The sequence below is a fragment of the Pasteuria penetrans genome, from assembly GCF_900538055.1.
GTDB lineage: Bacteria > Bacillota > Bacilli > Thermoactinomycetales > Thermoactinomycetaceae > Pasteuria > Pasteuria penetrans.
In genome coordinates this window covers 519,041-576,711 of sequence record NZ_UZAC03000001.1, presented here as the reverse complement: position 1 = coordinate 576,711, position 57,671 = coordinate 519,041, and the positions used below count along the sequence as shown (strand labels likewise).

The window sequence follows — 57,671 nt, the reverse complement described above, 5'->3', positions numbered from 1 at the left end:
TCAATCACCCTTTGGAATGAATCAAGGGTAGGATAACAGCTCACTCCATTCGTATAACGTCTGGCCTCTCTGTGATTTCTCTCTAAGGAACCCGTTGTACGATTTTGAACAGCATCCGCTAGGTCGTAATCGAGATACGTTGTCACATCATCAAAGGAAGCCCATAGACCTTCAACGAGCTTGGGCAACTTGGATTGATAGTCATCACTAAAGCGTATCAAGCCATGAAGGGCTTCTTTTTTGTCAAGAACATGAAAAATGTCTTGATAAATCCGGCTTCGGATGGGTTCCCACTTCACTCCTTTTTTTCTCGGTCTATCCTTTCTGAAGGCCTGGTAAAGATTCACCATTTTGTGGAATTGACACCCTTGAAAACCTGCTTCGGGATATACTTGGCTTAGCGCCTTTCTGATTCCCTTATGACCATCAGCAATAAAAAGGGTATCAGGACCCATCCGTAAACCACGGTCGTAAACATTTTGGAGGGCTTCATACCAAGTTTCAGCTGTTTCGGGGGGATTTACCAAACTTGATAAAACCTCATCTGTTTTTATCCCTGATGTATTTTTCCTACTCGCTTTTATGACATAGACAGCTACTTTCCCGAATCCACGAACGGGTTTGTAGTAAGCATCCACCTTTACGGTCCTAATTTCATGCGGGTTTCTTATGGGTTCCTCATTGAATCCTCTATTCTCTTCCTTTAGATGTCCCATAAGTAATCTTGACACAGTGGAGCGTGAGATTTTTGATCGCAGAATATCATTCGACAATTCGGATATTTTTTTTATGGACATACCGGCCTTACGTAAGGAGGAAAGAATATCTATACACGACTTCGTATATTTTTTGTAGGGTTTAGTAACCGCAGATCGGAAATGCCCTTTTCTTGGCTGGGGGTCATAGTAAACCACAATTCCTTTGCTGGTGCGTTTTTTACGTTTTTTATAACCATTTCGGTCTACTTTTGGGAAATCGGGACCCCTTTGGTGTTTCTCCCGTCCACCTAAAATTTGTTTTTTAAACTGATAATTGGCTATAAAAGTATAAGCCCTCCCCATGGGACCAGGAGCCCATTCAGAATCTTCCTCGATCTCTTCCACTACATGGGGGATGGATTCCTGAAGCGATAATCCTTTCTGTTCGTAATGTTGTATACGTTCTTCTATCCTTTTTTCCATTCTGTCTATATCCAAGTCAATTGGAATCATAAAACCAACCTTTCCTATATTAAGTTTTTCATTTCAGAAACCAAGCGGTTGTCCTCTATACATTTCCCCACTCTTGTCTTGTATTTCCCTTTTCTATCTCATCTAACCCTGTTGATCATCATGCATATCGTGGAATGGAGGATCCAGAAGGGATCATGGAACAGAGTTTTTGAGTAGAGGATCGACTGTTTCCGAAGGACAATAGCGGAATTGTGTATGTAAAAGTGAGAAGGACTATAGGGTCGCACAGGGCTACATAAGGGCAATGACAGTCATAGAAGAACCCTCCTCCCCCCACACACAGGGAGGGATAAAGGAAAGCCATGCAGCAGCGCCATTCTGGAGCCCCCACGATGGGGAAGCCGGGCTCCATTACACAATGGGCCAGGCCAACACAAACAACAACGGTGAGTTGGGGGGGAGGAGGGGTAGGGGCGCGAAAACCCCCTGGCTTAGGCCAGGGGGCAGGGGGAAAGGAACAAAAACACAAGGGAATCAAAACAAAAGATCAAGGGACTAAAGACAAAAACAGAGACCAAAAACAGGGAAAGGGGGAGCTTTAGGTTCTACTGAGATTCCCGTTTCGTGTAGGAGGGACGTTTTGCTGACCTATGGATTCCTCCAGAGGAAACCCCCTGATTAAAATAAAATTATTCTGAAGATATATCTAACCACGATTCCGAGAAAAAGCACCCCTATAACGCCTTTTGTGCTATTTACAATATGATTTAACAATAAATTTCTATCTATTTATTAAAAACATAAAAACAATTGTTCATCGAAAAGACGCAAATAGGGAATTTTTAGGGACCACAGACTACCCGCTCTTGAATCTTACAGCGGAAAGTGGGATATGACCAGAAATCGCACACAAAAGAGTGCCCAAATACTTCACACCCTATTGTCTAAGATATTCAAACCCACCAAAGTCTAAACATACTTTCGAAAGGGGAGGAAGAAATGAGCACTCCACGTCATTGTACCACAATTTCCCGAAAAGACAACCCGTCAAGCCAGCCCCTTTTTCATGTTTCACCTCTGCAGTACAGCTATGGGGACTTCATAGCCAGCGGGGATCCAACGCAATTGAAATATATTGTTGAAGAGGCAAGAGAAATAGAGAATTCCCCGCTTACTCCTGTTGAACAAAGGGATAGAGTTAGGAAAGTAAGAGAATCCCTCTGCGCGTTGTCAGAGGAATTCGAACGTGGTGAGGGAGCACCCCCCTCCCGGCCCAATGATCGTAAACAGGGTTTTGAACAGCAACAGTCGAAAGAGGGGGAGGACCCTATTGCAAAATGGTGTCCAAAGCCCAACAATGAGTCATTGAAAGAACAAAAGGAGGAAAACAACGCTAAGAAGGGGGGATCCAAAGCCCAGGGGGAGAGAGCAGCGGTACTATGGAAGAGAGACCAAAAGCTCTTAAGGATATTATCTACAGATGCAATCTATGGATCAGACGACATAACAGTGTCTAAGGAGGAACGTGAGATAGCTTCCCACCTGGCAAAAGCCGCTAAAATTTGTTTAGGGGATAACGACATAGCTGTTCGAATGCACCAGTTTATTACTACATATCCCAAACAATCAACAAGGATGTTTCTCTCTACGTTCATCAGAACCCCACTAACGAATCATAGGGTGGATGATATTGAAGAGGAGTTTTGTACAAACGGTTTAAAGCACGCTATAGAGCTAGGTTTGTGTTTTGAGCAATGGTATAACCATGAAATGATGCCTGGAAACTCTCGTAATGGGTTCACCCTTCGTGAACGAAACGGGTTGAAAATACGCATTCCTCAATTGCGTGAGGCCGTTACCACTCAAATGATTGGCGATTCGGGTATTTTGGGATATCGTGATCTCAAATTAGTGGAAGGTTCTTGGATAAGAGGCATATCATTTCAGAGTATATCCGAACTCTTGTATGAGGCAAGGGGTATCGAGATCTCACCATCCACTCTAAAATCCCATATCCAACCTCTTTATAACAGGCTAGATTCTTTTGGTAACCAGGATTTGAGCGGTTACAAATGTTTTGGCATCATGTTGGATGCCTCCTATGATCACACTGACATCATCACCCATAAGGGTAAGAGGAAAAAGAAGCGTAAACGGGGAAAACCCGTACTTACAGCCCTCGGGATCTTCATAGATGACGAGGGCATCAAGCTGGTATATTTGGGTTGTAAGAGCGTGGACAGTGAATCTACCGACAATTATGCCCTGCTTGTTGGGGAACTGGTGAAGCGGGGTTTCTCTACAAAGAATGTGGAGTTAATGTTGAGCGACCGTCATCGGTCGTTCGCCGGTTTACGAGATAAGATATTTCCGCAAGCCGAGCTGCATTACTGCGGTGTCCACCTCACTCGTAACCTAGGAAAAAAGATCCCGAAATGTTTGAAAGGACCATTGGGATCGGTGTTTTTGAAGGCAGCTTACTGGGTCTTAAAAGGCACCACCAAGGAAGAGGTTTGGGAAAGATTTGGGCTTCTCAAGTCCGCCCTCGAGTCCACCTACGGTGGTGAAATGAAAGACGCTATAGAATACTTATGTGTAAATATAGAATCACATACGAATGTTGTCAAGTTTTTTAGTAATCCAGAAATTATTAGGGTTTTATTGAATACTAACAGGATTGAGAGTATGAATAGGCTCATAAGCCGCTGGGCTGATTGGAAAGGTGGATTTCGCAGCACAGAGGAACAAGAGAGAGCAGCCCACATAGCTGGACTGAGGATGGAAAAATCCCCCCTTATTTTCCCATTCAAGGAAGGGGATCTAATCCCTGATGAAGAAATTTCTGATAAGGAAAAATGTTTTGAGTTTAGAATAGGGCGTGTCGAGAAAAACTGTCGGAGTCTTATGGAGATATGTATAAAGGGATGGAAAGGAGATTGCCAAGAATTGGGGAACATCCTCGCCTCGTTGGCAAAACAAACTATTGAATGTTGCAATGGGCTATTATGGATACGGCATAATCAGCTTTTGTTATAGAAAATGGCTACAATGGTTTGATACGTCCTGGTGGTATCCGGCTTACCACCGTACCAGATTCCCCGGTGTCCTCTTAGCCCACATTCCTGATCCCCTCGGGGGAAGAATCTAGGGGATCCCGTAGGTGATGTACGGAATTCCTGAATGTAGGTTCGATTAGATTCCGGGGGCGTCACTGTGGGTACCCCTGTTGGTCCCCCGGTTTATCAAGGTCCCATGAGTATACAAGGATCTCCGAAAACAGGTGCCACTGCCTCCCTGGGTTTCGGATTCCCCGCGCAAGGGTCTGTACAATTTAGGCCCAGTCCTGATCCGGATATCGCAGCTGTTAGCGATTTCCCGCTGGTCTCTCCCTAGGTTCCACAAGGTCTGATACACCACCGGGGTATGATATGGGTGCCAGTGGAACTTCCCAATCCCCTGGGTCTAATGGAAGGGACGGAATCCCTAACACTGCAATGCAAGTGTGCAAGTGTTACCAGGCCTTTGGGAACCCCCAACAAGGTTTTACAGGCCTCACAAGTACACATTATGGGGATCATCATCATCTGAATCTGACACGATAGGGGCAATCCTTGTATCATATTCATAATTATCAAATAAAAATAACAATATAAATGCATCTATGAATATATATTAAATCATACCCAATGAGGCCTGAAAGGTATAGAGAAAGATAGATACAAGGGTTCGGGTTGGATTCCCAATTAACATTTTTAAACAAATAAAACCCTTCTCCTTACTGGAGCGGGTTTTTTGACGTATGGAGGTTCCGTACAGAAAGATCTGACCGTCCCCGGAACCCCCAACAAGGTTTTACAGGCCTCACAAGTACACATTATGGGGATCATCATCATCTGAATCTGACACGATAGGGGCAATCCTTGTATCATATTCATAATTATCAAATAAAAATAATAATATAAATGCATCTATGAATATATATTAAATCATACCCAATGAGGCCTGAAAGGTATAGAGAAAGATAGATACAAGGGTTCGGGTTGGATTCCCAATTAACATTTTTAAACAAATAAAACCCTTCTCCTTACTGGAGCGGGTTTTTTGACGTATGGAGGTTCCGTACAGAAAGATCTGACCGTCCCCTACTGGGGAATAAGGTGTACTCAAAATTACTAGACCTACGGAATCCTAGTATTCGAAAGTTTCGGAATGTCAATTATATATCGAAGCAGGGTGCAATGAATTTCTCAACTTTTCATTCTCTAGTGTTCCATACCAGTTCATTGCCGGATTCCCAAAGGACTACTCCCACAAACAAAGGGGCAAATCATATAATCCATGATGGCAGTCAAAGGGACCAAAATGAAACGGTTCCTATTTCCCTGTCTGCTCGCCATGCCAACCATTTGCCTTATCCTTGTTGCCATTGCTAGTAACTCCCTATGGCTTCGAATTTATACCGATATGGAGGACCAACGGCAACGGTTTCATAATCTATTAAGAATGGATTTTTCTATACAAAATTTACAAAAATAAATCACAGTCCAAATTTTCTATATTTTCTTTTCCCCTTTGCTTTTAGCTTTTTTCCTGACAATCTGCACGTTGTACTATGGGACACGAGGGGTACAACAAGTAATCCTCCTGGATGAAGGGGAAAAAGCGGGGAACAAAACTTGGTCGGTTGTGTCGCTTTCCACAGTGCAAGTAATTACTGTATTTTTAAGCATCCAGACAATCATGTTTTTCCTAGCCCGTTTGTGGATATTGCGTACAATAAAGAAACGAACAACGGGATAACTAGGGTAAGAACGGAAAACGGGGGGACACCTAGTTTCCCCCCGTTTCTTAGTCTTCCCCGATTTCCTCCTAGAGACATCGTTTGCATGGGAACCCCTAGCCATAATGATAAATAGTTGCATCCCAAACTTTGAATCCCTTCGAACTGTTTTCCTATTTCCCCCACGGGGGACCCGCTTCTACTGTACCGATCAGTACCATTATACCAGGGAGGGTTCCTAGTAGAAAATAGGACCCTGCATTCATTCGGTTCCCTGTCTTGTATAGGTTTTGCTTTAGCTTGGATTCAAATTTGGCAATAGATACCTCATCTATCCCCTAGGTTCCACCGTTTTATGCTCAACCTAGAACCATGCATCCAATACTCCCAGCTTCTTGACATCGTCCCTGGACGGACACAATTCGCCAACCTTACGATCATCTCTCCTCATCTCAGACTGTGCGTTGGCCGTGGTCCAAAGCTAGGCCATTCAACCCCATCTACCGATTTCGGGAAACCCCCCATAGGACACAACGACACACAGAACCCCAAGGAAAAATATAAAAAACATTAATTTTATAATTCAAAATACTATGTTCTGCTTTCTTCCCCGTCTCCATGGTTCATGCCCCCCAATCCACTATTTCTGGTGCTCGCAGAGACAGAAAAAAACTAGTTAGGAGAACGACCCCTTCCTATCCAAGAAATCGTTAGTAAAGGCTTTTTCCACATCAAAGGATGGATCCAGTAATCCCTTTTCCACCATATAGTCCTTGAAGTCAGACCATCGCTTTTTATCCTGAAATCCCCAGTAGGGGGCGTTAGCTTGGTAGTGGGACACCATATAATGTTGGCTTGCCTTTACTACTGCCTTATCCAACATCCTATTTTCCTTCATCAGAATATCAGCGGCTTCCTCCGGGTGTGCAATAGCATATCGGTAACCGTCGCCTGCAGCACGCAGAAACTTACGGAGCCTTTCTGGATCCTTCTGTGTCGTCCCCTCATTAGCTATGATTACAGTTGCATAAACATTGAGACGTGGATCCAATTCCGCAATATCGAAGATCCTTAAGGGTCGATTTTTCACATCCCCCTCTATGCCATCCCATCCCTTATAAAGCCAAGCAGCGTCGATAACCCCCTGGTGAATCGCAGCTGATTTACTGAAATCATGCGCATCGACCACAGTTACCTTACTTGGATCAGCACCTGCTTGACGCATTAAGGATTGCAACATGGCTAACTCGAGACTTCCCCCATAAGCTCCGTATTTTTTTCCCTCGAGATCCTTGAGTTGGGTAATACTACTTTTCTTCGCAACGGTGATTCCATTAGGATTATTTTGCATAAGGGTTGCGATGGACCGAATAGGAACACCCCTTTTACGGGCCATAAAAACGCTCTTTTGCCCGCAGAGACCGACATCAGCCTGTTGGCTACCCACGATCCGATCTGCCGCAACGAATTGCCCCTTCAGAAATTCGACATCAAATCCCTCCCTCTGAAAAAAACCCTTATGTTTAGCTACATACAGGCCTGTGTGAGCCGTATTGATAGTCCAATCCATGGACACCTTAAGTTTAGAAACTTGTCCTGGTGCTGTGGAATCCTTTACCTTTTCCTCACCGCAACCTGCCAACCCCAAGGCCATCGATAAAAACAACGATGCCGCGCAAACAAGAAGGGAACGGGGATAAACACTGTTGGAACACCCTTTCCCATTTTTCCGTGAAGTCGAGGAGGATGTGAAAACGCTACCCAATAGAAAACAAAATGTGGACCATCTTCGTCTCCTCCATGAACTATTCCTCCACAAAGAACAAAACATAAGCCATTTTTTCATTACGTACCCGGGTCTATGTTGTAGGGGAGACTTTTTTTTTGGCATTTTGTCACGCCTTTACCAAATTATAGAATTAGTAGATGGATATACCCATGTTTTTAAAGCATAATATGCGAAAAACTTGTGGATCCCCCATGCGTAATTCACCTGCGGGCTTCCCATTCCTTTCCCTCACGGGATAGAATACCCTATCCAGGGTTTTCTTCAGAACATGGCTGGGAATCCATCGGGTCCCCTAAATCTCTGTAGATACGCTTTTCCTCTGAAATAGATCCTACGATAAGTGATAAAGAGAACACCAATACGAATTCTCCATAAGTATTAGGGTAGATTATGGAATAGTGGTCCTACAAAAAAACATGCGAAACTAGAACCGTAAATGTGGATGCCTACTGCAAATCAGTTCATGGATCGAAAAAAACAGATGCTTATGCCCCAGGGACAAGCGGGAAAAATAGGACAGGGACAAAACTAGAGGGTTGGCTGAAATGCCATCCCTACTCGATGAATGCACACACTCATTCGGATGCGAACCCGATTCCCACACACCACATGAAAGGGAGGGGCCCACATCCTTTCCTAAAGCCACCCCCTATCCCAAAAACGCCAAGAGGTAGAGAACCCGCCACCTTACCAACCCAGTTTCGAAAATCCAGAAACGACCTGCCCCCCACAACCTGAACCACGTTTCCACAGATCGTAATCGATACAGGTTTGCAGGGTCCGTTTCATCGTATCACGCTTCCCAAAAATGGAAAAGACAGGGTAAAAAAAAACGGACCACGGTTTGGTCCAACTGCATGGTACCTAGCTGGAGGGATTCTCCCTCTTATCCAGAAGATCATTGGTAAAGAATTTTTCCACATCAAAGGATGGATCCAGTAATCCCTTTTCCACCATATAGTCTTTGAAATCGGACCATCGTTTTTCATCCTGAAATCCCCAATAAGGAGCATTTGCCTGGTAACGGGGCCCCATATAATGCTGACTCGCCTTGACTACCGCCTTATCCAACATCCTATTTTCCTTCATCAGAATATCAGCGGCTTCCTCCGGGTGCGCTATAGCATATCGGTAACCATCGCCTGCGGCACGCAGAAACTTACGGAGCTTCTCCGGGTCCTTTTGTATCGTTTCCTCATTAGCTATGATCACAGTTACATAAACATTGAGACGAGGATCCAATTCTGCAGAATCGAAGATCCTTACGGGTTGATTTTTTACATCCCCCTCTATGCCATCCCATCCCCTATAAAACCAGGCGGCGTCAATAATCCCATGTTGGATCGCGGCTGACCTACTGAAGTCGTGCGACCCAACAACAGTTACCTTACTTGGATCAGCACCTTTTTGACGCATCATGGATTGCAACATGGCTAATTCGAGACTCCCCCCATAAGTTCCATATTTTTTCCCCTCGAGATCCTTGAGTTGGGTAATACCGCTTTTCTCCGCAACACCGATTCCATTGGGCTCGTTTTGTATAAGGGCTGCAATGGACCGAATAGGAATACCCTTTTTACGAGCCATAAAAACGCTCTTTTGCCCGCAGAGTCCGACGTCGGCCTGTTGGCTGCCTACAACCCGATCCGCCGCAACGAATTGTCCTTGCAAAAATTCGACATCAAATCCCTCTCTCTGAAAAAAACCCTTGTGTTTGGCTACATAAAGGCCTGTGTGTTTCGTATTGCTGGTCCAATCCATGGACACCTTGAGTTTAGACATCGGTCCCGGTACTGTGGAATCCTTTACCCTTTCCCCACCACAACCTGCCAATCCCAAGGCCACCGATAGAAACAACGATACCGCGCAAATAAGAGGTGGACGGGGATAAACCCTATTCTTCCATAGAATCAAGGGGAATGTGAGAATGGTACCCAGAAAACGAAACACAGATAATCCCCGTTTCTTCCATAGACTATCCCCCCACGGGGAGCGAAATATAGACCATTTCCTTTTTGTGTCCCCGGATCCATATTGTGTAGAGGCCTTTTTCGTCAGCATTTTATTCCACCTTTTCCAAATTTTCGTGAATCGAAAAATACAGAGGTCCACGTCCTAGGGACAGGCGGGAAAAACGAGACAGGGGCAAAAGCAGATGGGATCCAGTCCCACCAGCTATGCCAAAAAACCGAGCGAAGAAACCGAAATTTTGGCATATAAAGCCCCCCAAAATGCTTACTAGTGCAGCCCACCCAATGGGCATAAAAAAATCAGAAAAGAGCGGGGTCAAGTACATACTGAAATGGGGTTCCCAGGAATATCTGTTCTATAAAAAAATATTCATGAAATCCCCAGAGAGGATAGGCCAAAAAAAGGACAGCATCCCGCTGTGGATGTGGATTCCTGGGCGGGGTTTTCGGGAGAGATTCCATCTCGGGGACTCCCTTTACTCATATTTACAATATTTTTATTATATTACAAAAAACACACATGGGGGGAGACCAGACCCTACTCCCTCTTTTTCTACCTAATCTACGAACCCATGATCCCGTCTTTATTTTTCAAAAATAATAAAAAATCCCTATCCTTATCTCGATCGTCCCTCTCCATCCCCAAAATGATGAGTACATACCTTTCCTCTCTCAGAGGATGTGTATAGCAATCCTTTTTCCACCATAATAGTATTTAAAATAGAACAACTTTTTTATCCTGAAATCCCTAGTAGGGAGCACTTGCGAGGAGTACTTGCTTGATAATGGGGCACCCTATCCTATCGGCCTGCCTTTACTACCGATTGATCCCATATCCTATGTTCCTCCATCAAAATATCAGCAACTTCTTCTGAATATGCAATGGGCGTATCAGTACCATCATCCTGCAGCAACACGTGAGAACCTATGGGGGACCTCCGGGATCCTTCCGTTCCCTTCCTGGCTACAATTACGGTTACATAAATATTGAGACATGAATCCAATTCTGCAGCATCAGATATGCTTAATCCACACGATCCCATCCCTATATAAAGCCAGGCAACATCTATAATACCCTGCTGAATCGCATCGACTTACTAGAAATAATAATAATTATATAGTTATTTACCTATTGGGATCAGCACCTGCTCTCGACACACAGGCCGGGACTTTTTCCACGACAAGCATCCCATTGGGATCCCTCTACATAAGGGTTGCAATGAACTGAATGAGGATACCCCCATATACGGTCTTATAAAAACAACCTTTTGCCTACAAAACCCAACATCAGTCCGTTGGCTACCACAATCCAATCTCCATTGTCCCCTCAGAAATTCAACACCCAATCTCCTCCCTTAAGGAAAAAAACTCATGTTGGGCTACCCACAGGCCCGTGTGCTTCATATGAGCAATCCAATCCATAGATACCCTGGAATCTACCTTGGTGCCATAGAATACTCAAACCTTTCCCTCACAACGCCAGCTCTAGGACCATGGACAAAAACATTGTGTAAGGGAGGGGGAAACGAGAGTGAACCCACGGGCCCACCTCTCTTTTCTGTTTCCCCGTAAGATCGAAGGGGACACCCAGGGGGTAGCTCCTTTCCTATCGAGTCTGCTATCCTCGGCCGCTCACATGGCGAACCCCTCCCGCGGAATCTCGGGGAGGTTCGCCTATCGAGTTTATTGTTCATTCTTACGATGTAACATCGCGGTGCTCGCTGTAACCGGCAAATAAGTTTTCTACCTTAGCCTGCCATTGCAAGCGTTTGAGGCTCTTGCTACTGTCGAATCTCTCCATATCCTGGAGAGGAACCAGGAGGCTCTCGAAAATTTTACTGGGCCTTGGGGTAAGACAATGAACCTCATCTGCTAGAATCGCGGCTTCCTCCGTACTGTGAGTGACGACCAATGTAGTTGTGTGTCGTTCCTTGAGCAACCCTCGCAGCCATACCAACAACTCTTTCTTTTTGAGGTTGTCTAGGGAGGAAAAAGGTTCATCTAAACACAGGAGTGCATGCCCACCATACAAAGCACGCGCCAAAGCGACCCTCTGTTGCATTCCCATAGAGAGAGCCTTGGGATATTCCCTAGCATAATCAGTTAAGCCAATGACAGCAAGGAGTTCTTCGACGGATGGGGAATCAGTAGCAGGGTTGGGTTTCTGCGAAAGCCTCCCCATCGCTATATTGTCATACACTGTCTTCCAGGGGAAAAGAGAAGGTTGGGGGGACAGGTACCCGATCCTACCAGGTTCCCGAATGAAGGAGCGCCCTTGCAAGTAGATGGACCCCTTAGTAGGAGCGTATAAACCACCAAGGATGTAAAACAGTGTACTCTTACCACATCCCGAAGGTCCTAGTAGAGCTACAATATCCCCCTTATCCATCCCAAAGGAAATGTCATTGAGCACCAATCCCCCCGATTCTTCCCCTCGTTTACCATTTTCATAGCAGAAACTGAGATTTTGAATGGAAAGCATTACCCTAGAGCTCCTTGCCACTTTTTTAACCTGCGAAAACCCAAATAGGAAACGACGTGGACCATGAATAATAAAACTAGTGTCGTTAGAACAAGAAGTAACGCAGCGGCAAACAGACGTCCCGTATGGAAGTTGAAATGGGAGGACTCACGGGCAATATATCCTATCCCGTCGGTTTGACCCGCCCCAATGCTCTCGGCTAGTACAGCCCCGTTCACGCCACTAATGAGCGCCAATTCAATTCCAGAGAGACAGGCCCCTAAACTGCTGGGCAACGCAAGATGAATGAGGCGTTGCCAACGAGAAGCGCCTGCTATTTCTAGGTAAGTGTATAGAACAGGATCCACCTGTTGCATTCCCCTGCCCATAGAAATGAAGACAGGTAGGAAGGTAACGAGTACGACAACGATAACTCCTGTTGCTTTCGATTGACCCAGGGGAAAAACTAGCATGGGGGCTACCACATACATGGGAATGCTTTTAGTCGATACCAGAATAGGATGTAGGAACCTCTTGAGAGTAGGCAACAGATAGAGCAAAATAGTCAATACGATACCAAGGAAAATACTAATAAGGGTGCCCAATATGCACAGAAAAAGGGTGGTTTTCATGGCGCCCAACCAAAGATCTGGATCTTCCTGCAGTACTCCCAAAACTTCCATAGGGGTAGGGAATTGGAATTTCTCCGTTCCCGGGATACCGCCTGCTATTCCTATCCATAGAGCAAGAACACAAAGGGTACTCAATAGGGAACAGAATATAGGCAATCCCCATCTTTCCCATGGATTACTCCACAAACTACCCCATAGGGGGGCAAAGTAGGGAAAATTTTTGTTTCTCCGCTGCGTCTTTAGATCCATGTTGTGTGGAAGCCCCTTTGATCAGCATTTTGTCCCACATTTGCCCAATGTATGAACGGGCGCTGCCGCAAAAACAAAACGATCCCCTCGATCCCTGATCTGGATATAAGTTGCTTTATATGAATTTTTTCAATTTTTAATAAATTTTGTTCTAACGGGTAGGGAAAAGCAAAAAATGACGTGGCTGGAACGACGATCGTCGCCGTCGCTGTGATGTACACCGACACCACACGAACCCCATTTTTTCGGTGAAAAAAGTGCTCCACTGTGCATGAAATCAAAACTTTCACGGGATTTGCCAATCCCCAGAACCGCTTTCAGGACATGGTCCTACCCCCAGCAGGTTCCTAGATCCCTGTGAACCCATGTTCCTCCGCATTGAATTTTTATGATGGGGTAAAAACATCCTAATATGTTATAAAATAACGGCTTTCTTCACCTACACCACATCTCCTCACCTCATCAACAATTTTAGGGGGCGACAGGAGGGTAACCTACAGGTCGAAATTCAAACCGGTTCCAGGGTGATCCCGGCCCTATCCCAGTCCTTATATTCCAATGATGGGACTATTCAGGAAGCAAGCGAACTCAATGCCCCTGTTCCTAATGAACTCTGTAGATCCAGCCTCGGACACAATTGAATCTGAATCAGCAGCTAGGAACTACCCCCGATTCCCCCTCTTGCCCAAAACCACCACGTCCTGGTTAATTGTACCATCTGTGAAAACGGGAGTGCAACAGAGGAAACAATGGCATCCGAACGGGTATGTGCATTCTCTTGAGGGAATTTTTAGACCTACTTTTGGCCCCTCCAGGGGAACATATTTCCCTTAACTTGTATAAATAGTGCTGGTGCGGGAAGTAAAAATCAGTTGATTTGGTTTTTCCAATATTAATTATATTTTCAAAATAATATATTGATTGCTAATAGTTGATAAATTACTTCTGTATAATATGTATAAATAATTTGTAATGTAAATAAAAAATGAATAGTATGAATGTTTGGGACTAGATACAATGAAACGTAACGATTATGGTTGGGTTTCTACTATAACCATGGAAATTAGGTTTTTGAACCCATGATTGTGGAAATGAATGCCCTATTCCGTACATCTTAGCACGACAAATAGACCGGCCGATATTGCCGATTATTTTATGTTTTTTTTCAATTACGAGATATACTAATCACTATATCGCATATTTCCTTCTTATTCTTATAAATTTTACTATATATTCGGAAAATTGAGATGTGTTATACACTACACACTTTGCGAACATTGTCAACCTAGCTCTTCGTTCACCACGCACCTTAGTCGGCAAGCTCCGTAGGTATTTTTTAGTGCGGAGCAAACGCCCCCAATGGCCGCACGATGGTTCCCTGTTTCACGCATCGTGTGATTTCCTTTGTTCTTTGTGTCTCGTACAAACGTGCTTGCCCTTAATTTATTGGGGTTCCCCCTTTGGCCTGTCCTATGGGTGAAACATAGGAAAATACCCTCTGATTGGGCAAGCTCACTGACCTCATGGCTGTAGTACCCCTCATCAGCACACAACCGCGTTCCATCATGGGGAACCCATGTTCCTATGTATTCCTTCGCAAAGGTCGTATCCGGATGCAGAGAACCTCTAAGATCAAAAAAGGAAATTAGGCTTATTTCCCTTTTTCGATCACGATCCCCCACGATCTACCCGGAATATCCTCCAACATTCCTGTTTGTTCTTCTTCCTGTACTGAGCATCAGGATCATAAGGGCTCTGTGGGCTACCAGAACGCACCTTGAGGAGCATCCTGAGATTTCCTCGTTCATCCTCCTCAGTCTGTTCCCAGATCACCCTTTCTAGCAATGCATACCCCTTGATTGATCTGATTTTGTCATATTTGGAGAGGCATTTCCTTATAGCCAAGCAACCCATAATCAGCTCTGCAGTCCCATGATCCTTTGTTGTTACCCCTTCTTTGGGGGGAAGAGGGGGCTGATGGCTCAATGATTGCCGACTCTCGATGTCTGTTACTTTGCACCCCTTTTCCAGAAAGACCTCCCACCCCGCGGGGAGGGGAATCAGAAGTTCAGCCGGGACACAAACCACATTTTTTGCTACCAAACAGATCATTTCATTACATGTTAATTTCCTTATGTTACTTTTGATTAGCGTGCTATCCATTCTACAGCAGGTGGATATCATATCTATTATTGACTTTTGGAAGGTGATGAAGTGCTGAAAGAAACCCTGTGTACCATTGCATCTTGCTTTTTCCTCGTATGCCAACAACGAAAGCATGTTGCCCGTAATACTCGCAAAGGATTGCAAGTTTAATTTCTTCCTTGGTGGAACACCAGTACCACTTGTCCGCGAAGTATCCAATCCATTCCTCCACCCCTTTCAAGTTCGACGGTTCCATGGTACAATGCCTTGAGACCATCTGTTATCAACCTCCTTTTTGTATGTGGATACAAAGAGGATGGTATAGGAATAATAGATGGTCTTCAAGTTTCTTTGGGAGTATTTTTCAGGTAATACATAGAAGTTATTTCGAATGTACATAGGGAAAGAGGGTCACGTCCTACTTTACTTTATATATTCAGAATATTATCATAAATATGGGTAGACTGACCATAGTTGGGGGACCGAGCTTCTATAGATAGTATGATCTCATAAAAGTTTATGTGGTTATTTTTATGAATCCGCTTCCATTTTTATTCGAACCTCAGGAAACAATTGTGAACCTTTTTAACCGCACCAGCACCATGAAATGAATATAAACAAAATGTAAGACTCTAAACATGGTATATAAATCAGAATTCCTGATACAATGATGATATAGTGAATTCAGGGTGCCACGTGAGAAGAAAGAGTGGGATTATGAAACAGCCACTATTCCTCTATAACGGAGGGAATCATGCATCCCGAGGCAACCCCCCCCTAAAGATCAAGGAAAAGGACCAGGGACCTCCTTTCCCGCCGGCTATTCTTCAGTTAAAATGAATGAAGTTTACTGGGTAGTCCCCAGTGATCACTAAAAATAGCAATCTCCCCCACAACAATCCACACAGTCGTAACACACATGTTCTATATTTTATATCTATACTTGTACTCTTTGCACAACTTGTGATTCACGATAATTCATCTAGATGAGAACGTCCCTATAAATAATAACTCCATCCACAATTTATAGATATTATTTAAAAAAAACTTCTTTTTTATTTCTCGGGCCACAATCACAAAGTTTACTCAATCCCTTCAGAGGGGGAAGTATAGAAATGAAAACTAAGCCGCACAAAAGGAGAAGATGGTTATGGATCGTACTGGGTTTCCTAACCACCCTCTTCATCGCAACCGCCATCGGTGCTAATTATCTGTGGAACAATATCCAGACCAACAACCCCACATCCCCCAAAAACCAGGAACGACCCGCGAACCCCGCAACGGACCCGGTAACTGTTTTGTTGCTCGGCGTAGATAAGCGACCTAACAATCCTGGGAGAGCCGACGCCATCCACCTTATCCACCTCGACCCAAGAGGAAAAACCGTTAAGATGCTAGCCTTTCCACGCGATTCCTATGTAGAAGTTCCTAGCCACGGTACCACAAAAATCAACCACAGTTATGCCTATGGGGGTTCCCCACTCGTCACCAAAACCGTGGGAAATCTACTAGATATCCCCATAGATGGCTATATAGAAGTCAATATGGAGGGCTTCCGCGCCATTGTAGACCAACTTGGGGGCATCACTGTAGACACACCTTTCGATTTTCAATTTGGAGGGCATGAATTCCACCGGGGTCCCATGCACCTCGACGGTAAACAGACCCTAGACTTCGTGAGAATGCGAAAGGCAGATCGGGAGGGAGACATTGGCCGCATCAAGCGGGGTCAGATTGCCTTAAAGGGCATCTACCATAAAGCACTTTCCCTCGAAAACGCCCACCTCACACCCGCTCTCCTTCTAGAACTCAGCCATCATATAAAAACCGACCTCCCTCTCACACAACTGTACAATCTCTATGGCACCTACATTCAAACAAAAGAGAACCTACACATCCAACCACTCCATCTGACAGGAAAATCAGCCAGAATAAACGGTGCATCCGTACAACAAATAGATCCAGAAGAACTAAAGAAAATACGTGACACCCTAACGGAAAACCAATAACTCCCTCAAAACCTACCCATAGCACGATCGAAGACACACCATAAAACCCCTACGAACGGGGGCCCTCCACAAACTCACCAGCTTGGACAAAGTCACCTGCACGAACCAAAACATTAGATAAAAGAATCGCCCCACTACCCACACGGGCGTCCTTACTAATGCGGGGTCCCTGCCGCTGCATACGTGACAAGAGATCCTGCTGTGATTTTCCAGACTCCGTGGGATCGCTAACGGCAAGGACACCCGATGCCAACACCGCAGAAGACTCCACATAGGTATAGGCACCCAAATAACTATGACTATGCAGCTGGGCACCTGACTCTATAATCACATTATGGGAAAGGGAAACTCTGCATCCGAGATGGACAGCCTGTCCAATCGTACACCGCTCACGAACCCAGGAAAAATCCCCCATGGTAACGCGGGTACCAACCTCCGCCCCACGATAAAGAACTACACCATGTCCAAATAAACCATCCTCACCAATTCGGAGCACGGGAAGACCCCCCCCGTCCGAGGAAAAACCCGAGGATGGACGAGAATGCTGATAGGGAGGTACACCTAACAAAGCTTGATCCCCCACCGTAACACGATCACCTATCCTCGTTCCTGCATAAATTCTACCATGGGACCCAATCCGTACGCCATCGCCGATGACAACCCCCGCATCCACGATGGTAAAGGGACCCAGAACACTCCCTGTTCCGATCCGGGCTGTGGGATGCACAATTACGGATTCACCCATTTCCCCACCCCCTATAAGCTACCCTCACTATTCGCATCCAAACCCCCGTCGGGAAAAATCCCGTGACTCCATATAAACATATCCATCAATAATCCCCCCCATCCTCACTGTTCCCACCAGAGGAAGCATGAGGAGACGACACACCCCCTGCCGATTCGACGGGATAGGGAACCAACGCAAAACGCAACTCGCCCTCCGTAACAGATTGTCCTCGGACCGTGGCTGAAGCCTCCGCCTTGCCTGTCCAACCACGACGGCGTACTAAACGTACCGTGAGAAGTAACTGATCGCCGGGGAAAACGGGCCGGCGAAACCTCACCCCATCAATGCCTGCAAAGAGCGGTAGACGACCCTTGACAGCCTCCTGATCCCGCAAAAGGAGAAGAGCACCTACCTGAGCCAATGATTCAATGACGAGAACACCTGGATAAATAGGCTGCCCCGGAAAATGTCCAGCCAACACCGGTTCATTAGCCGTAACATTCTTACTACCCACGGCCTGCTGCCCCGGCCCCCATTGGAGAATCCGATCCACTAGCAGGAAGGGAGGACGGTGTGGGAGGATACGCTGGATCATGCTGCTATCCAACTTCTGCATCTCCTCTCTAACCATCATCGTAATAAGAAAAATTGTCGTATCCATAAGAATACAAAAATCTGCATCCCTATTGTACGCATCGGCTGTAACCCTTTGCAACCCCTTACCATACCCCCGGGACAGAAAACGCAACACTCATATTCCAAATGATAAGAATAGGGGATTATTCCTCAACCAACATTGCCAAACCCATCTGTATCCATCATCCTCAAAAAATAAAAATGTTGATAATTAAATATTCTTACTTTTTTTCTAAGGGGAATTCCCGCCTCATCAAGTAATCGAGTCATTCCTATGCCATTTCACCCTACCATGAAAACACGATGCCAAAATGCACTCGCCTACGGCAAGCAATTGGGGAGTACTACCCCTTGATCCATCCCTCTCTTGTAGGGGGATAGATATCCCTCTTGGGCATAACCATAACATACAGGAGAGTACAACATGTTTCAGCCCCTGGATCCTACGCCTTCAGGAAAACGTCCCGGGTTTATTTTCCTCTTATACTTTATTTTGGTGGCCTCTCCACCACGAATATGACGAATGGATTTGTGGTACTCTAAGATCTCTTTCACCTGGTTCGCTAGATCTGGGTTGATTTCCGGGAGCCTCTCTGTAAGATCCTTGTGCACCGTGCTCTTGGAGACACCAAACTCCTTGGCAATCGTTCGCACCGTATTGCGGGTCTCGACGAAGTAGCGGCCAATTTTGATGGTTCGCTCCTTGATATAGTCATGCACACGCTTTTCTCCTCTCCTCCCACAGTTGGTACATTGTATGAGAGGTCGGTAAGCGGTTATTCACAGGACCCAAGCTCTAAAAGATGGAATCAATCACATAGCAAAAAAAAAACCGTTCTGGATAGCAGAACGATTTTAAAATCCTCAATTCGTGGAAGAACCCCCCCATTATTCCTAATTTACGACATCCGACCGAAGCTGATTTTCCGGATTCACCACTCGCCCTTGGGCATCCAATGTCTCCAAATGCAAATGGACACCGGAACCACCTTCCAATCGGTTGTTACCTGCCCTCGCAAGTACTTGACCTCTCTGCACAGACTGGCCCTTTTGAACAACGATATCGGCCAGACTTTGATAAATACTCTTCCGTCCATCCGGATGAGTAACCTCAACCTGTTTACCCACAACCGCATCCTCCTCCACACGGGTAACCCGCCCTGCGGCCGTGGCCAAGACATCGAATGTATGACCGTCAGGACGCGCAAAATCGATCCCCGAATGAGGGAAAAAAACATTCTCATAATGAATTAGGGATGCCCCCTCTCCTCCCCCTTTGGAGGATCCACCCTGATAAAAACCCATAGTTCTCACCGCGCCCGACTTCAAGGGAACGGGCCACCCCATAGCCTCTGAACGGGTAATAGCGGATATTGAGGTATCCTGCTGAGCCCCCCTCCTACTACCTTTGGACGAAACACCTCTGGTCTCCATGGAGGGGGGAACGGGAGGGGCAACAGTGGGAGCAATTCCCTGAGAACGGTGGGTAGAAGGAGACCCCATGGAGGACGAGGTGGTTCCCGAATCAAAATCAAGAAACCGCGAGACAAAGAGAACACTGAAGATTAGACAAGCAGTTGTTACGTATACGACGGGAAAAAACCACTTTTTACCTAGCAAACGTCGCAAATGGTATCGACGCTTGGCTTTCTCCAATGACGTTGGAGGTTGCGGCTTTGTTCCATCCTTCTTCATAAATTCTTCCACCACCTCGGAAGCCAGTCTGGGCATTCCTCCCCCTCTTCATACATATTCCACCCATTTACCGGACAACGGTAACCGAAAAATTTATAAGAAGCCAAAAGAACCCCCAAGTAAGCAATGGAGGTTGAAAGAAACCGCAATGGATAGAATGATAATACCAATATTCAAACAAGCGGGTACTCACAAATAGACACAACAAACCTCAGAAAAAGAAAGAATAAAGTACCCACTACCCATCGGCCCCTGATTACAGGATTCCACCTACGTTGGGAGATGACCACCTACCTATGATTCTATGTCAAAGCCGATTGATTGGGACAAGGACCACCCTAGGGGAAGCAATCCGCATCATGAAACCCCTAGGATTCGATCTAGGAGGGGCCAAAACCAACGAACAGGGATTCTTGGACAAGGCACTGGACGAGGGGGATGCTGCGCCCCACTACTACCTACGATTCCCCATTAGACGACCACCTGATTGCAATGGCATGGGTATTGATGATCCCGAGGCTATCATTGAATTTCAAGAACCCTTTGTCCTACGTCACGAATACCGGCGAGGAAACGACCCCTCCCCCAACAAAACGGGAATTGCAGGTGTCATGATCGACCAGTTCCAGTCACCCCTATCCGATGAAAATCTTCCCATCAGCAGACGATGGGTGCACCAGGCGCAAGCCACGCTACTCCAATTGGAGAGGCTCTGGACACAGGGAAAAATAGAGACACTACAGGGAACCGCTAGCGTACGTGGACCACAACCCCAAAAAGATTAGAGAACCTCAACAGTGTAGGGAACAGTAATCATTCCACCCGAGCGAGGGAGTTCCGCCCACAGTCTGTACTTCCCGGGCCTGGGAAACACCACCACAAAACTGAATCGGGGATCCCGCATGAATTCCCCGTCAGTCTCATAATACAAAAGCTCATCGGATCCGGGGGATAAAACCACCAACCGGGCCATAGAAGCGAGATGATCGGATGAGCCCCGTATGAACCCTCTCCCCATATCGTCACGCAGGGAAAAGGTTAGAACAACCCCTTGATGAGCACGTAGAGGGCCAGGGGTCTGCATAATCACCCTAGCCCCGTTCATGGATTTCTCCGGATTGGTATCCACGGTGAGGGATTCTGAGGAAGGATCACCACCCGTTGTTATTGTACCTGTACTACCCTGGACAGCTACCAGATGACTCTCTGGTATCCATCTACCCTCCGAGTGGGGGAATGTCAGCCATAACCGGTAGGTTCCCCCACTCGGAAACCGAATGGGGGCTCTATACTCCCCAACCTCTTCACCTGGGGAAAGATCAAGAACACGGAAAAAGGAATCCAAATTCTCACTAGACCAAACAAGCAATGGAACCCCCCTAGGTATATCCCCGTCCTTCTTGATCCTCAGATGCAGTTCCGCTTCTTCCCCAGCTGTCACCAAGGACGGTTTCCAGGACCAACGTACTTCCAACCTCTTGGGCTGAACAATATCATGACTCGGACCATTGCTAGGAATTACATCATGATTACAGGCCGAAAGAAATAATAGCAACATAGGTAACAATGATAATGACGCTACTAAACGGAGTAATTTACGATTTTTTTTACACCGAAGATGATCTATCAAGCGATTATTATTGTTGCTATTCCTCCAACCGAATTTGTACATAATCTCTCACACCCTCAGCAAAGCATCAATGTCCTACCCAAAATCCGCTCACCACAAGAGACTAGAAAATAATAACGCTCCCACTGCACATGACGATTGTACCACCCTTTGCACACAAATGTCGAACTTGGTATTCCTTTTATTTATACTTATATTAAATATTTATATTTACATACCGTCTTCATAATAAACAAATCATCACAAAATATACAAAGAATTATATATTATATATTATATATATAATTATAGAAATTTTAAACCATATACTATTTTAAATATACTTAAATTATTACAAATTTCAAAACAACGATAATATTATATGATTATGTAATTCCTTAATTGCTATGTTATTAAATATATGGTCATATAAAAAAATAAAATATACATGTAATATAATATTATAACAAATATATAGAATAATTCAAAAACATGTCAGGGGCCCTATGCAGAAATTCCCCGGTTTCCCAAGAACCACAAAAAGACGGGAATTTCCTGTCATATCATCTTTTAATTTCAAATGATAGTGTGGAAATTATATATCAGGGAATCCACGGTCGCATCCCAAACACGATGTCCCCAAAAAAAGCAAACCTTTGGGGTGAAACGCTTGATCTCCCCATTCCAAGGAGAGGATCTGTGCCCCCTTCCCCCCCTGAATGGTTTTTTTGTGTACTATTCCCAGAGGTTGGCTCGGGGTACTGCTATAGATTAGGATTGCATCTTATTCACAATTCCGGATAGGCAACTTCCCTCTCTCGTTCAGACGGCCCCGGAGAACTGCGGACCCAACCAACGGGTATGGAACATAAACCAGCGATGGTAAGTTCCTAATACATTATAAATTTAAGTATAATTATGAATAAAAATAGGGAGTGGACCTATTTTGTTCCGCACAGGTGAAGGGTAGGGCTATTTTGCCATGGTGGAATAAAAATAGGGGGTTGAGACCCGCCCCTTCAAAAAAACACCGGGAAGAGTCTCCCCGGTGTTTTTACACACGTGATCTGACATAACCACATCCGGTACATCGAGCAATGGTTACCCCCGTTCCCGAGACTGAATCCCCAGCTCGATATTTAGCCAAGATCTGTGTTTCTACACCCACTTCATAATATACAGAACAATATAAGCTTTTAGAAGGATGTGGGCCCACAGGGAGGCCTGTAGGTTATAGCGATTTGCTAACCAACCCAGTCCTAAAGAGGAGAGAAAGATCCAGAATACGATCTGCCAGCTAGGGCTTACCGGTTCTAAAATGGTAGACCCAATGGTGGAAATCACGCTGGTCCATACGATTCCCAATCGAGGTTGTATAGCACCCCGATATAGCAGTTCTTCTCCTAGTGCAGGAAGTAGAATCAATAGGAAAGCAAGAGGGATAGCCACTGGTAGAGAAATATCAAATGCCTTCTGCATCGAAGACGAAGAGAGGAGGGCATCCCCCAGGAACCAAATTCCCAGAAAACTGATGGTAAGACCGGTAACTATACTCCAATCCTTCATCGTTAGTTTTTTGTGGAATCCCAAGCGGACTATTGTTTCCCGCCAGGTACGCGTTGTGGTCCAACCTGCGCCCAGTAAGGCCCATAGGGTAAAGAAGAGGAAGTTGATGAACGGGATGTATGAGATAACACCAACAGAGGGTACGGCTAGGCCATCAACGCCCTCTATTACGATGGGTCTGTGAAAATAGCCATTCCATAAGAAATCATACCCCTGTAGGGGAATTTCAGGAAACATGCCGACCAAAACGACGATACAGTATGCGATTCCCACAATGAGAAATCTATGAAGGTAGCGCTGTGCATTCAGTCCCAGAGTAGTCATAACCGGGTCTCTTACTGAGGGTAGCAAAAAGAAAATCCCCATAAACAAATAGATGAGCAGGGAAAACACATTGCATGCAACTTCAATAATTCCCCCGTCGAAGAAAGGGGACTGGAAGAGTAAGGCGATCCCGATGGAGATGAAATAAAACGACGCGAACAACACATCAACTACTTTGCCGCAATTTTGCCACAACCTCTGCCGCGGACTACGCTCTATTACAACCGTGTGTTGATAATAGGCATGGTCGAATTTAACAAAGAGCGATATTGTAGAATAGAATACAAGCGATGTTACAAATGCTGCCGCCACCAAAGACATGATAAGTATCACATAAAACACGGTAGAATGGGAAAACATAGTAGAATGAGGGAAAGAGTTTTCCTGCACTTGAACCTCCAATCGAGCGGGTTGTTCACACTCCTCATAATAATATATTATTTTACCATAAGCTAAAGGGAAAACCAAATCCCGGAAATGAATATTCTGGGCAGGAATTGTCGGATCGTTCCCTTCCGCAATAGCACCCTATTCGTTACTTCAGGTCCAAAAGGGGGTCTCCCTTGGTACATAGTAAACCCTTCAAAAAATCACCGGAGAGAATCCCCCCCCGGTGATTTTTACACACGTGATCCGACACAACCATATCCGATACATTGAGCAATGCAATGGTTACCCCGGTTCCCGAGACTGAATCCCCAGCCCGATATTCAGCCAGGACCTATTCATCCTTAAAATTCAGAGTAGAAAAAAACCGCCCAAGGATATTCCGGGTCCGAAGTTTGGCCAAGAGCCAGAGGTATAAAGAAAGATAGATACAAGGATTCGGGATGGATTCCCAATTAACATTTTTAAACAAATAAAACCCTGCTCCTTGCTAGGGCAGGTTTTTTGACGTATGGAGGTTCCGTACAGAAAAATCTGACCGTCCCCCTTTTATCTATAAAAGATACAACAGAAACGCAAGACAAAAAAATGTGATGATTACCACGAAATGAAACGATACAATATCAATTAGCGCTTTTTTCTTACCAGTGGTAGGCATGGTTAGGGGGGTAGAGGATGTTTCGCCAAAATTCCCGTACCCATTCCATTTGTTTCTAATAAAGAGCCCCAAAAACTATGGCGGGCTGTTGCCCTACGTTGCCCAAGACAGAGATGAAACCAGTTAGGAACAAGGCATGTGTAGACCATAATGAGAAGGAAAATAATGACAAGAAAATATTTTTGTAGTTTCGTCTCCCATTCGTTCCCATAGGTGTGGAAAATATATAAAGATAGTGTGTACCATGTCAGTAACTGCAACATTCTCCCATATACGAAGGCGAGGTCAATGGGTCCTGCCTCCGAACACCATCGACGTTCCCGTTGAATTTGCAGGCGGAAGGATACACACCAACCAATAATACCTGCCAGCAATACCCCCAAGCCCCCTTTTGTGAATTTATGCAGGCAAATGTGAACATAGATGCAATCATCCACAGTGGACCGACCCAGTGGAGAGCGTACCATCTCCATTTAGGGAAGCCTTGCATTTGGTACAGATGGAGGCATTTTCGCCTATAATCATGCATTTTTATAATATTCATATGTAAATAAAACCATTGGAGTCTTTGTGGTTTACGCAGAGGGGATACGGTTGCGTAGATTGAAACATAAAACGAAAACACAGCTGCTACCAAGGCCAACGTACCAAGGGATGTAGGACCGATAGACCAGCTGTACATACAGATAGGGGATACCATGAAAACGTGGAATGCCATGCCGGTTACGAGAAAAGATAGGGTAGCCATCCGCTCTGGAACTAGGGCTTCATTGGAATTTTGTGTGGGTATTTTCATGCTGAACGGGTCAACCTCCTATGGTGGGTTTATGCCCCCTGGTTGTTTTGTGTACCACGTCATACGAAAGTTTTTTCTTTGGGATAGGCACCCTAAAGAAATCCTCCCTTGAGATTGAATTCGTTGCAGCTTGGATGCCAATGGCAAATACAAGAAGGGAAAAGGATCATACAAAGATCGAGAAGGCACAATCTTAAGGAGGCATGCTTCCCGGTTATAGTGGGTGGAAGGCGAGGGTTTCAGACGTGCCCCATCCTATCCCTGTCGAGTAGACCCGGCATTTCAGCCGAGTCCCTCACAAATCCGGACGCGATACTCTCGCATCATCCAGCTCTTCTCATCCCATCCCAATCTTCAGACCCTTTAGGTCATACTTCGATTATAGGGATGTTGCTCCGAGGTTCCAGTGATCTCCTCCAGTGGATCCCCCACTGAAGTTTCGTTTTACTGTCCTCCTCAGGATGAGTCAGCCCCTTCGCTCCACTTCCATTACAGAAGCTTCCTCACTACTATGAGCTGATCCGACTTCATGCACGGAACCTCGGTTTTATCCTTGGTCTTTCCATCTGGCGACAGCCAAACGCCGTACGACGATCTCTCAAGTTCCGAGCAAGAGCCTACATCGGGTTCATCCCGCCTGAACACCGCATGCCACCGGGGCAGTAGATAGGTCATCCCCCACGGTTCATGCTGATCTCCCCGATTCCCACCTGACAGGGTCATGCTCTACCTTTTCCTAGATCGCTCACCACCGGGGTGTTTCCACACCAGCAGCACTAGGCGGTTTTTAACCTGCTACCTATCATCCGGTTACGAAGGGCCGAGCAACCTTCATCTCTTGAACGACTTCTTGACACACAGCCCTACTAGCCCTTTTTCTCAGTACATAGAGCCAAAGCCTGGTGGGCTGGTTTTGGGTTCCAAACTTGGCCGAGGAACACAGGATCAAGGGAAGCAGACAGTCAGGATTGGTTTTTACGTAGCATGATTTACGGATATCATCATGTATAGAAAGGTTCAGTTGTTATTGCCCCCAATTCCTTGGCGGGATTTCCCACCCTAGGGGTTTTTCAATGCCACCGTACATTAAAGTCAAGCAATCCCGTTATGATGCCAAAAACTATACCTGAAGCAGTTCCGTAAAGGGCGTATCTGAAAATGCCTTCTCCCTTATAACCTCTAGAAATACCATAAGCAGCCCACAATAGACCGCCAATCACAGTAATTTTCAGCACCCAGTCCTTAGAATTATCCGACATAGGAAGTAGGTCATCCGGCCAAAACATATCGAGAATCAAGCATCTCGTTATAATGCCTGCACCTATACCAAGAGAGATTCCTATAAGGACACCCTGACGACCGCCGAGAAGCATAGCTCCCCCTAGGACACCGATCAAGATACCTAACCACAATCCTTTTTCACAACCATCAGACAGGGAGATAGGATCGGGTACAGCCGTGGCCTGAATATTCATAGGAGATGTAAGGAGGGGGGGGCCAATACGGAGGCAAAGGGTGTCATTCCGGGGGGCACTCTGCTCAGCATAATGGTAAACCACAACCTTTCTCGAAGTTGGGAGAGGGAACCCTGGCAAATACCCCGTAGAGAATCACGGAATGGAAGAACTAACTAAACTCGATTTGCTGGGAACTATTGAGGGGCCAGGAAAAAGGTACGAAACAGATTACGGAGAGGATAAATTCCTTGGTGGTGATCCCGATCACGCGGAGATAAATCTCCCAATCCCCCAGCTGTAATCAGGTACCCTTTTTGTGATCCAATGGTCTTAGATGAAAAAGGACAGAACCCTATGGGCCCCTGCTCTTTAGCAGGGGGGTTAGCAAGAAAACCCATCCCCGCTAGATTTAGCAAGGATGGGTCAGGGAAGCCAAAAAGGTGCGTGCACCCTGTATTGAAATCACAAACTCTAAAAACAGGCACAACTATCCTCTTTAAAAACACCTTTCCCAATACACAACCGGCACCATCTATAACCATGAATGCCCCTCCTCCCCAGGGAAGGAGCCTAAGGCCCGCCTTTAGTGCCATTTTGCGGGTGACTTTATCCAAAACCCTAGTGGCGCCATAGCCATATGCTGAGGTTTTGAGAAGATCCTTGCCGGTGCCTGTAAGTGTCTCCATCGTACAATCCCAGGTATCATCCCAGGTCCAGTCCCTCTTAACCCGACCTGGTGAGCACGTACCCATTCCCCCTTCGGTGTAAGGAGATGCGGTGTAGGAGCCGTCAACTCCATCCTCATTATTCTTAACGAATAATATAGGTAACCCGTTAACCCTGGAAACCAAGGCACCCACTCTTTGCCCGCTTTCCTTGTCCACAATCGCATGCGCTATAACGTAGGCAGACAGAGGGGAATCCTTCAAAGCATTTCGTATTTCTTCGGGAGTGTCCGTTGTTGGAACCAGTTTGGACAATCGGGCACTTTGAATATCAACTTTCATACCTTTTTCGTGAAATTTTTCTGATAATTGTTCCTTGAGTGGTTGTTTCATGTGTTTCCTTATAGATTCGGATACATCACGGGAAAGTTCTTGTCCTGTTACCTCAATCTCCCTTACTCCTGATTCAGGGTCTATCCATTCAGGGGATAGTATGTCATGCATTGAGTTTTCTGATAAGATGAGTTGCTCCCCACCAGGGGATGCTTGAACTGGGTCGGCTGTTGAAATCAAGGGAGTAGTGCTAAACAAGGAAACGACAGACACAATCGCAAGCTTTTTCATGGGGCACGTTTTCAAAAAAACATCTCCAAGTCTATATGTTCAGTGATTTTCGATCATTCGAACAGATTCCCTCATCAACATCGCATTGACACCCCAATATGGGGGCAATAAAGGATACCATCCTAGCCGCCAGTGATCCGAGAAGGGAAGGGATTCGTTATACCTTGCGATCCATGGCTGCCATGGGGCCCCCTTTGGATCTGACCTAAGCACCTGCGAACAACCACCTCCTATAATTATATTTAAAAATAAACGACACTCAGAATAACAATAAATCAAAATTCTAAATTGTTTTTCTCTTCATAATAATATAAATTTAATAATTAATACGAATATTTTAACTATCGACCAGATTTAAACATCAATCCCTTAGATGACATCGTAGCAGAGTTAAGTATAATTTACAATATTTTTTTAATTTTTTTTCCTAATTCGTCTATGTACTCCCATCAGTCGAACGCTAACTGGGCCCGGCTGCAACGCTGGAGCCCCTCACTGTAAATATGCAATACAAAATAGGTGCGTGGTAAGATGAGGGTGGCACGGGCCACGATGGCAAAAGGATCTGCTTATCATTGATCCCAGGTCGTTCGTTATCTTCAAAAGGAGATCAGGAAGATAAGGATAAGATCACCCATAACTACATAGAGTTTAATATATAATATTATTTAAATAAAAAATAAAATTCGACTTCATGTCGGTTTCTTTGGTGTGCGCAAAAGGGACGAGATAGGAACCGGTTCCTATGATCCCACGGTGATTTCGGTGGTTCAAAAAAAAATAACCGATCATACGAAATTTTCAGGTGCAATCCCCCAGAAAGGAGTACCTTTCCACCCCCAAGCACTTACGCTGGAAATACTCAAACAGACTGTTTCTATACTCATTAACAATATAAACATTTCCCAAACACATCATTTAATATACAAAAAATATTCTAATAAGTTTGATATCTTTTTTTCGCGGTAGCACCTATAATACTTTCCCCTTAAGAAAAAAAGAGAAACCCACCTGACAGTACAATCAGGTGGGTTTCTCTTTTTTTCTGATTTTTAAATAAACTAGGAAAATTTAGATATATTTGCACCCGGATAGTATTGTTGCACCATTTCCGACAATGTCTTTCCCTTTTTGGCCATGAGATTCACTCCATACTGGCTCATACCCACCCCGTGCCCATAACCACGCACAGTAAACTGTACCCTGTTGTGACCGGGTAAAATCCTACAGGTGAAATCACTAGACCGTAGACCGAGCCGCTCACGTACCTGACGACCACTCAATACATGCGACCGCATCCGGGCCGTTCGCACATAACCACTCCTATTACGAACCAATCCCTGGCAAAAATGAGTGATATCATCTGGTGTTATGGAACCTATTCCAGGAAACAGGCGGGAAAGAAAACTCACCCATGCGTAATCCTGCTGCACAACGGGCGGATCCTCGTACTCTGATCTCCTACTCACTAAATAGGGTACAGGTACCCCGGCAAAGTAATCCGCAGAGGCCTGTGTGAAACCATTGTTGGAAGAAGAAAACAACGCATTGATAGGTTGTCCACGATAAACCAACATCATGCCTCGTGTGGCCTCTGCAGCCCCTGCAGACACCCTAAGAAGCTTCGCCAGATTTTCAGAGCCACGAGATCTGGAACGCAAAAAGGATAAATCCTTATATTCCAATTGAACGGAATCGGGAACATCGAACGTTGACACGGGCTCGGCTGAGATGCAACGACGCCAAATGCGGTGCACAATATTGGTACGAGCCACGAGGGCCTGCATCTGCAACGCTCTCGGGTGATAGCGATCACTCATCTCGGAAGCAACCACACGAGTCACATAATCCTCCAAAGGTACCGTTTCCACCTGGTTCGTTCGTTGGATTTTCACCCGAACGGTTTTTGGAAAAGAACACCCACTGCAAGGACTCCCGCGGGAACTACATCCAACCCTTCCGTTATGAACGAATTGCCCCTGTACTTCGGAAACTGGCCATAGTAAGCTACTACTCACCATACACAAACAACCTACCACCCTGGAAACGGCCCATCGACCTCGAAGCACCCATCTACCCCCTACCAGAATAGATCTGCGATCGAAAAACTGATACCACAAGAAAATACAGAGTGAGAAAAAACAAACATACCCCTCAGGGATGGAAATCCCCCACCCCAGAGAGGATTGTACCTGAAAAAATTTAGTCCCTTCCTCCCTTGCGACAATAGGACGAATCCATGCTAACCCTGGCGCCTCAACAGTGGATCCGAGGGTGCCGATGTAGTCGAATCTGCAGAAACACGTACCACATCTGCACCCAGCATACGCAAACTCCCTTCCAAATCTACGTAGCCACGATCAATATGATGCACACCCTCCACCTCCGTCTGGCCCGAGGCCGCCAAACCCGCCAATACCATAGTGGCCCCAGCACGCAAATCTGTAGACTTCACGCGTGCCCCCGAAAGAGGATAACCCCCATCGATCACTGCCGTATGACCATTGATCCGGATCCTCGCCCCCATCCGTCTCAACTCCTCGGCATGCATAAATCGATTCTCGAAAACCGTCTCACTTACAAGACTGGTCCCAGGAACCGTGAGCAACAGAGCCATCATCTGTGCCTGCAAATCCGTGGGCATACCAGGGTAAGGCTGGGTCTGGATATCCACACCATGTAGAGGGACACGATGGGCCTCTACATGAATACCATTCTGCGTATCATGAATCCTGACACCCATCTCACGCAATTTGGCAATGAGCGCCGTCAGATGATCAGCGATGGCACCCTCAATAAAAATTTCCCCCCGTGTAATAGCAGCACCAACCATATACGTGCCGGCCTCGATCCGATCCGGAATGACCGTATATTCGCAGCCATGCAATACCTTTACACCTTCGATACGAATCTCATTCGTACCCGCTCCACGAACCTTAGCCCCCATAGCATTCAGAAAATTGGAGAGGTCGATAATTTCAGGTTCGAGTGCAGCGTTCTTGATTACCGTGAACCCCTTAGCCAGCGTGGCCGCCATCATGATATTCTGCGTAGCCCCTACGCTAGGGGTGTCAAGATAAATATTGGCACCCCGGAGATGATCCACAACCCGGCCCTCCACACAACCCTTCTCAATCCGGAAAGAGGCCCCCAAGGCCTGCAACCCCTTCAGATGAAGATCAATAGGACGGGAACCGATCTTGCAACCACCTGGTAGAGGGATCTTGGCATAACGATGCCGCGCCAACAACGGCCCCATTACGGTAATCGAAGCCCTCATCTTACAGACCAGGTCATAAGGAGCCTCCGCAGAGACAATATCCCCCGAACGGACCAACACTTGCCCCACGCCCTCAGTGACACGGACACCCAAGCTCCTCAGCAACTGCACAATCACCCGCACGTCCTCTATCCCAGTGGGAACATCGTGGATCATCGTTCTCCCCCGAATAGGCAACAGACTTGCTGCGATGAGGGGCAGAGAAGCATTCTTAGCCCCATACACGCGAACCCTTCCACGCAGACGGACCCCACCCCGTACTACAATTTTTCCCAACATCTTCCCCCCTATGCAACCTCTACTTAGATTCACTGCCAAAAATGCACTAGTTAATTTCAATAACTTATAAAGACTATTCTATATTAAAAACAGCCACACAGCGAGTTGGCACCCACCCATTCTACGCCTTCCTAATGCACGGCGTGCTTAATCTACCCTAATCCTGACGGAAAAAACACGCAATAAAGCCTTTCCTCATCATGTCAAAAGAAAATTCTAGACGGTATGGCAGTACTACGGGAAACCCCCACGATAGGCACCCTTGTTTTTTTGACAACTCTTGCCCTTTTCCCACAACTCCACGGACAAAAACCAGAGAACGATACCCGGAACACACTACAATGTACTATTTAATAAAAAATTTGTAATAAAAATGTACGGAACCAATCAAAGTAAGAAGATAAAAATTTAGATAGAAAATACCCGAGCACAACAGTAACGATTACCACCAAGAATCTGGCCCTCAATCGCTGGCTTGGAATCAATACCCGTTCCCAACGTACCGAACGCAGAGCCATACCGCAGGCAACAATGCTCAACACAGTCAGGGGAAGATGAAACAACGCCTGGTACCCATTCCGATCATCAAAATAGATCAATGACTGGGACCAATCACTACAATCGAAAAAAAATTGCGTTAAACCAAATCCGAATACCATAGCCAGCACAATCAACAACACCCGATACCTTCTAACCTGCAAGGGAATCAACAAATGCCCCCAGTTTATCGAGTGAAGGGCAAACCAGCAAACCACTACACTCAGCAAAATCACTAACAAATGCACACCAGACTGAACCAACACCATAAGGCGCAATGCTGACTCCGGCGTAGTACCCAGCCCTGTCCATCCTGCATCCATCATTCTCATAGAAGCGTATGCATTCCCCCCGCCACCCGTTCAATTGATGCTCAGATCCCCAAAAAGACCCCTTCACGAATCCGAGCCACCCTCCCCACTATCTTACCACGCATATTGAGTTGGCGCCAATGCCCAGTTGGCAGGATTGTCTAAAAGGGGGCGAGTAATTTTTGTTACTATACGCACCTGTAGTGCTACCTGTGGAACATCATATAAAAATTATTAGAATATTTTTCAATATTTAAAAAAATATTATAAAAATGTTTATGCACACAATTAAGTATGCAAAAAATCTGTGTGGATATTGCCGGTATAAAGACGATTTTTATTTTTATTATGAAACTATATTATATATTGAACTATATAGTTATTGCTATTCTTCTCCCCCACCCTCTGGTCTTTTCGGGGATAACGGACAACCCTGGAAAATCACTAGTGGTTTGAAGACAATTCTAGGTGTACACACCCCCTGAACAGCCGCACGACTATTCATCCGTTTCCCCGCATCCGGTGGTTTTCACTCCCCTTTGATCCTATCTGTTCTGCTGTCGGATAGGACCCCTATCCGTATAGTACACAGGACCCCTTTCCCCCTCCACCAGAACATGGAATTGGATCCTCCTATCCCCCCCTCTAGCTTACCCTCTCTCTGGGATATTTCCCCTTTCCTCCTATCATACCAGCTATTCTATCGGCTATCCTAGTTGAAGTAGAGCCATACCCTATCAAGACAGGGTCGAATATGCAATCGACTGCAAACCCATAGTTACTACCAAACGCAAAGAATCGCATCCCACACCAACTCATAAGAATCCACCTAGTTCACACATAGGTAACAAGTCTCCACCACACCAATATCCGATCCCCATACACACGAAAAAACCCAGAGGTATATCTAATGATCCCCCCTAGGCCAGGTTTCGACCATGGTTCTTCGTGCCCTCTGGCTGCGGATCGCACTCCCGCAAATCCAGAACCACCCGCTTTTCGTTCGGCCGCGGTTTTTGGATCTGCAACCAGGTTCGAATGGAGTCATCCACGGAATCCTCGTCCGACATCATACGAATCACTTCCATCTCCCGATAGCGGCCCCGTAAGCGAACTAAAATCGCCAGTGTATCGTCCGTCGAACCCACATCAATACAAGTAATTCGTGACTTCCTACAGCGCAAACTATTCCAGAGGTGATAGGACCAAACCGTCCACTCCACACGCCGTTGACTGTTGCACGTTAAAAGTACCAAATGGGCTGTGCGACTGGGATAATATTTCCCTAGGGAGGCTATAACCTTCCGCATGAGATAGCGTAGCACGAAATAACAAACCACGCCAATCACAGGAACAAGCGACAGCAAAATCCACATTTTCATCATCCAGACCCCCCCATACATGAAATGATCACATCAATAACGAAACACCCCCTTATCCACAATCCACCTGTACCACCAACAAGAAGATACAAGGAGACCGTCTAAGAAACATTTCTCAAATCCCCGCCCATGCCAGGCTATGAAATAACACCCCACAACGTGCCAAAACAACCTCTTCACCGAACGGACCCCCCATAGGGTGGCAGAAAGAACCACGCCTACAAGAAGTCCCTCCCACTCATACAGGTTGTAGAATGCGTGCCGCCCTCTGCAATGAGGCCAAACGATCCGTCCTCTCCCAGGGTAAATCCATATCCATACGGCCAAAATGACCATAGGCTGCCAGGGATCTATAAATAGGCCTCCGCAGTCGCAACATGCCAATGATACCAGACGGAGATAAATCAAACTCCTTAGCCACTAAAGCCGCCAACTCGGTTCCCGACAACTGCCCTGTACCGAACGTCTCCACAAGTATGGAAACAGGCTGTGAGACTCCAATGGCATAAGCCAGCTGAACCTCGCAACAATCAGCCAAGCCAGCTGCTACGATATTTTTGGCCACATAACGAGCAGCGTACGCACCAGAGCGGTCTACCTTAGTAGGGTCCTTACCTGAAAAGGCCCCCCCACCATGTCGAGCAAAACCACCATACGTATCTACAATAACCTTCCGCCCCGTAAGCCCAGCGTCCCCCTTGGGGCCCCCAATCACAAACCGACCACTAGGGTTGATAAAATACCGCGTCTTTTCATCCAGCATAGATGATGGCAACACAGGCTGAATCACAAAACGTCGCAAATCCTCTTCCATCCGCCGCACATCTACCTGCTCCGCATGCTGCGCTGAACAAACAACCGTATCAATTCGTACAGGTAAACCATACTCATCATACTCCACCGTCACCTGAACCTTCCCGTCCGGACGCAAATAGGGGACCTTTTCTTCGATTCGTACCCTATGCAACTGCTGAGCAAGACGATTGGCCAAGGAAATCGGCAAGGGCATCTTCTCCGGTGTATCATTGCAAGCAAAGCCAAACATCATCCCTTGATCCCCTGCTCCCAAGGAATCCCCAAAACCCTGCAGGGAAGCAAAACAACGATTCTCCCAAGCTGTATCTACCCCTTGCGCAATATCGGGCGACTGTTCATCGATAGAAGTAAGGACGGAACAGGTAGACGCATCAAAACCATACTTGGCACGCACATAACCGATCTCGGCAATAGTAGAACGAACCACACTCGGTATATCGACATAGCAATGAGTAGAAATTTCGCCTGCTACCAACACCAAACCTGTAGTGACAAGGGTCTCACAGGCCACACGAGCATCGGGATCTTGTGACAAAATGGAATCTAGAATAGCATCTGAAATCTGATCGCACATCTTATCCGGATGACCCGCAGTAACGGATTCCGACGTAAAAAAGCGGTGTTGTGGAACAGACACAATAGTCTTCCCCCCAAAACATAATTGTACGGTCCCATAGATTCAGTACATCCTTCCCCAACTAGAAAAACGGACTGAGTTTTCCAATTCCCACTTCCTGCCCCCAAATTTTCAAAAGAGCAGCACTTCCCCAATTGTACCTATCTTCAAAGAGAAAGCAAAATTCGACCTATGATTCCTAAATCGCTAAATCCCAAAGGGGGTTAGAAAAGTTGAATCACCCTGTGGACCAACGCACCCTAGCCAAACCCGCCGAGCACACTCTCATCCTGCGCCGGTCACGTTTCGTGGGCTATGCACGACCCATCGAGGATATGTCTTCCTGGGATACCTTCCACATGGGGGTTAAGCAAACCCATAGAAGGGCCACCCACTGCACCTACGCCTATGTTCTCACCCCGCATCAAAAAAAATCATATGACGCAGGGGAACCCAAGGGATCGGCAGGAAAACCCATCCTAGAGGTCCTACAGTCCGCCCAACTACACCATGCAGCCGTCATTGTAGTTCGTTACTTTGGTGGTACCCGCCTGGGATTAGGGGGCCTTATACGCGCATACGCACAAACAGCCAAGGGGGTCATACAAGCTGCTGGTTATGGTACGAGACAATTGCACAGCTACTCGAAGTTCACCCTACCCCATCGTCACCTCGCTACCGCACAGCACCTTCTGCAAAATGTACAAGCTATAGATATAAAAGCAACATTTTCCGAACAGGTTACCCTCACCGCCTGGGTACCTGACACGAAAATGAGGTGCTTAACCCATCAGCTAAAAAACCGAACCCACGATCTTATGATCACAACCGGGGAAAAACGTTGGAAAGTCGTTGCTGAATGAACCCCATGGGACATTACGCCGAGAATCAATCCCCCACCCCCACCTAGTCCCTGTTCCCTCCCTCGCAAATAACAACCATTGCATCGGATCAGCCACATTTCCCGGTCCCCCCACTGAGAACCAATAGGGATCCCTTCTCTATAGAAATCCTACCCGGGTATTCCCGGGAAATATTCTACCTTCCTCTTCGATTTCCCCTTATTTTAGAACCTCCTTTCCGATTCCCGCCCTTTGTCTTAGGATCCTTATTTTCCTTCTTCCGATCCTCCCCTGTCCCGGGAATACCACCTATCCCCAGATCCTTACCCATCTTACCCTGATTTTGATTCCTTCCCGCTTCCGAACCCCCCACCGTTTCCTCTGCTGCTTCTACCCCATGAATCCCGTCTCCATGGGGAGGGGTAAAGGATAAGAGAGATTCCCGTTGGTTTTCTAAGTACTTCTTTCGCTCAAAATTAACCCTATCAATGGTGTTCACCGAGGCTATCATGCGCATCAGATCCTGGAATTGGTCCTCGCTTATGGGGGTTCTTTTCTGAATATTTACGTTTTTTTCCGGTGATTTTATGGATCTAGGTGATTCTGATTTCGATAATTTTTCCCTTGCCCCGAAATCATGAGCCAAAACATCTCCCCCTTTGAATAAAAGGGGAAAAACAGAAAAATGCAGAAGAAGTACCGCAGAACCCATTCCAATATTCAGTATATTTATATTTTTATTAATAATATAATTTAATAAAAATTTCATAAGGCAAAAACTCCTTCGCAAAATATACCACAACTATATCCGTTGACATAATTATAGTACAAAATGATGAGAAAGAAAAGCAATGATTATTACCTACTGCAATATGAAAAAAATTTACAAATTCATGCATATATTAAAAAAGAAAAATATTCATATTTATTATGAATAGAAAAAATATACCCCATCGGGGATCTCCACAAACTCTAATAGTTAGAGTAATGCTGGGTTATCGGAATTATGGTCCTCCGTTCATTGGACATAGGAAGGGGATAGGGACAACAGCATATCGCTGTGGATGTGAATTCCTGAGCAAATTTTTCAGAGGGTGTTCTCCCCATCCTTGAGACTTCCTTCTAGACACTACCGCGAAAATAATATAAAACTTATTTAGAATACTAACGAACGATCTGGGCTCAATGAATGAGCTAATCCCTTTGCCGTTCTCTAATCATGGCTCGTACCACCCCTATCCCTATATCTCACCGCGCACCTTCATTTGAGCGGCCAAAAATCGGTTCTTCATAGAAGAACAACCCCCCATTGGAGTGGACCCACTATCTTACCCTTCCCATTCTCTCCGGGTTGATATGTAGATGGGTCAGGGGCCTTGTATCCAGGGCACCGTTTGATCCTTCCATTCCCCCCCAGAACCCGCTTACCCTTTTTTTACTGGTATTTTCCTTTCTTCCTGTCCTATCGGCTGGGTGCATATCGATAGATGGTACGTTCCTTTGCTGTCCCCCTCATCCCATGGCAGTTGTCACCCGCCATCAAAATATAGGGGCTCGTCACCCCCTGGTACATGGTTGGATATAAAATCAACCCCGAAATCCCTATTGGAATGAAGGGTCCATTGGGGTGTTCCAATAGGTAGTTCGACTCAATTCCTTCCCCCATCACGGGCCCCGACAGGATTACCAACCTATCCTCTACACAACAGGGGTGCCCAACAACAGAGGAACACATATCTTCATTAAATAGAGATTATATATATTTTATACATAACTCCATTTTTGTTCATATTGTTTCTATATATACACTATGAAATTATATATAAAGAACGTTGTTTTATCCGATCCCATGGTTGGCCTACTATGAAAAATATTATCCGCAATATCAATAAACAAAGTTTTAAGTAGTAATACTCATAGATGTAAAATGGGAGGAGGTTATTCGCACCCCCCCCATGGCTCATCCTTGATGCACGCCCCCGGGCATCTAGAACAAAAAAGGGGCTTTGTAGAAAACCATATCCTTATAATGGGGGATTATTACATACAGGTCTGTGAGGGGGTTGGCTGAGATTCCAACCCTACTCGACAATGGATCTGCCCCCTCCAATCCACGCACGCCTATCCATGCTTATCATTCCCGTGTATTCCCCTCTCATTTTCTCATGTCTGGTCTATCCTAGGGGAAAAAATGAGGGAAAATTTATGAATATAAGATACATCCCCTGAAGATACAAAACAGGAGCAGTGTCATAATAAAATATTATTTTTTTATCAATTACTTTACCAAAGGATGAGACTAGATTCATAGATAGGGCATTCCACACAAGAAATTGCACAGTCCCGCCATGGTGGGATAAAAATAGAGGGATTGAACCGCTTCTGGATTTTAAGAATGTCAAGTAAAACTGGCATTCCAGCCAACCTCACTCGACATTCATACACCTAACCGCCCCATAGATTCCAAACCCTAAGTAGTAGAGGATAGAATAGTAGGGGGTAGAGGATAAGAACTAAAGTATTGCGAAACATATGAAACCACATAGATAACCATAGGTTGTACCGATGCGCTATCCAGCCCATGAGTAATGAATTCAGAAAAGTGATCAGTAATCCGAACCATGCTTTCTGAAGGTGGCCCACAACAAACACAATGCTAGTAACCCAAATTCCCAAACGTGGCTGCAAAGCCCCTCTATACAAAAGTTCCTCACCGATTGCAGTACAAACCCCTATCACAAAATAAAGAACGAGCGAATCCAGTACCGACACAGAATCATCCAACCCATGATGTTCGTCTCCAAATAAAAATACAAGCACTGATGAGTACAACAAGGAAGCAACGAGGAGACAGTTACAGAGAAAAAAACCCTTGCATGTTAGTTTTCTCCCGAGTCCTAAACGAGCCAATGTTTCTTTCTTATTACGGGTAATTCCTATCCCCACAGCGAGGATAGCAGGAACAGCACCACACAAAGTATACAATAAATCATCAATAATCGGTGCCCCATCAATAAAAATTCCATTTCTCGCATGGATCGGTACATCCGAACGGACCCCTACAAATACTTGCTGATAACCTATGAAGTAGGCAATTTCATAAAGTATCCAATAGACTGTAACACGATGAAGATACCGCTGGGGTTCCAAACCTAATTTTATCATGACATAGGACCGGAATGTTGGCCATAGGGAAACTAAAAATGGCAACAGACAGAAGGACAAAAAAGAAAAAAAAGCCAACTTCTCGAATACAGATGAATTATAAAAAGGTTCTATTAATGAATCCATGTGCATCAATAAGATAGCGGATAAAACAAATGATACTATGATAGTTCCTATATCAATAATTTTCCCGATATTCTTTATTAGTGTAAATTTTCTGCCTCCGTGAACTATAGACCGCTTATAGCTGCGATCGAAAAGCACAAGAAGGACAGCACCGACTGCCTTTAGCATAACTGGAAGGTATATAGTTAACAAAAATTTAAACCTCCTCCGAGCAATATTCCCTTGTGTGTAGATTCCTCTGGACAGGGTTTTCGAAAAAGATTTTCCTTCGGTCTTAAGGGCCCCCCGTATTCTGACCGGACCCGTACAATTATGAATTTAGTCACACCTTTGGGAGAAATCATTATTGAAGCGGTAAGCATCCATTCTCCCCTCATCGGCTACCCCGAGGCTAACGAATCCGCCCCCCTTGCAACTCATTCCCTCATGAAACAGGGACATTCAGCGATTCCATGTAGTTCGTAGACATCAAATAGGATAGCAATGTTGGATAATCGGTGCTGCTTGCAAATCCAATGAGATCTTTTTAGGACTAAGCCTTTCCCATACCCCTCGTACCACCCCATTTCCAAACCAATACTTCTTTGCACACCCGAACCACCGTTCCCATGCCTGTTCCCTATCTTTGGACCTAGGACGTAAAAGGCATCCTTAGCTATTTCCTTCTTCAGACTTTTAGAGGCAGAATTCATGATGGTACGAATAGCATGAACATAACATCGTTAGTAAACCGCATATTGTAGGGAAAACACCTGCATACAACAATAGGGGGAACACCTTGCCCATCTTACTAGTGACGACACGCACCCCGTTGACATTCAAGCCCCGTTCCTTTGGTTCCTACATGTGCTGATCATAGGATTCAACACCCTCTCGTCAGGCAAAGGGGTGAGACCTACAATATCCCGTTCCCTCTGAGGAGAGAAACCATCCACCCCACTCTCCCCAGGACCCCATAACTTGGTTCCTTCCTTGAGATCATCGAGGAAACATTAGGCACGTAAGGGTATCGAGTGGGGCTGGGCATTTCAGCCAACCCTCTCACAGAATCACACGTAATACTCTCGCATTATGCGGCTCTATGGTCCATGGGATCAAAGATTCAACCAAACTAGACGCCAATATGCAAACAACTTCCTGTACTTGGGACGGATGTAGGATATTCATCCGCTAGCTTTCCCCCAGCTTCTCTTGAGTCTTTTATACTTACGTATCGCCCATTCCTTCAATCTGTTGTCTACTAGGTATTGTAGGGCTCTTATAACTCCAGACGGCTAGAAAACGCCATAGTAATTGATCCACCCTATCAGTATTGGATTGAGTTGCCCGGCTATCTCCGTTCATTCCATTCGTGTTCATCGATGTATCTTCATTGCCCTCAGACGTTTCGCCATTTTATTCCTATCTTTCCGACTGATGACCGGATTGAAGCCTAGGAATACTGACCCTGCTCGGGTCCCTGCTCGGGTTGCAATCGTTCGGGGCTTGAATGTAGATCCTAAAAAGTCGAAAGACATTACCTCATGATTCCCCTCTCGATTATCATCCTTGCAGTACAATATCCTAGTCTTACCCGGATGTAACTCTAGATGACATTGTGTCATTCTTATCCTAAGTTCCTCAAGCAGGTATTCAGCCTGATCCTTATTCTTACAATGATATACAATGTCGTCCATGTACCTCTCGAATGGAATAGGAAGAATGATGAATTTCCATCTACCAGTCCTTTACACAATGCAAGTATAGATTGGCCAACAGTGGACTAATAACCCCACCTTACGATGTGCCCTTGGTCCCTGCTTGGCTCGTTCCATCCGACATTGGAACAGACGCCTTTAGCCGTCTTTCGCAGTAGACCGGTATCACTCTGTCCTTCGTCCTCCGTAAAGAGGTGAAGGGCTTGCGTGATCTTGTCATTCGAAATAGGACCAAAGTACCCTTTGATGTCGAGATCGATCCCCCAGACACGAATCCAACCATTCTTTCGACAGGACTGGAGAACCTGAATGGCCGATTTTCTCGGATGGCACCCCTAGGATGAGGCATGAAAGTGGGGTTCCAGATAGGGTTCTAGTCTATTCTTGATAACGGTCTGAGCCACTCGATCTGCTACGGAAGAAATTCCGAGTGGTCTTCCTGCTGCCATCAGACTTTGAGGTATCCCACTCGCTTGACTTCAGGGGGAAAGTAGGTACCCGCACACATTTGATTTCAAATAACGTACAGATTATTCCTTAGATTGCTTTCAAACTCTGCAATCGTCTGCCTATCGATCCCTGGCCCTCCGCCATTTCTTTGGACCTAGCGCCATGCCTGTAGTACTTCTGTATTGCTGTATATTGTGCCTAGCGGAGTTTTGATCTGATGTCGCCTGACCCATGTTTGAGTCTCCTTTTTGCCATTCTCATCCCTGTTTCGGGCATGACAATCCAGCTCCTTCACTCCATCTTCATTACAAAGACTTCGCTACTACTATGGGCTGATCCGACTTCGTGCACGGAACCTCTATTATCTTTAGCTTTTATTTTACGCTCGGCCATTGCCGTGCGACGACCTCTCAAGTTCCGTATAAACGCCTAGATTAGGTTCCTCCCGTCTACACACCCATGCGCATGCCGCCCGGATCGTAAGTAGGTTGTCCTCCGTAGCCTCTTCCCGACGCGGGAACACACACCTCGGTTTTGACATGGACTAGTTCCTTCAATGCGTCCTCGAACGGTTCACTCCCGTTGAACTCCTTAGTCCCCACTTGACGATAATTCTAGGCCCACCTTTTCCTGAATCGCTCACCACTGGGGCGTTTCCACACCAGCAGCGTTAGGTGGTTTGAAGCCTGCTCCCACCAGCCCCGGCTCCAAAGGGGGCCCATTACAAACCTTCACCACTCACACAGCTTTGCTTGACACACTGATCCCAAACCTCTGGACCCATCGATTAGTGATATCCATCCCCCTCGGATGATACATTCCCCGGACCATTACCTTTCCCGCTGTACGAAATTGTAAATGGGGAACCGCCCATCAGTGGATCTGGTTTCGTTTCCGCAATCATTGCCCGCAGACACCCTCCATTACGGGTTCATACCCCTGGAGGACAGGGGACGAACCCGTAATATTGGATTTCCCAGTTTCACCATCAGCTACCACCAGCTTAGAATGGACCCATTCTGTGCTCCCATTTGCTGTTACCATTGTCTTGTTGGGTGGGGGCCATCTCCCCGTTTGCCATTATCCCATTGGCTAGGACCACTTCTCAATCTACCAAGACATCATGACTATAGCAAAGGAAACATAGACTTTCTAGCGCTTTCCTAATGAGTTGGAAGGAGTCAATGGACGAATTATGTACCCCCATCGCCCCCGTCATCCATGATTTTTCTTTCCTAAGTATTGACTTTTCTTGATAATGTTGTATCATGAATGCAGATGCTTATGGTTTCCTTCCCCAATTTTATTGTTCTGTGTGGATCAATATTCTACCAAAGGTAAAAGACATGAATCGTTCATTTTTTTACATAACAATGATGGCTTTCATCCTCATTCGTTGTAGATAACATGATAATACCCTAATTTGTTTATCAAAAATAGATTTTATCCATGGTCATCAACAGGAAATTTTCTTGTCCGGACTGCCCCCAAAGAACTGCAGAACCCAACGAGAGTAGGACATAAAACCGGTGGTGGGTAAATCCCTGGGTACCCGCGTATAGATAGAATTGACTATAGCGGATAAGTTGGTGGCCGTGAAGAAGGAATGGGTTTTTTAAAGATGGCCCCACGGACACCTATCCCTTTCAGGATCTAGGGGATCAGAAAATTGGGTGGTAAGTGGTAAAATCATAGGTAACCCATTCTATGCGTCCTAAACTACCATTCAACCTCCACAAAGCCCCCTCGATTCAGAGGCCCCCACCTTGATATTGATATTTATGCATGCGGAACCTGCCGAATTAATCATTACTATAAAAAATGTCAATAAATTTCCATTTTCTTTTTGTTTATCCTTCTGTTATACTATTTCACTGTAGGGCATCTGAGTCGGAAAAAATACCGGTGATCCCTTATAGGTTTGGATGTTTTAGTTAAAAGTACGCAACGCGTCAGCAAACGGTAGCTGCTGGATTTTTTGGAAAAATAGCGACCCGTTCTCTGCTGGTATTTTAGAAGATCTGGGGTACCTATCCATTTTCCTGTATCCACCCACTATAATTGACTTGAGTAACTAACTTGGCCCCCGATCGTTTTTTAGGATTGATTTTTTAAAAAATGGACCCCCCGGACACCTATCCATTTTAGGATCCGGGGGGATTTAGAGGACTGGTCGGTAAAATCATAGGTAACCCATTACTATGCGCTCTAAACTACCATTTGACCTCCGCAAAACCCCTTCGATTCAGAGACCCCCATCTTGATGTTGATATTTATGCATGCGGAACCTGCCGAATTAGTCATTACCATGGGCACCATGAACAATTTCTGACCGCTTCTGCCGTGTTGTACGCAACTTCCGTTCTGTCGAGCCAATCAAATCCTTCCTTTATTCCCCTGCCAACTTTCGACCAATCTATCGCCATACTATGTAGGTTCTGACTCTGCCGATGCGCTGGGCACGAAGGAGAGAGCGGTTATGGATAGAGACAAACATGCAACAACCTTTAATAATTTTCCATAAACTCTAGACGTTTTCTTATCTTTAAAAATATTTTTATTTTAATATAAAACTTTTATACAATTACAATTGAGTTTCTGTCTATATGAAATAATCCAAAGGGGACCCAAATTCAAAATGCCTGGGCCAACTTTAGACGGCCCCACAAACAATGCTCTGGTGGGAAACTAAAAAGACACACGATCCAAATCTCCCTACTCATGCACTCTAAAATTCCCCTGTCATCCCCCCCCTTCTCACCTGCATATCATCCTACCTCGTATGGGAAAACCCTCCCAGAGAGGCAAGACTCGCACGATTGTAACGTAGATGAAATACTTAGTCAACAATACGAACGCATACGATTGTAAAGTCAATGGAATAACCACGCCCATAGTACAAAGGAATGAAGGGAGAACACCAGTTGCATTTGATGGTGGAACAAAATATAGAGAGAGTGGACCCGTTCCAAAAACTCATTCCTGGGATTGAATCTCCGGGTCCGATCATTCAGCTAAGATTCGTTCCTATAACAGGAACCTATTTTTTGATAGAACATCTACCATCGAGAAAAAGTGCCGGGTGGATCCCCTATAGGTTTAGATATCAGTTCCATGGGCACCATGAACAATCTCTGACAAGGACCCAAACCTTGATCGCAAGCTTCACCACCGTACCTATTCCCTTGACAATTTCTCCAAAATCTGCACCCGATTTCGACCCTGCCGATGCATCAGGTACGAAGGAAAAAACAGTTATGGATAGAAACAAATATGCGACAACCTTTAGCAGTTTGCCATACAATTTAGATGATTTCTCCATGGTTATTATACACCCCTAGACTTCTCTATTTCTATAAAATGTATTTGTTATTTTCTTTAATACTAAGATTTTTCTATTAATTTTAAACTTATGCCAAGTATAAAACAATCCTAAGGAAACACAAACTCGAAACACCTAGGGCAACCTTCAAACGACCCCACAAACAACACCTTTCACAAACCCTACTCAAAGTTGAAAACTAAAGAAGAACACACAATCCAAATCTCCCTACCCATTGCACTCTAAAACTTCCCTGTCCTCCCTCCCTCTTTAGCTGTGTATCCTCCTCCCATATGAAGAAACCCATCCAAAGGAGGAACGAAACCTGCGCGATTGTAACCTAGATGAAATACTTAGTCAACAATACAAACGGTTGCATCCCAAATTTGGTGTCAGGGCCCCGCAAGGGCCCTTTTTTGTCCTCCCCGCGTCGTCTAATGACCTGTCTCTGAATCTATTTTTTTATTAATTATTTAAATCTAATATGTAATAAAATCTAAATTGACCCTAATTACATTCTCCCCCATTATTTTTCCGAGTAATCGTCGTGCAGCTGTGGAAGGGGTTTGTTCTTCTATGAAGAATCGTTTTCAGGCAGCCAAAATGAAGGTGCGTGGTAAGACGAGGGTGGCACGGGCCATGATGGCAAAAGGATCTTCCCAGGCCGTTCGTTATCTTCAAAAGAAGATCAGGAAGATAAGGATAAGATCACCCATAACTACATAGAGTTTAATATATAATAATATTTAAATAAAAAATAAAATTCGACTTCATGTCGGTTTCTTTAGTGTGCGCAAAAGGGGCGAGATAGGAACCGGTTCCTATGATTCCACGGTGATTTCGGTGGTTCAACAAAAAATAACCGATCGCACGAAATTTTCAGGTGCAATCCCCTAGAAAGGGGTACCTTTCCACCCCAAAGAACTTACGCCGGAAATACCCAGACAGACTGTTTTTATATCCATTAACAATATAAACATTTCCTAAACACATCATTTAATCTACAAAAATATTTTAATAAGTTTGATACCTTTTTTCGCGGTAGCACCAGAGATAGACTCCCTAACCGACCCAAAGAATTGGAAACCTGTTGTCGAGGACCTATGTAACTTACGCATGCGTGTAGCTCGAACCCTCCATCGTCTGGAACATCTCCAGGATGAGGGGAATGGGGTCTATCATCGCGGATATAGCACACTGTTTGGGGAATTAGATCTAGAGATTCCTAGGACAAGATGGGAATTTTCAGCGTACTCGTTACCACGTTATCAGAGTGCAAAGAATACCCTCAAAGATTTCATTTATCATCTTTATCTTCCGGGCCTCTCCTTGCGAAATAGTAGTAAACTACTGGAGGAAGGATTCAACCTTCGGACGCCCCCGGAAACGCTTTCGCAGTGGCTGCAACCCTATTACAACGATGCTATACGATATTTCGAAAGGGATCTTAGCATGACAGTATATACAGCCATAGGCATAGATACCCTCTTTGTTCCCATTCGGGAGGAGGGTCGTTATGTTTCGAAGGCGATCGCAGTCAACACGGGTATCACGGCGGGATATAATAGGAATCACCCCCTCGCCTGATGAGAATATTGAATCCTACGATCAGCATATAGGGAAACTAAAGGAACGGGGCCTGAATGTCAACGATATATGTATCGTTACCACAGATGGGCATAGGGCTTTTCCCTTAGTTGTATGCAAGCATTTTCCTCGCCATACGGTTCACCAACGGTGTTACGTTCACGCGATTCGTAACATCATGAATGCAGCTCCTAAAAGTATGAAGAAGGGAATGGCTAAGGACGCTTCTTACGTCTTACGGTCTGGGGATACGGGACAGGCACTAGAACGGTGGTCCGAGTGTGCAGAGAAGTATCGGTTTGGAAATAAGGCAACATGCGAAGCATGGGAAAGGTTCAGTCCTAAAAAAATCTCCCTGAGCTTACAAGCGGCATCCATAACCCAAAACCCCATACTTCTGCCCTATATACTGTCCACGAACTACACGGAATCGCTGAATGCTTTGTTTCGTGAGAGAACGAATAGCAAAAAAGGTGGATTCGTTGGTCTTGAGGTAGCGATGAAGAAATTGATGCTTACCGCTTTCTATTGGGTGGGGAAACAAAAAGAAAACCCCAACCCATTGCCTGTCGAAGATCTCCTTGCTATCCCTGCTGATTATACGTCCGAAATTTCGAACGGGGAACCTCTCCCCGCCACAGCTTATGACTTTCATCCCCTCTTATGCACGGAACAAGGGAATGGTTGCATGGACGATGTCCATACCATTGATTTTTAGCTAGCACCTTTCAGGGAAAAACCGTCTAAGACGCCACGACGATTTTTCCCCAGGCAACTCCCCCCTACGGCGGGTTTTCCCACGGAACGGAGACCCCATATTCCTCCCCTCAAAAATCCCACTGCCTAGTTCCGTGGTAACCTCGATCCTTCCAGCATCAGACTGGGTATCCGCCCCATCTCAATATCCATTACACCCCTGAATCCCGCAATGGTAGAGTCCTGTCCAGCCCATTATTTTCTGAATTTACAATAAATTAATGATTAAAGGAACCTTTACAAATATAAGGTAATAATCCCCTGGGGATACAAAAACAGGAACAGTGTCATGATAAAATGTTATTATTTATGTTACCCAATTGCTTTACCAAAAGGTGAGACTAGATTCATAGATAGGACATTCCCCACAAGAAATTGCACGGTCCCAGGAATCCGAACAGGCCCCCGCAGATTCGGGAGCCCCAGCCCCACTAGGGACTTTTGACCCGACACCCCTAGCAAGCATATCATTCGTTTTCTAAATGCGTCACCCCATAAACACATTTGCCCATCCGATTCTTGTAAAAAAATTCGTGCTGGAAAGTTGTTATTCATCCACCCGCTATGAACAGCGGAGACCCCGGATAGGAAAACACTGCATAAACAATATTATTGAGAATATGGATACCTATCGACAACCATATCGAATACCGGCGTGCTACCCAACCCAATAGCAGCGAACCTAGAAAGACATCGAGAAGTCCATTCCATTCATACTGCGTATGACATAAAGTAAACAAGATACTCGTGATCCATATCCCTACACGCGGTTGGAGAGCACCGCGGAAAAAGAGTTCTTCCCCAATCCCTGGGCCAATCCCCAGGAGGAGAATGCCAACCCAAGTTAACGTGGGGAAAGGCCCGGACTCAGAATCAGAATCAGGCAGGAAATACCATGATACCGCCTGTAACAAAAAATACAAACCGATAACCACCCCAAAGCCTGCCCAGGTTGGTTTCTTGTTCAGTCCTAAGCGAGCCCACGTCTCTTGCCAACTACGGGTAACACCCCCACCCACAGCCAGTATGGCAGTAATCACATCTATGCACAGCTCAAGCAAACGGGAGAATTCCACATCTGACATTACATCCCTAGGGAGGGTCGGGAAAAAAAAACTATTGACAATTAGCGACTTTATAAAGACATAAAACATCCACCATACCGCGACGCGATGAATATACCTCTGTGGGTCCAAATGCAATTTAAGCATGACGTATTTTCGGAAAGCTGGCCACACCAGGAACAGGCCTGATAACAGATAAAGCAAGATCAGTCCATAAGCAAAAACCTGAACCCATATTGGAAAGTCCAAAAAGCCCAGATATGGATATTTTTTTTCAACAAATTTTGAAAATGTAACCATGCTAAATACTACTCCGATAACATAAGAAATCAGCTGCAGAACGCCAAACATCACTACGGTAGAATGAATATATCGCTGTGGGTTTAAGCCCAGTTTAAGCATGATGCGTTCCGGAAAGGCTGTCCAGACTAAGAGCAAACCTAATAACGGATAAAGGAAGACAAGTATATCATACATAAAACGATTCAATGGGAGAAACACGCCGGCTAATGCTCCACAAACATAAAGGATCATCAAAAAAACGCTGGTTATCTTATTGCCCCAGAAAATAAAATTACTATGATGGGGACTATTTCCTAACAATACCATATTTTGATAGTAAGCACGATCGAATCTTACAAAAAACAATATAGGTAAAATTAAAACAAAAGGTATTATCAATTCAAACATGGGTTCCTATATCTCCCTTGCTACCATACTCAGCAATATGTAATGAAGAAACTGCAAAATAGGCACTTTGATGAATGGCAGAACCAGGAGCGAGGAAGGATTCTCACCCTAATATGAAACTGGCTCATCTAGGTTGCTTATATCCTATAAGAGGGGATTTGATAAAGAGCAAGCGGCCCAAAAGGGAAACGACAAAATTCCACAAAAGGCCCACACCCCCTGGGACAATTGAACCTTATCATAAGCCGTATAACGGAGGGCTGTCACGTACGATTTGTAGGAGTAGGAGGGGCTCAACCCCAAAAGGGTCCCCGCTATGAACGGCGGAGACCCCAGAAGAGGGGCTAATGACCTAATTTTTTTGTTGTTTTCTTAATAACTATCAAACTAGGGGACCATGATCCTTAATTTTACAGTCATCGGATAGGTGCTCCCTAGCAAGCATCTTATTCGTTTTCTAATACGTCACCGCCCACCCGATTCCTATAAAAAAATCCATGCTAAAGAGTCGCCATTCATCTACCCGCTATGAACAGCGGAGACCCCCTCGCTACTTACTATTCCAATATACTACACCCAAACAATGTAAGGAACAGGCACAGAAAAGATTGTAATACAGGGTCATATGTATTGGCAACTTAAGGAAAGGATGGATCGAATTAACTATTATGTTCATTAAACATTTATTTACTTTCTATAATTATATTTTGCTTGTCTAATTACCATATTTTCATTTTTAATAATAAATTAATCATTTTAAATAATTTTTTCTATATGATCCAGATAGGCTCTAATACCATAGCCAACGGAGATCATCGAGCCAGCAAAACTGGGACGACAATAAAGGAAAGAGGCACTAAAAGCACCCGGGGCCATCACCAGTAAGGAAAGAAACAGCAAAAGTATGGAAGCCACACACGGACAAAGGGAGATAGAAAGAATGGAACGGCAAGAAAGAGTACATATAACCACACAGGAGACCGACCAGCAAAATCGGGACGGCAAGGTATACCAAAAAGGCAACAGAAGACAGCAGAACCCTGAACAACAAGGAAATGGGAGAAAGCAGCAGCCAAAGAGGGAACAGTGGGTGTCGGGTCAAAAGTCCCTAGTGAAGCCCCCGAATCAGCGGGGGCCTATCCGGATTTCCAATCAAGATATGGTGCTGGTGTGTGAATTAAAAATCAGTTGATTTGGTTTTTCCTGATATTAATTGTATTTAAAAATAATATGTATTGATTGCTAATAATTAATGAGTTGAATGGAGGGCACTCAGGGAAGCGAACCTTTTTAGGATGAATCGCAATCTGGAACCATCCCTTCCGAAACATCCCCAAGGTAGCCGGAAGAACAATATTCATGATGAATCCCCACGGCCGTCCTAATAGGCCATTTCCTGATTAGGGGCTTCCCACCCCAAACCCTCCCCCGCGAATTCTCTCTGAAAGGGATCCCCACTCCGCGATTGAAGGGATGATCCTGCTCTAGAGACCCGCCGCCTCCATAGATTCCGGATTCAATGGGCTACACCTACCGTTGCCGCCCATCAGACAAGGGAATATTTTCTCTTGGTATGGCCTGTACAAAGTCCGACATGGGCATCCGTAGTCATCAAAGGTTGTATGCAAACCGCGTGAACGAAGGTTTTGGAGAACCCTGCACCAGGTTGAAACGCATTCTGGCTGGATCGATTCCGTAGTACAAAAGATCCTGAATGCGAACCAGTTTCCGAATCCCATGACGATGGATACGGCTATGAGTGTCCCAAAACCACGAACCTACAACCCCCCTGAAGGGGGCTGTACCATAGGTAGGAAACGTTGATTCCATGCACTCGGATATGAAATATCATAATAGCGCCCCAACACGACAGGAAGGGGATCGTAAGGGAACCGCAACCTGTCTGTATTGTTCCTTTCCTGTAACCGTTTCTGCGAATCATCCCTACCGGAAGAAACCGTCGGGACTCCCTCTGAAGCTTCTCTGCCGCTGCCGATAGCGCGGTCCCGCGCATGATCCACGAACCACTACAAAGCCTTGGAAATAGAACCATATTGGAATCTTGAAAAGGTTTCCTCACTCAATGCAAAATATCATCCTTGAACGAAATATCTATTTTTATATAAATTTAAATAGTATTGTAAAAAGCACGTATCCTTCTTACGTTTCTAGGGAACAGAGCCGGAATTTCGATCACCCACAATGTTGTTCCTTTCCTATAAATTTTAAATTTAATAGGAAATATTATACTATTGGTATGGAAAAATAAGGGGCTTGGGAAGAAGTCCAGGGGAAAGTCCACCCTGCCCCAACAAAGAACAAGAATTCAGACAAAAATCATCTTCCCCCAGCAAGGGATTTCAACCGAGAGTAAGCCAAGACAGGGCCAACAAAGGGGTTCTACGTAGAAGGAAAATAGGGAAGAATAAATCTATATGATAATCGGGTCCAATCCGGATTTTATTATATATTATAGGTAAATAATTAAGAAAAAATAGATACGGAGACGGATGGATTCCCCATAGAGGAAGCAAGGGGAACAAAAAAGGGGCCCCGACACCAAGCCATGCCGTGATGAAACTCCTAACAATCGCAAACGAATGGACACCACCATTCACCTTACCTATCAATTTTTACAAAAAAATAAAAAAGACCCCCACCTATCCTACAAGGGGGTCACTATCCTCATACCATATTCGGGAGGAAATCACAATACCCATGAAAGGATAGGGGGACAATCCTATCTAGATTCATTGGAAACCAAAGACCCCGAACGAACCCAATTCTCCGCATCGATAAACCTACTAACACCCCCTGGGAAAAAACCCAACAGTAACGTCCCTGCAACACTAACCGTTATAACAAAAGAGAGGTTCCAAGGTACATTCATCCGCTTGAAATCAACAGAACAACGACGGAAGAAAATTTGCCGGAGGATACGAAAGTAGGCAAGATAGGAAAAAAGTGTAACCAACAAGAACAACATCGCACGGTAACTATCGTGTTCCATTACATTGAGCAACAAATAGAATTTCGCAAAGAATCCCGCTGTCAGGAGAGGAACACCCGCGGCAGAGAGCAGCAAACCCGTCATCGATAGGGCGATGACGGGAGAGCGATGAATAAGACCAGCAAAGGCCCCCACATCTTCAGAACCGCTCTCGGACGTCACCGTTTCTATGATCGCTAAACCACCAAAAACCACCAAGGCATATGCTACCACATAAACCAGCAAACTCACGCCTCCTGGCAAAACCAGGGGGGAAACCGATTCAAAAATGGGTTGATTATTAGAAAAAGGAAGAAGAAAGTAACCCCCCTGCGCAAGACTAGCAAAGGCAAACGCACCCTTGACCCTTTTCTGAAATAATGAGGCGACATTCCCCACCAGAATCGTAAGCAGGGCCAGACCGAAAATCAACCAGGGGACCATCCGATATCCCAACAACGAAAGGAGATAAAGAACAGGCTGATAAACCAAAGTAGCCAAACGGAACAAAACGGCCAAAAGAGTAACCTTAACACCCACCAGCAACCAAACCAGCATGGGGCTACCTGAACCACGATACACATCAGGGGCCCAGAGGTGGAAGGGAACTAGGGCCAATTTCAATGCCAAGCCAATGAAAATCAGAAAGAAAGAAAACAGAATCCAAGCCATGGAACCCTTAGCACCGCTTTGCAACATTACCAAAATGTAAGTATAAAAGGAACTGAAACCCGTTTCCCCTGCAGGACCTACCATAAAGGAAACACCGTACAAGAAAACAGCCGTAGCCACACCACCTGTGATCAAGTACTTCCACGCGGCCTCCATGGTGAACCTATTTCCCTTCTGCAAACCCACCAGAATGTAGGTTGACAAACCAAATAACTCTAGACTGACAAACAGAGAAATGAAATCCGTAGCCCCGATAGCCAAACAACCACCCACCACCGCACAGAGGAGCGTGGCCACCCATTCACCTTCCCACGCAAGGGTCTCATGCAAAGAGAACAACAGGGAAACGATCGCAATCACCAGTAGAGCGGCCGTAAAAACCATAGTAGGGGTGTCCCAACGATACGAACGAGCCAATATCGACTCAATCGGAGCTCCACTCCGTGCTAGGACAAGACCCAGGGAGAACAACAACGAACTCAGTCCAACCCAACGAAACGCAGTACCCCGGCCGGAGGAACGCTTATCCATCAACGTGAGCAGTAAAACAAGCGTTACCCCCGCCACCACTACGAGCAAGGGCGACAATACATGGAGCCATGAAATATCCCACCAAGACCCCTTCACGTACAAACCACCCCCCCTTAGCTAAAGGAAATCCCCCTTCACATTGGAATGAAAACCATCCCCGGGGGTTGAATCTCCATATCAACGATCCGTTGGAGAAAAAAATGTTTCGACAACGGGACGAAACCAATGAAGAAGCAGATCCGGCCAGAGACCCAGCAGCAGGATCAAACCACCCAGAATCATCAACCAGACCCTCTCATTTCCGGCTAGGTCCGAACCATAGGTTCGGTTTACTACAGGAGGACGACCAAACGTGGGACGCACCGCCAGTCGCAAAGCATAGGCCGCCGCCAACACAAACCCCACTAGGACCCATGGAAAAACCGTGGGATACGTTTGTATCACACCCGAAAACACCAACACCTCACCCACGAAACCTGCTAAACCCGGCAAACCTAGCAAGGCAAGAGCAAGAAAGCGCATACCCACCGCAAAACGTGGCAACGCTGCACCTAGACCATCCCACTCCCGTAGGTACGTGGTTTCCAACCGCCCTTCAAGGTACAAAATCAGCAGAAAAGCGAAAGCTGCCGTCAGGCCATGCCCCACCAACTGATACAAAGAACCCTCTACACCCATGCTGTTGAGGGAACCAATACCCATCAACACGATCCCCATGTGGCTCAAACTAGCATAAGCCATGATCTTCCTAGCCCCCTGCGAGGACCAAGAAAAACCCTTCCGTGCCGACAACGCAACCGGCGTACCATACAACATCCTTACCTTCCGTGCCGACAACGCAACGAACGCACCGTACAATAGGTTGACCAATCCTGCGATGACAAGCCAATGGGAATAACGATCTAACATCGTAGGAAAGGCATTGTAAATGAAACGATAAAAACCGTAGGCACCCAACTTGAGTAAAACCCCAGAGTGAATCAACACCACGGGTAGGGGGGCCTCCATGTGGGTGCGCACCATCCATGTATGAAAAGGAACGACGGGTAACTTTACAGCCAAACCAATCAGAACCAACCAAAAAAACGTTTCCAACAACCCCTCGTATCCCGCTCGCAAATGCTCGGGTAACTCGGGTACACCCCTGAGGGCCGCAACCTGGCGTAACTTGTCAGAAATGACTTCCATGTCCAGGCTCTCAAAATAAACCAGAAACATGAACAGGGCCATGAGGAAAAACAGGGAACCAACCCCACCCATAATCAAATACGTGAAGGCGGCCCTCTCGCGGTACAGATAGCCAAACTTCCCGATCAGAAAAAACATGCAGAGCAGTGTACCCTCCAGGAAGAGGAAGAAAAGCAACGCGTCCTTCGCCACTAGGGCACCCAGCGTACAAGACTGCAGAACCAATAACAGGCCATAATAACCCCTCGTAACCCCGCGTACGGAACGAGAAACCATAGCCGCAATAGGAAAGAGAACAACAGCCAACAATAACAGCGGCAGGCTAATACCATCTACGCCCACATGATAGGTGATGGGAAGGGATGAAATTCCTAATTGCAACGAATCCCAAAAGAACTGCTTTTCAAAATAAAAACCCGCACCAGCGGAAAATAAGACCATCGCCATGGCTGCGACCACAGAGAACGGCAACAACATCCAACAGGAAGTCACCCTATGCAGGACAGCCTGCCACCGCTTCGGACAACAGAACACGAACAGAGCACCTAATAGGGGTATACACCAAGCCAACGTAGGGAGATTCCAGGCCGCAACATCGACGAGAGAACGATCCATACGTCCTCACTCACCCCCCTATCCCTATCCATAGCAATAACAGCAGAGATACGGCCAATGCCAACACGGCAACAAGGAGATAACGTTCCAATCGCCCCCGCTGCCATCCAACAGCACACCGTCCTAAGCCCATCGACGCCCTACTGACAAAATGGACGGCACCATGGATAACAAACTGATCAAAACACAACAGCCCCCGTGCCAGCCCCCGGACTGGACCCACTACGACCACACGGTACACCGCATCCCATGGATCCCTATCCTCCCACCACCAGGACTGTTTTTTTCCCAAAATGCGCACAAAGCACACCGCCAAGCCCAAACCTAGCACCACCATAGCAGGAGTCCACCAGCTAGGAGGATAAGCAAAGGGTAGACGGGAATTGGGGCGAGCCTCCAACCAATGAAACAAACCCCCCTTGTAGGCGATAAGCACGCCCTGAACCAACCCCACCACTCCGGTTAATGCTACAATGGACCACCCCATGGAATTGCCCGGAAGGTTTACCTTCCCCCCAGAGGATATGGTGGAGGCCGACACACGGCGAACCTGTAGCCCCAAACGAAATACATATCCAAAGGTAAACGCATAGGCGCCCAGGAGGAGATAAAAAGAAAGGGAAGCACCCTGGGAAAAAGCAGCAGCCAAAATATCCTTTTTCAGGGAAGGAAAATCACACATAGCCAGAACACCTACCACCCAAGTAAACAGCATACCCGTACTCATTGTCCAGGCCCCTTTCAACCGCTGCGAAGAAAGGAGCACCCCCACGATTAGGAAGAGAAGTGCCTTAAAGGAGGCATGTGCACATAACAACAAAAAAGCATAGCCAGGCATCTGTAGCCCCATAGCGGCAAACATGAAACCCAAATGACTTGCGGTAGAATAAGCCAACAAACGCTTGAGATCCGTTTGCAGGCAGGCCATAAAGGATGCGTAAATGGCTGTAACCGCGCCCGCCCAGAGCAATACCATATTGGCCATATCCCCGGAGGAGAAAAGGAAGGAAAATTGGTCCACAAGATAAACACCAGCTACCACCATGGTCGCCGCATGGAGGAACGCACTCACAGGGGTAGGCCCTACCATCGCATCGGGGAGCCAAGTATGTAGGGGCATCTGACCCGCCTTTGCCAACGCGGCGACGGCAACCAGGAGGGCGACAAGGGTAACAGACGAACCCGCCAAAGCACCACCATCCACCAATTGCGCTAACACATCAATCTCCCAAGTTTTCCAATACCACCATGTCAACCCCAATGCTGCCAAGAGACCCATATCACCCAACCTGGTCATTAAGAAAGCCTTGATGGCAGCCCGTCTGGCCTTTTGTTCCTCTTGCCAGAATCCAATGAGCAGAAAGGAAGCAACACCAAGAGCCTCCCAACCCATAACCAACTGTAAGAAATTGGAGGATACAACAAAACTCTGCATAGACGCTGTGAAAAACCCCAGCAAAGCAAAAAAACCGACAAAACGAGAACCCACACCCGACTTATTTTTCATATAGCTCCAAGCATACCCATGAACAAATACACTAATCCAGGCCACAACGAGCAACAACCACAGCGTTGTTGGGCGGATCAAAAAACCCAAGTCCACGGAATGGTGACCTATCTGGAACCAAGGCATCTTAGCCTTCCAAACGGACAATGAGGGTCCATATTGCCAAGCCAACCACGTCACCAAAACAGCCGAACCGACGGCAGAAAAAACACCCGCCCCCGCAGCCACCCCTCTCGCCAACTTCGCCCCCATCAATAAAAACAAGAGAGGAACCAAAAGTGGCAACGCCACAATAGTACCTACCATTGGTGCACTCAAGTAGTACCTCCCCCCCCTCCACTGTCTTGCTTCTCTTCCGCCCATACCGGACCTAAACCACCCTGCAAGCGCACTGGCTTCCTACTCGCCAAGGCACGAAAAGATCTTATATCCGTCGTCCCTGTATGACGATAAAGGGCCAACAGGATAGCCAGACCAACCGCGGCTCCTGCCGCGGCCACCCCCATGGAGAACAAAGAAAACACATGACCCTGCGCGCCTGCAATGGGACCGCGTTGCGCAAACGCAATAAAATTGATATTAACCGAGTTGAGCATCAATTCAAGAGAAAAGAGAACCACAACAGCATTTTTCTTTACCAACACACCGTACAAACCCACCACAAACAACAGGGAAGACAAAAACAACAAGGACCCCAACATCAGGCTATCCCTCCTTCGGACGGGTCAAAGCCACGGCCCCAACAACAGCCACCAACAATAAAATGGACAGGGCTTCCAGAGGCAGGGAATAGTCACGAAAAATAAGTGTACCTATAGACATAAGGGACGCCTCTCGACCCGCACCAGGGAGCTCCCCGCTGTTACCACGCTCGATCAATAAGATCATGACAAGAAAC

The 57,671-nt window shown here is 45.9% G+C and carries 46 protein-coding genes and 3 pseudogenes (2 of these 49 running past the window's edge); 9 read left to right on the top strand and 40 right to left on the bottom strand.

Annotated features, from left to right (window positions below):
* Positions 1-1,211: the 5' portion of an IS256 family transposase gene (locus PPRES148_RS02275; RefSeq protein WP_149453046.1), read on the bottom strand. The gene continues 127 nt to the left of window position 1, outside the view; the window shows 1,211 of its 1,338 coding nt (coding positions 1-1,211); the start codon lies at positions 1,209-1,211; its stop codon lies beyond the left edge, outside the window.
* 323 nt (positions 1,212-1,534) lie between these two features.
* Between PPRES148_RS02275 and PPRES148_RS02270 the strand changes: the two genes are divergently transcribed.
* The 3 genes from PPRES148_RS02270 to PPRES148_RS10560 all read left to right on the top strand — a co-directional run bounded on the left by PPRES148_RS02270 (position 1,535) and on the right by PPRES148_RS10560 (position 5,708).
* Positions 1,535-1,774: a hypothetical protein gene (locus PPRES148_RS02270; protein WP_149453045.1), complete on the top strand. Its 240-nt coding sequence runs from the start codon at positions 1,535-1,537 to the stop codon at positions 1,772-1,774.
* Positions 1,775-2,171: 397 nt separating this feature from the next.
* Positions 2,172-4,208, top strand: a complete 2,037-nt coding sequence (locus PPRES148_RS02265) for a transposase (RefSeq protein WP_149453044.1) — start codon at positions 2,172-2,174, stop codon at positions 4,206-4,208.
* 1,326 nt (positions 4,209-5,534) lie between these two features.
* Entirely contained in the window at positions 5,535-5,708 is a 174-nt protein-coding gene (locus tag PPRES148_RS10560) for a hypothetical protein (RefSeq protein WP_223127917.1), read from the top strand.
* A gap of 920 nt (positions 5,709-6,628) precedes the next feature.
* On the opposite strand, the gene PPRES148_RS02255 is transcribed toward PPRES148_RS10560, so the two are convergent.
* From PPRES148_RS02255 to PPRES148_RS02230, 6 genes are all read right to left on the bottom strand, one after another.
* Positions 6,629-7,843, bottom strand: coding sequence for an ABC transporter substrate-binding protein (locus tag PPRES148_RS02255; RefSeq protein WP_149453043.1), 1,215 nt, complete (start codon positions 7,841-7,843; stop codon positions 6,629-6,631).
* 762 nt (positions 7,844-8,605) lie between these two features.
* Complete coding sequence (locus tag PPRES148_RS02250; protein WP_149453042.1) at positions 8,606-9,802, bottom strand: ABC transporter substrate-binding protein; 1,197 nt, start codon at positions 9,800-9,802, stop codon at positions 8,606-8,608.
* Between the two features lie 1,605 nt (positions 9,803-11,407).
* Positions 11,408-12,193, bottom strand: a complete 786-nt coding sequence (locus PPRES148_RS02245; protein ID WP_149453041.1) for an ABC transporter ATP-binding protein — start codon at positions 12,191-12,193, stop codon at positions 11,408-11,410.
* Positions 12,193-13,053, bottom strand: coding sequence for an ABC transporter permease (locus PPRES148_RS02240; RefSeq protein WP_149453040.1), 861 nt, complete (start codon positions 13,051-13,053; stop codon positions 12,193-12,195). The genes PPRES148_RS02245 and PPRES148_RS02240 overlap by 1 nt, the downstream gene beginning before the upstream one ends.
* Positions 13,054-14,333: 1,280 nt before the next feature.
* Positions 14,334-14,735, bottom strand: coding sequence for a hypothetical protein (locus PPRES148_RS02235; protein WP_149453039.1), 402 nt, complete (start codon positions 14,733-14,735; stop codon positions 14,334-14,336).
* Positions 14,722-15,417 (bottom strand): hypothetical protein, encoded by a 696-nt coding sequence (locus PPRES148_RS02230; protein ID WP_149453038.1) that lies wholly within the window; start codon positions 15,415-15,417, stop codon positions 14,722-14,724. Before PPRES148_RS02230 ends, PPRES148_RS02235 begins: the two co-directional genes overlap by 14 nt.
* Positions 15,418-16,313: 896 nt before the next feature.
* On the opposite strand from PPRES148_RS02230, the gene PPRES148_RS02225 reads away from it, so the two are divergent.
* Positions 16,314-17,207 (top strand): LCP family protein, encoded by an 894-nt coding sequence (locus tag PPRES148_RS02225; RefSeq protein WP_149453037.1) that lies wholly within the window; start codon positions 16,314-16,316, stop codon positions 17,205-17,207.
* 49 nt (positions 17,208-17,256) lie between these two features.
* Here PPRES148_RS02225 and PPRES148_RS02220 read toward each other — a convergent pair whose 3' ends face one another.
* The 4 genes and pseudogenes from PPRES148_RS02220 to PPRES148_RS02205 form a co-directional block, all read right to left on the bottom strand.
* Entirely contained in the window at positions 17,257-17,952 is a 696-nt protein-coding gene (locus PPRES148_RS02220; protein WP_149454194.1) for an LbetaH domain-containing protein, read from the bottom strand.
* 172 nt (positions 17,953-18,124) lie between these two features.
* Positions 18,125-18,550: pseudogene (gene fabZ, locus PPRES148_RS02215) on the bottom strand (3-hydroxyacyl-ACP dehydratase FabZ); the annotation flags it as partial.
* Between the two features lie 449 nt (positions 18,551-18,999).
* Positions 19,000-19,290: a sporulation transcriptional regulator SpoIIID gene (spoIIID, locus tag PPRES148_RS02210; RefSeq protein WP_149453036.1), complete on the bottom strand. Its 291-nt coding sequence runs from the start codon at positions 19,288-19,290 to the stop codon at positions 19,000-19,002.
* Between the two features lie 174 nt (positions 19,291-19,464).
* A complete protein-coding gene (locus tag PPRES148_RS02205; protein WP_149453035.1) occupies positions 19,465-20,301 on the bottom strand; it encodes a M23 family metallopeptidase in 837 nt (278 codons plus the stop codon).
* Positions 20,302-20,561: 260 nt separating this feature from the next.
* Here PPRES148_RS02205 and PPRES148_RS02200 point away from each other — a divergent pair, with 260 nt between their 5' ends.
* Entirely contained in the window at positions 20,562-21,050 is a 489-nt protein-coding gene (locus PPRES148_RS02200; protein ID WP_149453034.1) for a YugN family protein, read from the top strand.
* On the opposite strand, the gene PPRES148_RS02195 is transcribed toward PPRES148_RS02200, so the two are convergent.
* The 13 genes from PPRES148_RS02195 to metK all read right to left on the bottom strand — a co-directional run bounded on the left by PPRES148_RS02195 (position 21,047) and on the right by metK (position 35,593).
* A complete protein-coding gene (locus PPRES148_RS02195) occupies positions 21,047-21,937 on the bottom strand; it encodes a hypothetical protein (protein ID WP_149453033.1) in 891 nt (296 codons plus the stop codon). The genes PPRES148_RS02200 and PPRES148_RS02195 overlap by 4 nt on opposite strands.
* A 1,095-nt stretch (positions 21,938-23,032) precedes the next feature.
* On the bottom strand, positions 23,033-24,085 hold the full coding sequence (locus PPRES148_RS02190; RefSeq protein WP_223127916.1) for a CPBP family intramembrane glutamic endopeptidase: 1,053 nt from the start codon (positions 24,083-24,085) through the stop codon (positions 23,033-23,035).
* Between the two features lie 726 nt (positions 24,086-24,811).
* Positions 24,812-25,183, bottom strand: a complete 372-nt coding sequence (locus PPRES148_RS02185) for a hypothetical protein (protein WP_149453031.1) — start codon at positions 25,181-25,183, stop codon at positions 24,812-24,814.
* A 911-nt stretch (positions 25,184-26,094) separates the two neighbouring features.
* On the bottom strand, positions 26,095-26,328 hold the full coding sequence (locus tag PPRES148_RS02180) for a hypothetical protein (RefSeq protein WP_149453030.1): 234 nt from the start codon (positions 26,326-26,328) through the stop codon (positions 26,095-26,097).
* A gap of 79 nt (positions 26,329-26,407) precedes the next feature.
* Positions 26,408-26,554: a hypothetical protein gene (locus PPRES148_RS10545; protein ID WP_187820403.1), complete on the bottom strand. Its 147-nt coding sequence runs from the start codon at positions 26,552-26,554 to the stop codon at positions 26,408-26,410.
* 121 nt (positions 26,555-26,675) lie between these two features.
* Entirely contained in the window at positions 26,676-27,164 is a 489-nt protein-coding gene (locus tag PPRES148_RS02175; protein ID WP_149453029.1) for a hypothetical protein, read from the bottom strand.
* Positions 27,165-27,256: 92 nt separating this feature from the next.
* Positions 27,257-28,366: a hypothetical protein gene (locus PPRES148_RS02170; protein WP_149453028.1), complete on the bottom strand. Its 1,110-nt coding sequence runs from the start codon at positions 28,364-28,366 to the stop codon at positions 27,257-27,259.
* Between the two features lie 1,046 nt (positions 28,367-29,412).
* The gene (locus PPRES148_RS02165) at positions 29,413-30,420 is read right to left on the bottom strand and encodes a SpoIID/LytB domain-containing protein (RefSeq protein WP_149453027.1); all 1,008 of its coding nucleotides are present in this window, start codon (positions 30,418-30,420) and stop codon (positions 29,413-29,415) included.
* Between the two features lie 173 nt (positions 30,421-30,593).
* On the bottom strand, positions 30,594-31,907 hold the full coding sequence (gene murA / locus PPRES148_RS02160) for a UDP-N-acetylglucosamine 1-carboxyvinyltransferase (protein WP_149454192.1): 1,314 nt from the start codon (positions 31,905-31,907) through the stop codon (positions 30,594-30,596).
* Between the two features lie 353 nt (positions 31,908-32,260).
* A complete protein-coding gene (locus PPRES148_RS02155) occupies positions 32,261-32,779 on the bottom strand; it encodes a DUF1146 family protein (RefSeq protein ID WP_149453026.1) in 519 nt (172 codons plus the stop codon).
* Positions 32,780-33,678: 899 nt separating this feature from the next.
* Positions 33,679-34,143, bottom strand: a complete 465-nt coding sequence (locus PPRES148_RS02150) for a hypothetical protein (protein WP_149453025.1) — start codon at positions 34,141-34,143, stop codon at positions 33,679-33,681.
* A 30-nt stretch (positions 34,144-34,173) separates the two neighbouring features.
* Positions 34,174-34,356 carry a hypothetical protein gene (locus PPRES148_RS02145; protein ID WP_149453024.1) on the bottom strand — a complete coding sequence of 61 codons (183 nt, stop codon included), beginning with the start codon at positions 34,354-34,356 and terminating at the stop codon, positions 34,174-34,176.
* A 22-nt stretch (positions 34,357-34,378) separates the two neighbouring features.
* Positions 34,379-35,593 carry a methionine adenosyltransferase gene (gene metK / locus PPRES148_RS02140; RefSeq protein ID WP_149453023.1) on the bottom strand — a complete coding sequence of 405 codons (1,215 nt, stop codon included), beginning with the start codon at positions 35,591-35,593 and terminating at the stop codon, positions 34,379-34,381.
* A 212-nt stretch (positions 35,594-35,805) separates the two neighbouring features.
* Between metK and PPRES148_RS02135 the strand changes: the two genes are divergently transcribed.
* Positions 35,806-36,435: an IMPACT family protein gene (locus PPRES148_RS02135; RefSeq protein WP_149453022.1), complete on the top strand. Its 630-nt coding sequence runs from the start codon at positions 35,806-35,808 to the stop codon at positions 36,433-36,435.
* A gap of 175 nt (positions 36,436-36,610) precedes the next feature.
* Here PPRES148_RS02135 and PPRES148_RS02130 read toward each other — a convergent pair whose 3' ends face one another.
* The 9 genes from PPRES148_RS02130 to PPRES148_RS02100 form a co-directional block, all read right to left on the bottom strand.
* Positions 36,611-37,060 carry a hypothetical protein gene (locus PPRES148_RS02130; RefSeq protein ID WP_149453021.1) on the bottom strand — a complete coding sequence of 150 codons (450 nt, stop codon included), beginning with the start codon at positions 37,058-37,060 and terminating at the stop codon, positions 36,611-36,613.
* An 816-nt stretch (positions 37,061-37,876) separates the two neighbouring features.
* A complete protein-coding gene (locus tag PPRES148_RS02125; protein ID WP_149453020.1) occupies positions 37,877-38,104 on the bottom strand; it encodes a hypothetical protein in 228 nt (75 codons plus the stop codon).
* Between the two features lie 755 nt (positions 38,105-38,859).
* Positions 38,860-39,897, bottom strand: a complete 1,038-nt coding sequence (locus PPRES148_RS02120; RefSeq protein WP_149453019.1) for a CPBP family intramembrane glutamic endopeptidase — start codon at positions 39,895-39,897, stop codon at positions 38,860-38,862.
* A 1,082-nt stretch (positions 39,898-40,979) separates the two neighbouring features.
* Positions 40,980-41,039, bottom strand: coding sequence for a group II intron maturase-specific domain-containing protein (locus tag PPRES148_RS13240; RefSeq protein ID WP_149454191.1), 60 nt, complete (start codon positions 41,037-41,039; stop codon positions 40,980-40,982).
* 21 nt (positions 41,040-41,060) lie between these two features.
* Complete coding sequence (locus PPRES148_RS02110) at positions 41,061-41,381, bottom strand: RNA-dependent RNA polymerase family protein (protein WP_149453018.1); 321 nt, start codon at positions 41,379-41,381, stop codon at positions 41,061-41,063.
* A gap of 100 nt (positions 41,382-41,481) precedes the next feature.
* Complete coding sequence (locus PPRES148_RS02105; RefSeq protein ID WP_149453017.1) at positions 41,482-41,673, bottom strand: hypothetical protein; 192 nt, start codon at positions 41,671-41,673, stop codon at positions 41,482-41,484.
* A gap of 470 nt (positions 41,674-42,143) precedes the next feature.
* Positions 42,144-42,266: a hypothetical protein gene (locus PPRES148_RS12745; RefSeq protein ID WP_281289890.1), complete on the bottom strand. Its 123-nt coding sequence runs from the start codon at positions 42,264-42,266 to the stop codon at positions 42,144-42,146.
* Positions 42,267-42,301: 35 nt separating this feature from the next.
* Positions 42,302-42,454 carry a hypothetical protein gene (locus tag PPRES148_RS10535; protein WP_187820395.1) on the bottom strand — a complete coding sequence of 51 codons (153 nt, stop codon included), beginning with the start codon at positions 42,452-42,454 and terminating at the stop codon, positions 42,302-42,304.
* A gap of 2,504 nt (positions 42,455-44,958) precedes the next feature.
* Entirely contained in the window at positions 44,959-45,174 is a 216-nt protein-coding gene (locus tag PPRES148_RS02100; RefSeq protein WP_149453016.1) for a hypothetical protein, read from the bottom strand.
* 576 nt (positions 45,175-45,750) lie between these two features.
* Between PPRES148_RS02100 and PPRES148_RS10530 the strand changes: the two genes are divergently transcribed.
* Positions 45,751-45,900, top strand: a complete 150-nt coding sequence (locus PPRES148_RS10530; protein ID WP_187820394.1) for a hypothetical protein — start codon at positions 45,751-45,753, stop codon at positions 45,898-45,900.
* A 390-nt stretch (positions 45,901-46,290) separates the two neighbouring features.
* A pseudogene (locus PPRES148_RS02090) lies at positions 46,291-47,479 on the top strand (IS256 family transposase).
* A 589-nt stretch (positions 47,480-48,068) separates the two neighbouring features.
* On the opposite strand, the gene PPRES148_RS02085 reads toward PPRES148_RS02090, so the two are convergent.
* A complete protein-coding gene (locus tag PPRES148_RS02085) occupies positions 48,069-49,271 on the bottom strand; it encodes a CPBP family intramembrane glutamic endopeptidase (protein WP_149453013.1) in 1,203 nt (400 codons plus the stop codon).
* Positions 49,272-50,211: 940 nt separating this feature from the next.
* On the opposite strand from PPRES148_RS02085, the gene PPRES148_RS02080 reads away from it, so the two are divergent.
* Positions 50,212-50,463 (top strand): hypothetical protein, encoded by a 252-nt coding sequence (locus tag PPRES148_RS02080; protein ID WP_149453012.1) that lies wholly within the window; start codon positions 50,212-50,214, stop codon positions 50,461-50,463.
* 586 nt (positions 50,464-51,049) lie between these two features.
* On the opposite strand, the gene PPRES148_RS02075 is transcribed toward PPRES148_RS02080, so the two are convergent.
* The 6 genes and pseudogenes from PPRES148_RS02075 to PPRES148_RS02050 form a co-directional block, all read right to left on the bottom strand.
* A complete protein-coding gene (locus PPRES148_RS02075; protein WP_149453011.1) occupies positions 51,050-51,292 on the bottom strand; it encodes a hypothetical protein in 243 nt (80 codons plus the stop codon).
* 719 nt (positions 51,293-52,011) lie between these two features.
* The gene (locus PPRES148_RS02070; RefSeq protein WP_149453010.1) at positions 52,012-53,559 is read right to left on the bottom strand and encodes an NADH-quinone oxidoreductase subunit N; all 1,548 of its coding nucleotides are present in this window, start codon (positions 53,557-53,559) and stop codon (positions 52,012-52,014) included.
* A gap of 81 nt (positions 53,560-53,640) precedes the next feature.
* Positions 53,641-55,266: a complex I subunit 4 family protein gene (locus PPRES148_RS02065; protein WP_149453009.1), complete on the bottom strand. Its 1,626-nt coding sequence runs from the start codon at positions 55,264-55,266 to the stop codon at positions 53,641-53,643.
* Positions 55,267-55,276: 10 nt separating this feature from the next.
* The gene (locus tag PPRES148_RS02060) at positions 55,277-57,091 is read right to left on the bottom strand and encodes an NADH-quinone oxidoreductase subunit 5 family protein (protein WP_187820392.1); all 1,815 of its coding nucleotides are present in this window, start codon (positions 57,089-57,091) and stop codon (positions 55,277-55,279) included.
* 89 nt (positions 57,092-57,180) lie between these two features.
* Positions 57,181-57,477: pseudogene (gene nuoK / locus PPRES148_RS02055) on the bottom strand (NADH-quinone oxidoreductase subunit NuoK); the annotation flags it as partial.
* Between the two features lies 1 nt (position 57,478).
* Positions 57,479-57,671 carry the 3' end of an NADH-quinone oxidoreductase subunit J family protein gene (locus PPRES148_RS02050; RefSeq protein ID WP_223127915.1) on the bottom strand. The gene runs 317 nt beyond the window's last position, so the window shows 193 of its 510 coding nt (coding positions 318-510); its start codon lies off the right edge, out of view; its stop codon occupies positions 57,479-57,481.

Coding starts and splice junctions, on each gene's coding strand:
- PPRES148_RS02270 (WP_149453045.1), top strand. CDS start 1,535: ATGCAGCAGCGCCATTCTGGAGCCCCCACGATGGGGAAGCCGGGCTCC.
- PPRES148_RS02265 (WP_149453044.1), top strand. CDS start 2,172: ATGAGCACTCCACGTCATTGTACCACAATTTCCCGAAAAGACAACCCG.
- PPRES148_RS10560 (WP_223127917.1), top strand. CDS start 5,535: ATGAAACGGTTCCTATTTCCCTGTCTGCTCGCCATGCCAACCATTTGC.
- PPRES148_RS02255 (WP_149453043.1), bottom strand. CDS start 7,843: ATGCCAAAAAAAAAGTCTCCCCTACAACATAGACCCGGGTACGTAATG.
- PPRES148_RS02250 (WP_149453042.1), bottom strand. CDS start 9,802: ATGCTGACGAAAAAGGCCTCTACACAATATGGATCCGGGGACACAAAA.
- PPRES148_RS02245 (WP_149453041.1), bottom strand. CDS start 12,193: ATGCTTTCCATTCAAAATCTCAGTTTCTGCTATGAAAATGGTAAACGA.
- PPRES148_RS02240 (WP_149453040.1), bottom strand. CDS start 13,053: ATGGATCTAAAGACGCAGCGGAGAAACAAAAATTTTCCCTACTTTGCC.
- PPRES148_RS02225 (WP_149453037.1), top strand. CDS start 16,314: ATGAAAACTAAGCCGCACAAAAGGAGAAGATGGTTATGGATCGTACTG.
- PPRES148_RS02220 (WP_149454194.1), bottom strand. CDS start 17,952: ATGGGTGAATCCGTAATTGTGCATCCCACAGCCCGGATCGGAACAGGG.
- PPRES148_RS02205 (WP_149453035.1), bottom strand. CDS start 20,301: ATGCCCAGACTGGCTTCCGAGGTGGTGGAAGAATTTATGAAGAAGGAT.
- PPRES148_RS02200 (WP_149453034.1), top strand. CDS start 20,562: ATGATTCTATGTCAAAGCCGATTGATTGGGACAAGGACCACCCTAGGG.
- PPRES148_RS02195 (WP_149453033.1), bottom strand. CDS start 21,937: ATGTACAAATTCGGTTGGAGGAATAGCAACAATAATAATCGCTTGATA.
- PPRES148_RS02190 (WP_223127916.1), bottom strand. CDS start 24,085: ATGTCTTTGGTGGCGGCAGCATTTGTAACATCGCTTGTATTCTATTCT.
- PPRES148_RS02180 (WP_149453030.1), bottom strand. CDS start 26,328: ATGACCCTGTCAGGTGGGAATCGGGGAGATCAGCATGAACCGTGGGGG.
- PPRES148_RS02155 (WP_149453026.1), bottom strand. CDS start 32,779: ATGAGAATGATGGATGCAGGATGGACAGGGCTGGGTACTACGCCGGAG.
- PPRES148_RS02150 (WP_149453025.1), bottom strand. CDS start 34,143: ATGATGAAAATGTGGATTTTGCTGTCGCTTGTTCCTGTGATTGGCGTG.
- PPRES148_RS02110 (WP_149453018.1), bottom strand. CDS start 41,381: ATGGACGACATTGTATATCATTGTAAGAATAAGGATCAGGCTGAATAC.
- PPRES148_RS02100 (WP_149453016.1), bottom strand. CDS start 45,174: ATGGAGAAATCATCTAAATTGTATGGCAAACTGCTAAAGGTTGTCGCA.
- PPRES148_RS10530 (WP_187820394.1), top strand. CDS start 45,751: ATGAAGAATCGTTTTCAGGCAGCCAAAATGAAGGTGCGTGGTAAGACG.
- PPRES148_RS02085 (WP_149453013.1), bottom strand. CDS start 49,271: ATGTTTGAATTGATAATACCTTTTGTTTTAATTTTACCTATATTGTTT.
- PPRES148_RS02080 (WP_149453012.1), top strand. CDS start 50,212: ATGGAACGGCAAGAAAGAGTACATATAACCACACAGGAGACCGACCAG.
- PPRES148_RS02065 (WP_149453009.1), bottom strand. CDS start 55,266: ATGGATCGTTCTCTCGTCGATGTTGCGGCCTGGAATCTCCCTACGTTG.